Origin of the sequence: Dactylosporangium sp. NPDC006015, assembly GCF_040614215.1 — a bacterium.
In the GTDB taxonomy this organism is placed as follows: Bacteria; Actinomycetota; Actinomycetes; order Mycobacteriales; family Micromonosporaceae; genus Dactylosporangium; species Dactylosporangium maewongense.
Genome location: NZ_JBEXUD010000067.1, coordinates 1 through 50,648 on the forward strand (window position 1 = coordinate 1; position 50,648 = coordinate 50,648).

At 72.5% G+C, this 50,648-nt stretch carries 51 protein-coding genes; 23 read left to right on the forward strand and 28 right to left on the reverse strand.

The features are described from left to right. Window positions 1–83: 83 nt before the first annotated feature. The 3 genes from ABZ321_RS53615 to ABZ321_RS53625 form a co-directional block, all read right to left on the reverse strand. Window positions 84–1,283 (reverse strand): acyltransferase, encoded by a 1,200-nt coding sequence (locus ABZ321_RS53615; RefSeq protein WP_354904124.1) that lies wholly within the window; start codon window positions 1,281–1,283, stop codon window positions 84–86. 63 nt (window positions 1,284–1,346) lie between these two features. Continuing rightward, window positions 1,347–1,970 carry an isochorismatase family protein gene (locus tag ABZ321_RS53620; RefSeq protein WP_344498674.1) on the reverse strand — a complete coding sequence of 208 codons (624 nt, stop codon included), beginning with the start codon at window positions 1,968–1,970 and terminating at the stop codon, window positions 1,347–1,349. Beyond that, window positions 1,970–3,163 carry a CoA transferase gene (locus tag ABZ321_RS53625; protein ID WP_354904125.1) on the reverse strand — a complete coding sequence of 398 codons (1,194 nt, stop codon included), beginning with the start codon at window positions 3,161–3,163 and terminating at the stop codon, window positions 1,970–1,972. Before ABZ321_RS53625 ends, ABZ321_RS53620 begins: the two co-directional genes overlap by 1 nt. Window positions 3,164–3,224: 61 nt before the next feature. On the opposite strand from ABZ321_RS53625, the gene ABZ321_RS53630 reads away from it, so the two are divergent. The 3 genes from ABZ321_RS53630 to ABZ321_RS53640 are packed head-to-tail and all read left to right on the forward strand — an operon-like array spanning window position 3,225 to window position 6,427. After that, a complete protein-coding gene (locus tag ABZ321_RS53630; protein ID WP_344498678.1) occupies window positions 3,225–4,085 on the forward strand; it encodes a hydroxymethylglutaryl-CoA lyase in 861 nt (286 codons plus the stop codon). A 27-nt stretch (window positions 4,086–4,112) separates the two neighbouring features. After that, window positions 4,113–5,594 carry an AMP-binding protein gene (locus tag ABZ321_RS53635; protein ID WP_354904126.1) on the forward strand — a complete coding sequence of 494 codons (1,482 nt, stop codon included), beginning with the start codon at window positions 4,113–4,115 and terminating at the stop codon, window positions 5,592–5,594. Then, the gene (locus ABZ321_RS53640; protein WP_344498683.1) at window positions 5,591–6,427 is read left to right on the forward strand and encodes a DUF4437 domain-containing protein; all 837 of its coding nucleotides are present in this window, start codon (window positions 5,591–5,593) and stop codon (window positions 6,425–6,427) included. The genes ABZ321_RS53635 and ABZ321_RS53640 overlap by 4 nt, the downstream gene beginning before the upstream one ends. A gap of 137 nt (window positions 6,428–6,564) precedes the next feature. On the opposite strand, the gene ABZ321_RS53645 is transcribed toward ABZ321_RS53640, so the two are convergent. Then, entirely contained in the window at window positions 6,565–7,086 is a 522-nt protein-coding gene (locus tag ABZ321_RS53645; protein WP_344498685.1) for an RICIN domain-containing protein, read from the reverse strand. A 235-nt stretch (window positions 7,087–7,321) separates the two neighbouring features. On the opposite strand from ABZ321_RS53645, the gene ABZ321_RS53650 reads away from it, so the two are divergent. Continuing rightward, a complete protein-coding gene (locus tag ABZ321_RS53650) occupies window positions 7,322–7,957 on the forward strand; it encodes an HNH endonuclease family protein (RefSeq protein WP_344498687.1) in 636 nt (211 codons plus the stop codon). Window positions 7,958–8,012: 55 nt separating this feature from the next. On the opposite strand, the gene ABZ321_RS53655 is transcribed toward ABZ321_RS53650, so the two are convergent. Beyond that, on the reverse strand, window positions 8,013–8,252 hold the full coding sequence (locus tag ABZ321_RS53655; RefSeq protein WP_344498689.1) for a hypothetical protein: 240 nt from the start codon (window positions 8,250–8,252) through the stop codon (window positions 8,013–8,015). 94 nt (window positions 8,253–8,346) lie between these two features. Next, window positions 8,347–8,793, reverse strand: coding sequence for a pyridoxamine 5'-phosphate oxidase family protein (locus tag ABZ321_RS53660; protein WP_344498691.1), 447 nt, complete (start codon window positions 8,791–8,793; stop codon window positions 8,347–8,349). 40 nt (window positions 8,794–8,833) lie between these two features. Between ABZ321_RS53660 and ABZ321_RS53665 the strand changes: the two genes are divergently transcribed. Continuing rightward, window positions 8,834–10,552 carry a sodium:proton antiporter gene (locus ABZ321_RS53665; RefSeq protein WP_344498693.1) on the forward strand — a complete coding sequence of 573 codons (1,719 nt, stop codon included), beginning with the start codon at window positions 8,834–8,836 and terminating at the stop codon, window positions 10,550–10,552. A 49-nt stretch (window positions 10,553–10,601) separates the two neighbouring features. Here ABZ321_RS53665 and ABZ321_RS53670 read toward each other — a convergent pair whose 3' ends face one another. Both ABZ321_RS53670 and ABZ321_RS53675 read right to left on the reverse strand, forming a co-directional pair. Beyond that, window positions 10,602–11,090, reverse strand: coding sequence for a hypothetical protein (locus tag ABZ321_RS53670; protein ID WP_344498695.1), 489 nt, complete (start codon window positions 11,088–11,090; stop codon window positions 10,602–10,604). A gap of 112 nt (window positions 11,091–11,202) precedes the next feature. After that, entirely contained in the window at window positions 11,203–12,603 is a 1,401-nt protein-coding gene (locus ABZ321_RS53675; RefSeq protein WP_354904128.1) for an amidohydrolase family protein, read from the reverse strand. A 186-nt stretch (window positions 12,604–12,789) separates the two neighbouring features. On the opposite strand from ABZ321_RS53675, the gene ABZ321_RS53680 reads away from it, so the two are divergent. Genes ABZ321_RS53680 through ABZ321_RS53705 form a run of 6 tightly spaced genes read left to right on the forward strand, consistent with a single transcriptional unit; the run spans window position 12,790 to window position 17,781 of the window. Continuing rightward, window positions 12,790–13,953: a CoA transferase gene (locus ABZ321_RS53680; RefSeq protein ID WP_354904129.1), complete on the forward strand. Its 1,164-nt coding sequence runs from the start codon at window positions 12,790–12,792 to the stop codon at window positions 13,951–13,953. After that, window positions 13,938–14,717: a citryl-CoA lyase gene (locus ABZ321_RS53685; protein ID WP_354904131.1), complete on the forward strand. Its 780-nt coding sequence runs from the start codon at window positions 13,938–13,940 to the stop codon at window positions 14,715–14,717. The genes ABZ321_RS53680 and ABZ321_RS53685 overlap by 16 nt, the downstream gene beginning before the upstream one ends. Window positions 14,718–14,730: 13 nt before the next feature. Next, a complete protein-coding gene (locus ABZ321_RS53690) occupies window positions 14,731–15,594 on the forward strand; it encodes an extradiol ring-cleavage dioxygenase (RefSeq protein WP_354904133.1) in 864 nt (287 codons plus the stop codon). After that, a complete protein-coding gene (locus ABZ321_RS53695; protein ID WP_354904134.1) occupies window positions 15,591–15,953 on the forward strand; it encodes a hypothetical protein in 363 nt (120 codons plus the stop codon). The genes ABZ321_RS53690 and ABZ321_RS53695 overlap by 4 nt, the downstream gene beginning before the upstream one ends. Next, on the forward strand, window positions 15,953–16,912 hold the full coding sequence (locus tag ABZ321_RS53700; protein ID WP_354904136.1) for a zinc-binding alcohol dehydrogenase family protein: 960 nt from the start codon (window positions 15,953–15,955) through the stop codon (window positions 16,910–16,912). Before ABZ321_RS53695 ends, ABZ321_RS53700 begins: the two co-directional genes overlap by 1 nt. Window positions 16,913–16,971: 59 nt before the next feature. Next, window positions 16,972–17,781, forward strand: a complete 810-nt coding sequence (locus tag ABZ321_RS53705; protein WP_344498710.1) for an IclR family transcriptional regulator C-terminal domain-containing protein — start codon at window positions 16,972–16,974, stop codon at window positions 17,779–17,781. A 15-nt stretch (window positions 17,782–17,796) separates the two neighbouring features. On the opposite strand, the gene ABZ321_RS53710 is transcribed toward ABZ321_RS53705, so the two are convergent. The 7 genes from ABZ321_RS53710 to ABZ321_RS53740 form a co-directional block, all read right to left on the reverse strand. Then, entirely contained in the window at window positions 17,797–18,075 is a 279-nt protein-coding gene (locus ABZ321_RS53710; protein WP_344498712.1) for a hypothetical protein, read from the reverse strand. Between the two features lie 58 nt (window positions 18,076–18,133). After that, on the reverse strand, window positions 18,134–19,213 hold the full coding sequence (locus tag ABZ321_RS53715) for a ricin-type beta-trefoil lectin domain protein (RefSeq protein ID WP_344498714.1): 1,080 nt from the start codon (window positions 19,211–19,213) through the stop codon (window positions 18,134–18,136). Window positions 19,214–19,307: 94 nt separating this feature from the next. Further along, entirely contained in the window at window positions 19,308–20,537 is a 1,230-nt protein-coding gene (locus ABZ321_RS53720; protein ID WP_354904138.1) for a serine hydrolase domain-containing protein, read from the reverse strand. A 490-nt stretch (window positions 20,538–21,027) separates the two neighbouring features. Next, a complete protein-coding gene (locus ABZ321_RS53725) occupies window positions 21,028–22,095 on the reverse strand; it encodes a hypothetical protein (protein WP_354904139.1) in 1,068 nt (355 codons plus the stop codon). Window positions 22,096–22,171: 76 nt separating this feature from the next. Beyond that, on the reverse strand, window positions 22,172–22,468 hold the full coding sequence (locus ABZ321_RS53730) for a hypothetical protein (protein WP_354904140.1): 297 nt from the start codon (window positions 22,466–22,468) through the stop codon (window positions 22,172–22,174). A gap of 155 nt (window positions 22,469–22,623) precedes the next feature. After that, window positions 22,624–23,391, reverse strand: a complete 768-nt coding sequence (locus ABZ321_RS53735; protein ID WP_354904141.1) for a hypothetical protein — start codon at window positions 23,389–23,391, stop codon at window positions 22,624–22,626. Between the two features lie 128 nt (window positions 23,392–23,519). After that, entirely contained in the window at window positions 23,520–24,248 is a 729-nt protein-coding gene (locus ABZ321_RS53740; RefSeq protein ID WP_344498724.1) for a hypothetical protein, read from the reverse strand. Between the two features lie 454 nt (window positions 24,249–24,702). Here ABZ321_RS53740 and ABZ321_RS53745 point away from each other — a divergent pair, with 454 nt between their 5' ends. The 3 genes from ABZ321_RS53745 to ABZ321_RS53755 all read left to right on the forward strand — a co-directional run bounded on the left by ABZ321_RS53745 (window position 24,703) and on the right by ABZ321_RS53755 (window position 29,090). Continuing rightward, window positions 24,703–26,052 (forward strand): DUF4832 domain-containing protein, encoded by a 1,350-nt coding sequence (locus ABZ321_RS53745; RefSeq protein WP_354904142.1) that lies wholly within the window; start codon window positions 24,703–24,705, stop codon window positions 26,050–26,052. 22 nt (window positions 26,053–26,074) lie between these two features. Next, the gene (locus ABZ321_RS53750) at window positions 26,075–28,726 is read left to right on the forward strand and encodes a fibronectin type III domain-containing protein (RefSeq protein WP_354904143.1); all 2,652 of its coding nucleotides are present in this window, start codon (window positions 26,075–26,077) and stop codon (window positions 28,724–28,726) included. A gap of 61 nt (window positions 28,727–28,787) precedes the next feature. Further along, window positions 28,788–29,090 carry a Dabb family protein gene (locus ABZ321_RS53755; RefSeq protein WP_344498730.1) on the forward strand — a complete coding sequence of 101 codons (303 nt, stop codon included), beginning with the start codon at window positions 28,788–28,790 and terminating at the stop codon, window positions 29,088–29,090. On the opposite strand, the gene lepB is transcribed toward ABZ321_RS53755, so the two are convergent. From lepB to ABZ321_RS53770, 3 genes are all read right to left on the reverse strand, one after another. Then, window positions 29,087–29,602 carry a signal peptidase I gene (gene lepB / locus ABZ321_RS53760; RefSeq protein WP_344498732.1) on the reverse strand — a complete coding sequence of 172 codons (516 nt, stop codon included), beginning with the start codon at window positions 29,600–29,602 and terminating at the stop codon, window positions 29,087–29,089. The two genes, ABZ321_RS53755 and lepB, sit on opposite strands and share 4 nt — an antisense overlap. Before the next feature lie 86 nt (window positions 29,603–29,688). Further along, window positions 29,689–30,348, reverse strand: coding sequence for a response regulator transcription factor (locus ABZ321_RS53765; protein ID WP_344498734.1), 660 nt, complete (start codon window positions 30,346–30,348; stop codon window positions 29,689–29,691). 174 nt (window positions 30,349–30,522) lie between these two features. Beyond that, window positions 30,523–31,890, reverse strand: a complete 1,368-nt coding sequence (locus ABZ321_RS53770; RefSeq protein WP_354904144.1) for a histidine kinase — start codon at window positions 31,888–31,890, stop codon at window positions 30,523–30,525. A gap of 156 nt (window positions 31,891–32,046) precedes the next feature. Between ABZ321_RS53770 and ABZ321_RS53775 the strand changes: the two genes are divergently transcribed. Together ABZ321_RS53775 and ABZ321_RS53780 are read left to right on the forward strand one after the other, a co-directional pair. Further along, on the forward strand, window positions 32,047–32,595 hold the full coding sequence (locus ABZ321_RS53775) for a hypothetical protein (protein WP_354904145.1): 549 nt from the start codon (window positions 32,047–32,049) through the stop codon (window positions 32,593–32,595). Between the two features lie 41 nt (window positions 32,596–32,636). Further along, entirely contained in the window at window positions 32,637–33,659 is a 1,023-nt protein-coding gene (locus ABZ321_RS53780) for a hypothetical protein (protein ID WP_354904147.1), read from the forward strand. Between the two features lie 4 nt (window positions 33,660–33,663). On the opposite strand, the gene ABZ321_RS53785 is transcribed toward ABZ321_RS53780, so the two are convergent. Next, complete coding sequence (locus tag ABZ321_RS53785) at window positions 33,664–34,398, reverse strand: aminoglycoside adenylyltransferase domain-containing protein (protein ID WP_354904169.1); 735 nt, start codon at window positions 34,396–34,398, stop codon at window positions 33,664–33,666. A gap of 13 nt (window positions 34,399–34,411) precedes the next feature. Beyond that, on the reverse strand, window positions 34,412–34,798 hold the full coding sequence (locus tag ABZ321_RS53790; protein WP_354904148.1) for a VOC family protein: 387 nt from the start codon (window positions 34,796–34,798) through the stop codon (window positions 34,412–34,414). Window positions 34,799–34,855: 57 nt separating this feature from the next. On the opposite strand from ABZ321_RS53790, the gene fdxA reads away from it, so the two are divergent. Next, window positions 34,856–35,191 (forward strand): ferredoxin, encoded by a 336-nt coding sequence (gene fdxA, locus ABZ321_RS53795; RefSeq protein WP_344498743.1) that lies wholly within the window; start codon window positions 34,856–34,858, stop codon window positions 35,189–35,191. On the opposite strand, the gene soxR is transcribed toward fdxA, so the two are convergent. The 3 genes from soxR to ABZ321_RS53810 all read right to left on the reverse strand — a co-directional run bounded on the left by soxR (window position 35,192) and on the right by ABZ321_RS53810 (window position 39,211). Then, window positions 35,192–35,650, reverse strand: coding sequence for a redox-sensitive transcriptional activator SoxR (soxR, locus tag ABZ321_RS53800; RefSeq protein WP_344498745.1), 459 nt, complete (start codon window positions 35,648–35,650; stop codon window positions 35,192–35,194). 22 nt (window positions 35,651–35,672) lie between these two features. Beyond that, window positions 35,673–38,321 (reverse strand): ATP-binding protein, encoded by a 2,649-nt coding sequence (locus ABZ321_RS53805; protein WP_354904150.1) that lies wholly within the window; start codon window positions 38,319–38,321, stop codon window positions 35,673–35,675. Window positions 38,322–38,527: 206 nt separating this feature from the next. After that, the gene (locus ABZ321_RS53810; protein ID WP_354904151.1) at window positions 38,528–39,211 is read right to left on the reverse strand and encodes a response regulator; all 684 of its coding nucleotides are present in this window, start codon (window positions 39,209–39,211) and stop codon (window positions 38,528–38,530) included. A gap of 99 nt (window positions 39,212–39,310) precedes the next feature. Here ABZ321_RS53810 and ABZ321_RS53815 point away from each other — a divergent pair, with 99 nt between their 5' ends. Continuing rightward, window positions 39,311–40,036 carry a PIG-L family deacetylase gene (locus ABZ321_RS53815; protein WP_354904153.1) on the forward strand — a complete coding sequence of 242 codons (726 nt, stop codon included), beginning with the start codon at window positions 39,311–39,313 and terminating at the stop codon, window positions 40,034–40,036. After that, entirely contained in the window at window positions 40,033–41,133 is a 1,101-nt protein-coding gene (locus ABZ321_RS53820) for a hypothetical protein (protein WP_354904154.1), read from the forward strand. The genes ABZ321_RS53815 and ABZ321_RS53820 overlap by 4 nt, the downstream gene beginning before the upstream one ends. Here the strand turns inward: ABZ321_RS53820 and ABZ321_RS53825 are convergent. The 5 genes from ABZ321_RS53825 to ABZ321_RS53845 are packed head-to-tail and all read right to left on the reverse strand — an operon-like array spanning window position 41,087 to window position 46,539. Further along, entirely contained in the window at window positions 41,087–42,448 is a 1,362-nt protein-coding gene (locus tag ABZ321_RS53825) for a condensation domain-containing protein (protein WP_354904156.1), read from the reverse strand. The two genes, ABZ321_RS53820 and ABZ321_RS53825, sit on opposite strands and share 47 nt — an antisense overlap. Window positions 42,449–42,479: 31 nt before the next feature. Then, window positions 42,480–43,421: a DUF4304 domain-containing protein gene (locus ABZ321_RS53830; protein ID WP_354904157.1), complete on the reverse strand. Its 942-nt coding sequence runs from the start codon at window positions 43,419–43,421 to the stop codon at window positions 42,480–42,482. Beyond that, window positions 43,418–44,467, reverse strand: a complete 1,050-nt coding sequence (locus ABZ321_RS53835) for a LacI family DNA-binding transcriptional regulator (RefSeq protein ID WP_354904159.1) — start codon at window positions 44,465–44,467, stop codon at window positions 43,418–43,420. Before ABZ321_RS53835 ends, ABZ321_RS53830 begins: the two co-directional genes overlap by 4 nt. A gap of 9 nt (window positions 44,468–44,476) precedes the next feature. Beyond that, complete coding sequence (locus tag ABZ321_RS53840) at window positions 44,477–45,538, reverse strand: LacI family DNA-binding transcriptional regulator (RefSeq protein WP_354904160.1); 1,062 nt, start codon at window positions 45,536–45,538, stop codon at window positions 44,477–44,479. 11 nt (window positions 45,539–45,549) lie between these two features. Further along, window positions 45,550–46,539 (reverse strand): acetylxylan esterase, encoded by a 990-nt coding sequence (locus ABZ321_RS53845; RefSeq protein WP_354904162.1) that lies wholly within the window; start codon window positions 46,537–46,539, stop codon window positions 45,550–45,552. A 166-nt stretch (window positions 46,540–46,705) separates the two neighbouring features. Here ABZ321_RS53845 and ABZ321_RS53850 point away from each other — a divergent pair, with 166 nt between their 5' ends. The 4 genes from ABZ321_RS53850 to ABZ321_RS53865 are packed head-to-tail and all read left to right on the forward strand — an operon-like array spanning window position 46,706 to window position 50,595. Then, window positions 46,706–47,614 (forward strand): ABC transporter permease subunit, encoded by a 909-nt coding sequence (locus ABZ321_RS53850; protein WP_344498763.1) that lies wholly within the window; start codon window positions 46,706–46,708, stop codon window positions 47,612–47,614. Beyond that, complete coding sequence (locus ABZ321_RS53855) at window positions 47,608–48,456, forward strand: carbohydrate ABC transporter permease (RefSeq protein ID WP_354904165.1); 849 nt, start codon at window positions 47,608–47,610, stop codon at window positions 48,454–48,456. The genes ABZ321_RS53850 and ABZ321_RS53855 overlap by 7 nt, the downstream gene beginning before the upstream one ends. A 46-nt stretch (window positions 48,457–48,502) precedes the next feature. Further along, complete coding sequence (locus tag ABZ321_RS53860) at window positions 48,503–50,149, forward strand: extracellular solute-binding protein (RefSeq protein WP_354904167.1); 1,647 nt, start codon at window positions 48,503–48,505, stop codon at window positions 50,147–50,149. Next, the gene (locus ABZ321_RS53865) at window positions 50,146–50,595 is read left to right on the forward strand and encodes a hypothetical protein (protein WP_354904168.1); all 450 of its coding nucleotides are present in this window, start codon (window positions 50,146–50,148) and stop codon (window positions 50,593–50,595) included. The genes ABZ321_RS53860 and ABZ321_RS53865 overlap by 4 nt, the downstream gene beginning before the upstream one ends. The last annotated feature ends 53 nt before the right edge of the window (window positions 50,596–50,648 follow it).

A 50,648-nucleotide genomic window follows, 5' to 3' on the forward strand; every position in this document is an offset into this window, starting at 1 on the left:
CGGCCGTGCTCGCGGTCGCCGGCCTCCGCGCGCTCCACCCGTCGACGACGGCGACCGACCCGCCCTGACCCGGGCCGGGGCGGCTACAGCGCGTGCCGGGCGCGCGATCGCGGTCTGGTGGTGGAGGCGCGCTGGGCCGGCACCGCGTGGGCCGGCAGCTCCCGGCGTTGCCTCGGGACGGCGGGCGCGGAGGTCAGGGCGATGCGGCGGTGGCGGCCGGCGGCGGGGGCCGAGGCGGTGCGGCGCATCAGGCGGAGGGCGGGCAGCTCGACGCCGTGGTGGAGCAGCACGGCGGCGATGAGGCTGAACCACAGCACCGACACCGTCGCGACGAGGGCCTGGGCCGGGCCGGCCTGGTGCGGGAGCAGACCGGTGCGGTTGAACCCGATGATCACCAGGAAGTGCACGAGGTAGAACGCGAAGGACAGCTCTCCCAGGTACACCATGGCGGGCCGCGACCAGAAGGTCTTGCGGCCGAACAGGTCGGCGCGGGCGGCGGCGGCCACGACGCAGGTGACGGGGACGAGGGTCAGGGCGTGCTCGTTGACGGGGTAGGGCGCGAACAGGCCCGCGACCATCGCCGGGAGCACCAGCGCCAGGGACCAGCGCAGGCCGGGGCCGCGCCACGCGCCGGAGCGGACCAGCAGCGCGACCGTGACGCCGAGCGTGAACTCCGCCATGCGGACCGGGGGCAGGACGTAGCCGACCCAGCCCGCGGTGTCGTGCGAGGCGTGGACGAGGTTCGTGGCCAGGGCGGCGACGCACTCGACCATCATGACCGCGATCGCCCACAGCCCGGCCGGCCCGAGCCGGCGCAGGCCGGCGAGCAGGAGCGGGAAGCACAGGTAGAAGAACACCTCGCAGGACAGCGACCAGCTGACGATGTTGAGCGCGGTGTACACGTCGCGGCGCGGTAGCCAGCTCTGCGTGAGGGTCAGGTGGGTGGCCAGCTGCAGCGGGCCGGCGCCGCCGACGATGAAGACCGCCGCCACGGTGGTGACGATCGCCGGTGGGTACACCTTGGTGAAGCGCCGCCACCAGAAGGTGGTCGTCGGCGTGCCGGGCCGGAACGACCAGGCGAGCACGAAGCCGGACAGCACGAAGAAGAACGAGACGCCGAGGCCGCCGCCGTGCGCGAGCAGGGCCCAGACCGCGGACCTGACGGGCTTCGGGGCGACGAGCTGCGGGTTGTAGTACTGCTCGAGCAGGTGCTGGCCGAAGACGATGAACGCGGCAACCCAGCGCAGTCCGGTGAGCGACGGCAGGCGGCTGTTACGATCCACCCCAGTTGTTTAACGAACGATGCGCATCCCCAAGGGCGGTCCGGAAGCGCCTCACATCGAACCTCATCCTGCGATGGCGCGCCGCGCCGAATCCAGGGAGACGACGTCCGCATACTTCGCGTCCAGGTCGAACAGGTTCGCGGAGTGCGGGCCGGGGGCGCGGTCGGCGCACGCCTCCCGCACCACCATGGGCCGGAAGCCCGCCTGCAGCGCGTCGACGGCGCTGGCCCGCACGCAGCCCGACGTCGAGTAGCCGCCGATGACGACGGTGTCGGCGCGGGCGGCGGTCAGCCACGCGGCGAGCGCGGTCCCGGCGAACGCGCTCGCGTAGTGCTTGCGGAGCACCAGCTCGCCGGGGAGCGGCGCCAGCTCCGGGGGCAGCGCCGCGAGCGGTGAGCCGTCGGCGAATACCCGCAGGCCCGGCACCTTGGCGGCGAAGAGCGGCGCCTCGGAGCAGGTCTCGTCGGCGAACCCGACGGCGGTGAACGCCACCGGCAGCCCGGCGGACCTGGCGGACGCCAGCAGCGACGCCATCGCGGCGAGGGCGTCGGCTGCGGTGGCGCAGTACAGGGGCGAGGACGGCGACAGGTAGGCGACGACCGGGTCGACGAGCAGCAGCGCCGGCCGCGCCCCCCACCCCAGCCGGGCGGAGAACCCGGCCCCGACGTAGTCATCGTCCAGCGACATCAGATCACGCCGTCCGCGCGCAGCTTGTCGAGCTCGTCGGCGGACAGGCCGAGCAGCTCGCCGTACACGGCGGCGTTGTGCTCGCCGAGCGCCGGGCCGGCCCAGCGGATCGAGCCCGGGGTGTCCGACAGTCGGGGCGCCGGCGCCTGCATGGGCAGCGCGCCGAAGTCGGGGTGCGGGACGTCCACAATGGACTGGCGGGCGGCGAAGTGCGGGTCTTCGAGCATGTCGGCCGGCCGGTAGATCTTGCCCGCCGGTACACCGGCCGCATGCAGCAACGCGAGGGTCTCGTTCGCCGGCAGGGTGGCGGTCCAGGCCGCGATCAGGTCGTCGAGCTCCTGCTGGTTGGCGCCGCGGGCGCCGTGCGTCGCGTAGCGCGGGTCCAGCGCGAGATCGGGGCGGCCCATCACCTCGCACAGGCGCACGAACACGGTGTCGCGGTTGCCGGCGATGAGGATGTCGACCCCGTCGGCGGTCGGGTAGGCGTTGCTGGGCGCCACGTTGGGCAGGATCGCGCCGGTGCGTTCGCGCTGGTACCCGGCGACGACCCACTCGGGCAGCAGCGACTCCATGTAGGTGAGCACGGCCTCGTAGATGGCGGAGTCGACGACCTGCCCGCGACCGGTCCGGGCCCGCGCGTGGACGGCCATGACCGCGCCGTAGGCGGCCATCGTGCCGGCGAGCGCGTCGCCGAGGGAGACCCCGACCCGGCTGGACGGGCGGTCGGGCTCGCCGGTGACGTGCCGGATGCCGCCCATCGCCTCGCCGATCGAGCCGAAGCCGGCGCGCGGCGCGTAGGGGCCGGTCTGGCCGTAGCCGGTGACGCGGACGAGGACGAGCCGCGGGTTGATGGCCGACAGCTCGGCGTAGCCGAGGCCCCAGCGCTCCAGGGTGCCGGGCCGGAAGTTCTCGACCAGCACGTCCGACGACGCGACCAGCCGCCGGACCACGTCCTGCCCGCCGGCGGTGCGCAGGTTGCAGGTCACGGACTTCTTGTTGCGGGCCACGACCGGCCACCACAGCGACTGCCCGTGCGGCTTCTCCCGGCCCCACTCGCGCATCGGGTCGCCCTTGCCGGGGTCTTCGAGCTTGATGACCTCGGCACCGAAGTCGCCGAGGAGCTGCCCGGCGAACGGGCCTGCGAGCAGCGTCCCGGTCTCCAGGACACGGATATCAGACAGCGGACCACCCATGGTTCGGCAGTGTACGGTTGGGAAACGTTGTTTCGCTAGAGGAACCGGGAGTGCGTTGGCCATGGTGGAGATCGTCGAGGTCGGCCCGCGCGACGGCCTGCAGAACGAGAAGGTCCTGCTGCCCACCGAGGTGAAGGTCGACTACATCACGCGCGCCCTCGACGCCGGCATCCGCCGTCTGGAGGCGGTCGCGTTCGTGCACCCCGGCCGCGTGCCGCAGATGGCCGACGCCGAGGCGGTGATGGCGGCGGTGCCGCGGCGGCCCGGCGTCACGTACATCGGCCTCGTGCTCAACCGGCGCGGGTTGGACCGGGCCCTGGCCGCCGGGGTGGACGAGGTCAACATGGTGGTGGTCGCCTCCGACGAGTTCTCCCGCCGCAACCAGGGCACCACCACGGCGGAGGCCCTCGACGTGTGGCACGAGGTCGCCGCCGCGGGGATCCCCGCCTCGCTGACCATCGCGGCCGCGTTCGGCTGCCCCTTCACCGGTGCCGTGCCGGTGGACCGCGTGCTCGGGATCGCGGCCTCGGCGCTCCAGAGCGGCCCGCGCGAGATCGCGATCGCCGACACGATCGGCGTCGGCGTGCCCACCCAGGTGCGGACCCTCGCGGCGGAGCTGGGGGCGCTCGGCGTGCCGTTGCGGGCGCACTTCCACAACACCCGCAACACCGGCTACGCCAACGCCGTCGCCGCCCTGGAGGCCGGCATCACGACGCTGGACGCCAGCATCGGCGGGATCGGCGGCTGCCCGTTCGCGCCGCGGGCGACCGGCAACATCGCCACCGAGGACCTCACGTACCTGCTGCACGGCATGGGCGTCGGGACCGGGCTGGACCTGCCCGCGCTCGCCGCCACCGGGACCTGGATCGGGTCGCGGCTCGGCATCCAGGTGCCGGCCATGCTCGGCCGGACCCTTGATTGAGAATGGAAACGGTGTTTCCATTACGCCGTGACTGGCGCTCAGCTGAACATCGCCAACGGCGTGCGGGAGTTCGCCCGCGCGACCCCGGGCACCGTCGCGGTGATCGACGGCGACCGCACGCTCACCTACGCCGCCCTCGACGACCGCGCGAGCCGCCTCGCCAACGCGCTGCTGGCCGTCGGCCTGCGACCGGGTGACCCCGTCGCGGTGCTGTCCGGCAACCGCCTCGAATACTGCGAGATCGCCGCCGGGCTGGCGAAGGCCGGCCTGCCGATGGTGCCGCTGAACCCGCGGCAGACCGCCGCCGACACCACCTACATCGCCGGGCACTCCGGCGCGCGGGCGCTGATCCTGGACCCCGCGCTCGAGGACCGCGCGGTGGACGTCGGCTTCACGCTGCCGCTCGGCCCGTACTACGAGGCCGTGCTCGCCGGCGCCGCGGGGACCGACCCGTGGGTCCCGGTGGGCGAACAGGACCCGTTCTGCATCGCGTACACCTCCGGGACCACCGGCGCGCCGAAGGGCGTGCTCATCAGTCACCGCTCGCGCTGCCTGACCTTCTACTGCACCGCCCTCGAATGGGGTCTCGGGCCGGGCCGGCGCACCGTCGCGGTCGCGCCGATGTATCACGGCGCCGGGTTCGCGTTCGCCTACGCGTCGGTCTTCACCGGCGGGACGGTGTCGATGCTGCGCGCGTGGGACCCCGGCGCGCTGCTGGCGATGGTGGAGCGCGACCGGCTGCAGTCGGTGTTCCTGGTGCCGACGCACGCCGTCGGGCTGCGCGAGCTCGGCCTGGCCGGGCACGACCTGCGCAGCCTCGAGACGCTGTACTTCAACGCCGCCGCGCTGCCCGTCGCGCTCAAGGAGTGGGTCCTGTCCGCGTTCCCCGGCGTCGGCGTGCACGAGCTCTACGGCTCCACCGAGGCCGGCGTCATCACCAACCTGCGCCCCGCCGACGCGCGGCGCAAGGCCGGCTCCGTCGGGCACCCGTGGTTCATGACCGAGATCCGGGTCGTCGACGACGACGGCGTGCCGGTGCCCCGCGGCACTGCGGGGGAGCTGTTCAGCCGGTCGCCGTTCCTCATGAACGGCTACCTCGACAACCCGGCGGCGACCGTGGAGTGCACCACCGCGGACGGCTTCCTGACCAGCGGGGACGTCGTGGTCGTCGACGACGAGGGGTACATCACCATCGTCGACCGCAAGAAGGACCTGATCATCACCGGTGGGGTGAACGTCTACCCGCGCGACGTCGAGGAGGCCCTGGCCGCGCACCCGTCGGTCGTGGAGGCCGCCGTCGTCGGCGAGCCCGACGACCGGTGGGGCGAGCGGGTCGTCGCATACGTCGTGGTGCGGCCCGGGACCGAGCTGCGGCCCGACGCGCTGCGCGAGCACCTGCGGGGCCGGCTCGCCGGACACAAGGTGCCGAAGGAGATCCGGCCGATCGCGGCGCTGCCCCGCAACGCGGCTGGCAAAGTGCTGAAACGAGAGCTGAGGAGCGCGGGTTGAGGGCACATGTCGAGCTGATCCACGAGGACGACTACATCTGGCACGCGGCCGAGCTGCCGTTCGGGGAGGGCAAGGCCGTCGAGCGCCGGCTGTCCACCGACGAGGAGGACGGCTCGTCGTCGCTGTCCCTGCAGTTCCCGGCCGACTGGGGACGGGGCCCCGGCGTGCCGCACGCCGACACCGAGTTCTACGTCGTGTCGGGTTCGCTGGTGTACGGCGGGACCGAGGTCGGACCGGGCGGCTACCTCCAGGTGCCCAAGGGCGTGCCGATGGACTGGATCAAGATCCGCGAGGGCAGCCACGTGCTGCACTGGCGCGAGTACGGCGACGCCGGCTTCGACCCCGACGGCCCGCGCCGGGCCGACGGCGCGCCGTCGATCATCGACTCCAACGCGATGGACTGGGTGGCGGCGCCGACCGTCGGCCCGCTCACGCCGCTCTACATCAAGCTGCTGCACCGCGACCCGGTGACCGGCTTCTACACCCGGCTGATCCGCGCGCCGAAGGGCTGGAGCGACCACCGCCTCGCCCACCACCCGTGCTACGAGGAGTTCTACACGCTCAGCGGCAAGATGGCCTACAACTTCGGCGACATCGACGAAGGCACCTACTGCTTCCGCCCCGCAGGCGTGAAGCACGGCCATTTCATCGCCGAGACCGAGATCGACTGGATCATCCGCTCCGACGGCGAGCTGATCAACTGGTACACCACGGACGAATGGATCAAGTGGGGCGGCAACGCCGAGAACTACCACACCCACGAGGCCCCGGTCATCTCCACGCTCCCCGTCCGCTCCCGCTCCAGAGGCGCCTGGTCCGGCGACGGCATGTGACCCCCTCCCACCTCGGCGCTGCCGCCGTCCCACCCGGGCCGGCGGCCTTGCCGTGTCCTTGGTCGCTCCCGGGCGCGGATGCGCGGGCGCGCCGGCCCTCGGGGGAGGGCCGGCGTGCCGCCGGTGCGGTTCGGAGGTCAGCGCCAGGCCTGGTGGGTGGTGACGTTGCCGGGGTTGCAGTCGTACTGGACGAGCTTGGCCAGGGCGAGGATGCTGCCGTCCTTGACCGTCAGGCACTTCCAGCTGTTGTGGTTGACGAAGTGGAAGTAGCCGGGCACGGTCAGGATGTCGATCTTGAACCACTGCTGGTTCAGGTCGCCGTGGCAGGTGTACTGCTGGACCGCCGCGTTGTTGGACCTGCTGCGGTCGCGGACGTCGAGGCACTTGCCGCTGTTGTAGTTGCGGATCAGGTAGAAGCCCTCGGTGCCGACCGGCTCCAGGTCGAACAGCTGGGCGGTGGAGCCGTTGCACGGCGACTGCTGCAGCTGCAGCTTGTTGGCTGTCCCCCAGTCGGGCACATCCATGCACTGGCCGCTGTGTGCCACGTCCCAGGAGCTCCAGACGGGAGCGGTGTCGGCGTGGGCGGCGGCGACCGGCGCGGCGGCCAGGCCGGCGCCGAGGACCAGAGCGAGCAGCATGCGGCGGGCAAACGTGAACATGATCGGTTCCTGTCGGTCGTGGCGCCGCCCGGGTTGGCGGCGCGCATCGAGAACCGTGCCGCCCGGCGCTGAAACGGCGCTGAAACCGCCGCGGTCGTTCAGGGGCAAACGACCATCTGTCCCGTCGTAGGACGGCCACGGGATGTTCACGCGGCGGCGGTCGCACCAGACACTGGTGATCGTCGATATTGGCGGCGGCGAAGCCACGCCGCCTTACCGTCTGATCGGAGCTGGAATGACCCGACCGTCCCGTTTGATCGCCGCGCTGCTGGCCGGGGTGCTCGCCGCCCTCGTCCTGGGCGCCCCGTCGCACGCGGCCCCGTCAGGGATCCCGTCCAAGGCGACCGCACAGAGCTGGCTCACCGCGCTGACCGTCGCCACCGAGGGTTCCAGCAGCGGCTACTCCCGCGACCTGTTCCCGCACTGGATCACCATCAGCGGTGCGTGCGACACCCGCGAGACCGTCCTCAAGCGCGACGGCACGTCCGTCGTCACCAGCAGCTCGTGCGCGGCGACCTCGGGCCGCTGGTACTCCCCGTACGACGGCGCGACCTGGACCGCCGCATCCGACGTCGACATCGACCACGTGGTGCCCCTGGCCGAGGCGTGGCGCTCCGGCGCGAGCTCCTGGACGACCGCGAAGCGGCAGAGCTTCGCCAACGACCTCACCCGCCCGCAGCTGATCGCCGTCACCGACAACGTGAACCAGTCCAAGGGCGACAAGGACCCGTCGACGTGGCAGCCGTCGCTGTCGTCGTACCGCTGCACGTACGCGAAGATGTGGATCGCCGTGAAGTACTACTGGGCGCTGAAGCTCCAGTCGTCGGAGAAGTCGGCGCTGCAGACGATGCTCAACACCTGCTCGTCCTGACCCACGGGTGCCGGGGCGTTCGCGCGCCCCGGCACACGGCTCGGACAGTCCGCGGTCAGCCGGCGAGGGGGTGCCCGCCGTCGCCGTCGACCTTCACGTCCATCACGCCGTCCTCGTCGAGGTCGACCATGGTGACGTTGACCTGCCCGTCCCCGTCGCTGTCGAGCTGGAACAGGTCGGCCTTGCCGTTGCCGTCGGTGTCGATGGCGAGCACGTCCGCCACCCCGTCCTGGTTCGTGTCGACGGCGAGCAGCTCGTCGCGCTGGTCGCCCCGGGTCTCGACAGATTCGCTCATGGCAGTTCCCTCTCTGCAGGTGTGTCCGGACCACGCCCCCGAAGGACCGCCATGGTAGCCCCGGGTCGTGAACCTCGGGTGCCGCCCCGACCGGCTACTCGCGCTCGACCCGGCGCAGGCCGTGGGCCGGGGTCCACCACTCGACGACGAGCAGGGTGGCCTTCGGGTCGAGGTGGGTGTGGACGACCTCGGTGATGTCGGCGACGAAGCGGTCGCTGCCCTTCTCGCCCTCGGTGGCGGTGGCGCGGCCGGTGATCTTCGCCTCGCCGGGCCAGTCGGCCTCGGCGCCGTCGACGGGGTCGACGGTGGCGCTGTGCAGGGCGAAGCGCGGGTCGCGGCGGAGGTCGGCGCCCTTGCGCGCGCCGGGCATGGAGCCGAAGACCAGGTCGCCATCGGCGAACTGCGCCTCGATGCCGGAGATCCTGGGGGAGCCGTCGGCGCGGAGCGTGGCGATCGTCTTGTGCTTGTGCGCGTCGAAGAGGCCCCGCACGCGGCCGGCGAACTCCGGCTCGGCCCGCTCGACGTCCTGCCAGGTGGTCATGGCACTCATGATGCCAGCTGGGCCCATGACAGACTGTGGCATGCACCTCCAGCACGGGCTTCTCGCCATAGCGGCGGTTCTCGCCATCGTCTCGGTCGCGAAAGTGGCGCCACGCGTCGGTGTGGCCGTGCCCATCGCGCTCGTCGTCGTCGGTATCGGGGTCAGTTACATCCCGTTCGTCCCGAACGTCAACGTCGACCCGCACCTGATCCTGACCGTGGTCCTGCCGCCGATCCTGTACTCGGCGGCGGTCACCGTGCACACCACCGACTTCCGGCGCAACGTGAAGGCGATCGGCGGGCTGTCGGTGCTGCTCGTCGTCATCTCCGCGCTCGCCGTCGGGCTCCTGCTGCACGCGCTCATCCCGGACCTCAGCCTGGCCGCCGCGATCGCGCTCGGCGCGGTCGTGAGCCCGCCCGACGCGGTCGCGGCGATCTCGATCGGCAAGCGGCTGGGCCTGCCGCCGCGGCTCGTCATCGTGCTGGAGGGCGAGGGGCTCATCAACGACGCGACCGCCCTGGTTCTGCTGCGGTCCGCGGTCGCCGCGACGGCCGGCGTCGTGTCGGCGTGGGACGTGCTCGGCGACTTCGCGTTCGCCGTCGCCGGCGGGCTGGTCATCGGGCTCGTCGCGGGCCTGCTCACCGTGTGGATCCGGGCGAAGCTCGCCGAGCCGGTGCTGACCACGGCCATCTCGTTCATCGTGCCGTTCCTCGCGTTCGTGCCCGCGGAGGAGATCCACGCGTCAGGCGTCCTCGCCGTCGTCGTCGCCGGGCTGGTGACCGGGCATCAGAGCGCGCGGCACTTCACCGCGCAGGACCGCATCAGCGAGCGCACCAACTGGCGCACCATCCAGCTGCTGCTCGACAACGGCGTGTTCCTGCTCATGGGGTACCAGATCGTCACCGTCGTCGGTGACGTGCACCACGGCGAGGACGACGTCGCCGTGACCGTCGGCATCGGCCTGGCCGTGACCGCCCTGCTGGTGCTGCTGCGGGTCATGTTCGTCGCGCCGCTGACCGCGATGCTGCGCCACGACCAGCGCCGCGCCCGCGCCCGCAAGGACCGCCTGCAGGGCATCCTGACGAAGCTGACGGAGCGGCAGCACGAGTCGCCGAAGTCGGCGCGGCGGGCCGGGTGGGTCGCGTCGCTGGTGCGCCGCCGGCAGGCCGACGACGCCTACCTGACCACGGAGGGCCTCGGCTGGCGGGGCGGCGCGGCGCTCGCCTGGGCCGGGATGCGGGGCGTCGTCACGCTCGCCGCGGCCCAGTCGCTGCCGCAGAGCGTCCCGCACCGCTCGCAGCTGATCCTCATCGCGTTCACCGTCGCGATCGTGACACTGCTCGGGCAGGGCGCGACGCTGCCGGTGCTCATCAAGCGGCTGCGCATCGCCGGCACGGACGCCGAGGCCGACCGGCGCGAGCTGGCCCGGCTGATCGGCGAGATCACCGCCGAGGGCGAGGACGTGCTGGACAACCCCGACCTGCGGCAGGCCAGCGGGGCGCTGTTCGACGAGGAGGCGCTCGAGGCGGCCCGCCGGGAGAACGCCGCGATCGGGCAGGCCCTCACCCGGCCGCAGGATCCCGAGGAGAGCGACCTCGCGCACCAGCGCCGTGAGCTGCACCGGCTGCTGCTCGAGTCGGCGCACGCCGCGCTGCTGGACGCGCGCGAGTCCGGCACGTACACCTCCCGCGCGCTCCAGCACGTCCAGCACATGCTCGACACCGCGGTCTCCAACCTGGACCCCGCCGAGGTGCACTGAAACGACGGCAGGCCGCCCCGGAAGCGCGGGGCGGCCTGCCGTGGAACGGTCAGTTGGACGCGACGCCCAGGCCGGCACTGCCGGTCTCGGGGTTGCCGCCGCCGATGTGGCCCTCGGTGAGCGAGGTGAACGCGGAGTCGAGCTGCTCGCGCAGGGAGTCCAGCGTGGAGAGCTCGGCCTGGTGCGAGGACTCGCTGCCCTCTGCGGCGAAGACGTGGTCCTGTTCGGCGGAGGTGTGGTCGTACGAGGTGAAGTCCGACTCCTCGTACCGCGCGCCGCTCGGGTCGGTGTAGGACACCTGGTGGCCCTGGTCGAAGGAGGTCGACTCGGCGGCCGCGTGGTCCTGCTCGTACACGTTGAACTGGTTGTCGTAGCTGCTCTCGCTGGCGTCGACCTGGTGCAGCTGGTCCAGCGACTGGTGGTCCTGGCCGGTCTGGTACTGGCCGTAGTCGGTGCCGCCGTCGCCGCCGTACGTGTCGGGCTGCTCGTCGCCGGTGTAGCCGGGGTCGAGCTGGGTGCCGTCGTCGTACTCGCTCATTGTCGCCCGCCTCAGGGAAGTCGTGGTGTGCTGCCGGAAAGAACGTTAGGCACGCCGTAGATCGCTCGAATCCCCGGAACGTGCCACCGCGGCCGACCGGACGGGTGGCACGTCAGGTGTTCGTCCATTCGGTGTACGTGTAGGGGTTGTCGAGGATCTTCGTCGCCGGGATGTCCGGGTTCATGCCTTTTCGCCAGGCGTCGGGGCCCATGGTGGCGATGAGGTGCTCGACGGTCCGCTCGACGTCGGCGCGGGCCTTGCCGAGGTCGACGCCGACGAGCTTGTGGTCGCGCTTGACGATCCGGCCGTCGACCAGCACGGTGTGCACGTCCCCGCGCTGCGCCTGGAAGGCGACGTGACCGTACGGGTTGAGGATCGGGAACATCACGGGGGAGTCGTCGTTGCGCAGCAGCACCACGTCCGCGGCCCGGCCGGGCTGGAGGCTGCCGACGACGCCGTCGAGGCCGAGGGCCCTGCTGCCGCCGCGGGTCGCCCAGTCGACGACCTGCTCGGCGCGCAGGTGCACGTGGGTGACGGTCTCGGCGCGGCCGTGCGCCTGCAGGTGCTCCCGGGAGCGGTCGGCGCCGAGGGTGGCGCGCATGGCGGAGAAGAGGTCACCGCTCCACCAGACGCTGGTGTCCATCGACAGCGACACCGGGATGCCGTGGTCGCGCAGCTGCCAGGTGGGCGGGTAGCCCTGCCCGGCGCTCTGCTCGCTCTCGGTCGACACCGACACCGAGCCGCCGGTCGCGGCGATGCGCTGGTAGGAGTCGCCGGACAGCGTCGCGGCGTGCACGTAGATCGTCGACGGGGTCATGAACCCGTGCTCGTGCATGAGCCGGATGCCGTCGTCGTTGGTGGCGCCCCACACGCCGGCGTGCGTGGTGACCGGCACGTCGAGCTCGCGGGCGACCTCGAACGCGGCCCGCTCCGGAAACGCCGGGTCGCCGGTCACGTCGAACGCCATCTGGAAGCCGAGCCTGCCGCGCATGCGCCGCTCCACGAAGTCGCGGAAGCCGGGGCTGGTCGCCCACTCCCACGGGCCCTGCTGGATGTTGCCGTAGGCGAGCACGAACCGTCCCGGGACCGACTCGAGGGCGTCGGCGGCGGCGTCGGCGTGCTGCGGGGTCTGCAGGCCGTGCGACCAGTCGACGGTGGTGGTGACGCCGGCGTCGAGCGCCTCCAGCGCGCCCAGGACGTTGCCGGCGTAGATGTCCTCGGGGCGGAAGTGGCGGCCTGACTCCAGGTAGTACCAGACGAAGTACTGGGTGAGGGTCCAGTCGGCGCCGTAGCCGCGCATCGCGGTCTGCCACAGGTGCCGGTGGGTGTCGATCATGCCGGGCATGACGATGCCGCCGGTGGCGTCGATCTCGGTGGCGCCCGGCGGTGCGGTGAGGCCGACGCCGACCTCGGCGATGCGTCCGCCGACGGCCAGGACGTCGGCGCCGGGCAGGACCGTGTGTGCGTCGTCCATCGTCAGCACCAGACCGTTGCGGAACAGCACTGCGTCCATCGCTGTCAACTCCCTCCGGACAAGAGTCCGTATAGCGGTCGGCGAAAGTGTGTGCCGCGTCACGGGTGCTGTCAAGGCGTCCGGATTGCCGCAGCGGCAGTCGTACCGACGCCGCAAACGCCGACAGGAGCCTGGTTGACACCAGAAGAAGCCGGGACGAGACTGATTTGGCGGACGATTGTCCGCTTGACGGACGAGAGGGAGCTGATGGCGGCACCGGAACGGAATCGCGGACCACTCGCCGGGCTGCTGGTCGCCGACTTCTCCCGGATCCTCGCCGGGCCCTACGCCACGATGCTTCTCGCCGACCTCGGCGCGGACGTGATCAAGGTGGAGGGGCCGGGCGGCGATGACACCCGCACGTGGATGCCGCCGACCCGCGACGGCGTCGCCACCTACTACCTGGGCATCAACCGCAACAAGCGCTCCATCGCCCTGGACCTGCGCGACGACGACGACCTCGCCACCGCGCGGGCCCTCGCCGCCCGCGCCGACGTCCTGATCGAGAACTTCAAGCCCGGCGGGCTGCGCCGCTTCGGCCTCGACTACACCTCGGTCGCGGCCGTCAACCCCGCCGTCGTCTACGCCTCGATCAGCGGCTTCGGCTCCGGCTCCGGTGCGGCCATGCCGGGGTACGACCTGATGGTGCAGGCCGTCTCCGGGTTGATGAGCCTCACCGGCGACCCGGACGGCCCGCCGTTCCGCGCCGGGATCTCCGTCTTCGACGTGATGGCCGGCATGCACGCGGGCATCGGCATCCTCGCCGCGCTGCACCACCGCACCGCGTCCGGCGCCGGCCAGCACGTCGAGGTCAATCTGCTGTCGTCGGCGTTGTCCGGTCTCGTCAACCACAGCAGCGGCTACGTCGCCGGCGGCACCGTGCCGTTCCGGATGGGCAACGCGCATCCGAGCCTGTTCCCCTACGAGCCGCTGCCCACCGCCGACGGTGACCTCATCGTCATCGCCGGCAACGACGGGCAGTTCCGCAAGCTGTGCGCGGTGCTCGGCTGCGAAGAACTCCTGCACGACCCCCGCTTCCAGCGCAACCAGGACCGCACCGCGCACCGCGAGGCGCTGCGCCCGCTGCTCGTGGAGCGGCTGCGCGCCAAGGGCAAACAGGAGTGGTTCGACGAGCTGATGGCCGCCGGTGTGCCGTGCGCACCGATCAACACCGTCGACGGCGGTGTCGCCCTCGCCGCGTCGCTCGGCCTGGACCCCGTCGTCGAGGCCGGCGCCGTGCCCGGCATCCGCAACCCGATCACGCTGTCGGCGACCCCGCCGCGCTACGAGCTGCCGCCGCCCGGCCTGGACGAACACGGCGAGGAGATCCGGCAATGGCTGAAGAACTGAGCTTCCCGACCGGTATCGGCACCTCTTCCGCCGACCGCATCACGCTGCTCGGCCAGGACCTGGCCGCGGACCTGATGGGCAAGGTCGGCTTCGGGGAGCTCGCGTTCTGGCTCGTCGCCGGCCACCGGCCGTCCGCGGCGCAGACGCGGGTCTTCGAGGCGGTGCTGGTCGCGCTCGCCGACCACGGGTTCACGCCCACCGCCATCGCCGCCCGGGTCACCTACGCCAGCGCGCCCGAGGCGCTGCAGGGCGCCCTCGCCGCCGGGCTGCTCGGCGGCGGCTCCCGCTTCCTCGGCGTCACCGAGGACTGCGGCGTGTTCCTGCAGCAGACCCTGGCGAACGTCGACGCGGCCACCGCCGACTGGGACGCCGTGGCCGTGGCCGCGATCACCGCCCGCCGCGCCGCCGGGCTGCTCGTGCCCGGCCTCGGCCACCCCGTGCACAAGGTCCAAGACCCGCGCACCCCGGTGCTGATCCGGATCGCCGAGGAGGAAGGGGTACGAGGGCCGCACCTGCGCCTGTTCGAGGCCATCGGCCGGGTCCACCCCGCGGTCCTGGGCAGGACCCTGCCGCTCAACGGCGCCGGGGTCTGCGGCGCGGCCCTCGCCGACCTCGGCCTGCCGGTGACGATGCTACGCGGCTTCGCGCTCCTCGCGCGGGCCGCCGGGCTGCTCGGGCACCTCGCCGAGGAGCAGCGCACGGGCCTGGGCCTGTCGATCTACCGCACCGTCGACCGCAACGCCCGCTACGTCACCCCCGAATGAAAGGACCGGCGCCATGGCCCAGGTAGTCGCGGTCATCGCCTCGACCCATCATCCGTTCTACTACAAGGCCAGCACCTCCACCGGCGAGGACCGCCCGCCGTTCGCCGACGAGTGGGTCCGCAAGGTCACCGCGTTCCGCGAGACCCTGACCCGTGCCCGGCCCGACGTCCTCGTCATGGTCGGCTCCGACCACTTCCACCAGCTGTGGCTGGACAACATGCCGCAGTTCCTCGTCGGCAAGGCACCGTTCTACGACGCCAACTGGTACAACGAGGAGCGCGAGTTCGGCCTGCCGCGGATGACGCTGCGCGGCCATGAGGACCTCTCGGCGCACGTGCTGCGCGAGGGCCTCGACGCCGGCTTCGACCTGGCCTTCAGCAACGAGCTGCGGATCGACCACAGCATCACGTGCCCGATCATCACCCTGCGGCCCGAGGCGGACCTGCCCATCGTGCCGATCTACACCAACATCTTCGCCCCGCCGCTGCCGCGCCCCCAGCGGTTCGTGCAGCTCGGCCGGACCATCCGGGAGCTCGTCGAGTCGTGGCCCAGCGACCTGCGGGTCGCCGTCATCGGCACCGGGCACCTCTCCCTCGAGCTCGGCGGGCCCAGGCAGTTCGGCCCGCACGGCCCCGACCCCGAGTTCGACCGGCGGGCCGTGGAATGGATCGCCAACGGCGACCTCGACGGCTGCCTGTCGGAGGTGACCCTCGACAGCCTGCATGCGCCGGGCAATGCCACCCACGGGTTCATGGATTTCATGCTCATGATGGGCGTCGCCGGCGACGGCGCGAAGGCCGACTACGTCGACACCTACGACCTCTTCCACACGATGGAGGCCTACTTCACCTGGTACCCGGAAGGAGCTTTGTCATGACGAAATACCTCCTGAACAAGTTCCTGTACACAGTGGACAGAGATCCTTCCCTGGTCGAGCGCTACCGCGACGATGCACAGGGGACGGTTGCCTGGTGGGAGGCGAACCTCGCCAACGCGCTGCTCAACGGCCACACCGGCGAGGCGGGCACCTGGCAGCGGCTCACCGACGAGGAGCGGGCCGCGCTGACCGGGCACGACTACGTGGCACTGTTCTCCCTCGGCGCCCACCCGTTCCTGACGCTGACGCTGTTCATCGCGATGTTCGAACGTGACCACGACGAGCCGCTCGCCTTCCAGAAGCAGTACGCGGCCCGGCTCGCCCACTTCGACCTGCCCTACCCGGACATCGCCACCTGATGCGCGCCGCCACCATCGTCCGCTGCGGTTCGCCGCCGCTCGTCGTCGAGCGACCGCTTCCGGTGCCTTCGGCCGGCCTCGTGACCGTCACGGTGACCGCGGCGCCCATCACGCCGCTCGACGTGCTGTGCGCCTCCGGCACCTCGTACTTCGGCGCGCCCGCCGTGCCGTACGTGCCGGGGGTGCAGGGCGTCGGCACCCTCGACGACGGCACCGCCGTGTGGTTCCCGACCGACGCGGGCATGCGCCCCGGTGACGGCAGCATGGCCTCGGTCGTCGCGGTGCCGTCGGCCGACGTGGTGCCGCTGCCCGCGGGCGCCGACCACCGGCTCATCGCCGCGCTCGGGCTGTCGGCGGTCGCCGCCTGGCAGGCCCTCACGTGGCGGGGCGCGCTGCACCCCGGCGAGCAGGTCCTCGTCCTGGGCGGCGGCGGGGTCGTCGGGCAGGCCGCGATCCAGCTCGCCCGGCTCGCGGGCGCGCGGCGGGTCATCGCCGCCTGCCGGTCCGCGGCCGCCCGGGACCGCGCGCACCGCCTCGGCGCCGACGCAGTGGTCGCCATCCACGACGCCGACGACGTGGCGACCCTCGCCCGCCGCCTCCAGGACGTGACCGACGGCCCGGTCGACCTCGTGCTCGACCCGCTGTTCGGGACCCCGGCCGCGGCCGCGCTGCGCACCCTGCGCCGCGGCGGTCGCCTGGTCAACCTCGGCAGCGCCGCGGGCGAGGTGGCGCCGCTGGACTCCGCGACGCTGCGCAGCGGGTCGCTGCGGATCCTCGGCTACACCAACACGGAGCTGAGCGCAGCGGAGAAGGCCGCCACGATGCGTTACCTTGCGGACCACGCGGCCGCCGGCCGGCTCGTCGTCGAGCACGACGCGGTTCCCCTCGCCGAGATCGGCCCCGCGTGGGCCGCCCAGGCGGCCGGGCAGGCGCCCCGGCGCCTGGTGGTCGTCCCGTGACCGGTGCGGGCTCGGGTTAGTCTCGCTCTGCGTATCAATCACAACACCTTGAGGCGGCGATGGCACAGCGCGGAGAAGGACCGGACTTCATCGAGGCCCTGGCCCGCGGGCTGGACGTGATCCGCGCGTTTCACGCCGACCACCCCAGGATGACGCTCGCCGAGGTCGCCGCCGCCACCGGCCTGGCCCGCCCCACCGCCCGCCGCATCCTGCTGACCCTGGAGGAGCTCGGCTACGTGCGGGCCACGGCCGGCGGCCACGAGCTGACCCCGCGGGTCCTGGAGCTCGGCATGGCGTATGTGGGTGCGCTCTCGCTGTGGGACATGGCCCGCCCGCACATGGAGCGGCTCGTGGCCGCCACCGGCGAGTCCTCCTCGATCACCCAGCTGGACGGCTCCGACATCGTCTATCTGGCCCGGGTCGCCGTACCGAAGATCATCGCTCTGCGGGTGCAGATCGGCACCCGCTTCCCCGCGGCCGTCACCTCACAGGGCAAGGTCCTGCTCGCCGCGCTGCCCCCGGCGCGGCTCGACGAGGTCCTCGCCACGCCCAGCCGGTCGGGCATCGAGCCGTGGGTGCGGCACAGCCGCGCCACCCTCGACACCATGCTGCGCGAGGTCAACGCGCGCGGCTTCGCCGTGGCCGACAACGAGCTCGCCCCCGGCATCCGTTCCGTCGCCGTGCCGATCCGCGACGGCCGCGGCGAGGTCCGCGCGGCGATGAACGTGACGGTCAACTCCGCGGAGACCACCACCAAGACGCTGCTCGACCGGCACCTGCCGCACCTGCAGCGGGCGGCCGGCGCGATCAGCTCCGACTGGGCGCTGTGGCAGTCCCGGCCCCAGCTCGACCTGCCCGCCCGCACCTGAGCCGCGGGCCGGGGCTCAGCGGGCGACGCGGCGGAGGCAGGCGACGAAGCCCTGGTCCATGCTGACGAGCTCCCAGCCACGGGTCTCCAGGTACTCCACGGCGGTCAGGACCTCGTCGAGCAGGGCGTTCTGGCCGGCGCTGGGGTTGACGGCGGCGCCGATCGCGGTCGAGAACGACATGGAGGGGCCGATGACGATGTACCGGAAGGGGTAGCCGTCCAGGACGGCGCGGCCGGTGGCGATGTCGTTGGCCCGGAAGACCCTGGACGGTCGTGGCGGTGGCGGTGGCTGCACCGCCGCATCATCACACGGCCGGCGGTGCGGCGCCCTCCGGCCGTGTGACGGTGCGGGTTCAGTAGGTCCAGACCTGGTTGGCCGCGCCGGTGCAGGTCCAGATCTGCAGGCGGGTGCCGTTGGCGGAGCTGGGACCGGCCGCGTCGAGGCACTTGCCGGAGCCTGCGTTGACCAGGGTCGACCCGGTGCGGGTCCAGCGCTGCGCCGCGGTGCCGTTGCAGTCGTACAGCTGGACCTTGGTGCCGTTGGCGGTGCCGGCGGCGGTCACGTCCATGCACTTGCCGAGGGCGCGCACGGTGCCGTCCGCCAGTCGGGCCCAGCTCTGGGCGGCGGTGCCGTTGCAGTCGTACAACTGGACCGCGGTGCCGTTGGCGCTGCTCGCGCCGGCGACGTCGACGCACTTGCCGCCGTAGCCGTGGATCGGGCCGACGGAGCCAGGCGGCGTGGTGGTGGGCGGCGGGGTGGTGCTCCCGACCCAGGCGGTGGCGGCCGCGGCGCCGGTGGCGTCGATGGCGGTGTTGCTCTCCACGGGGCTCGGCACGCTGCTGGGGAAGACGATGAACGTGACCGGGCCGGCGGTGCCGCCGCTGGCGGGGTTCGGGTCGATGCCGAGCGCGACCGCCAGGGCGTAGGAGCCCTCGCCGATGATGTTGCTGGGGCCCTCGTCGGCGAAGACGGCGTAGGCGACCTTGCCGTTGTAGACGACCGCGGCGACGCTGCCGGCGCGGATGCCGTTGGCGGAGTACGTGAAGCGGCTGCTGGGCAGCGGCACGACGAAGTAGCGGGTCACGTCCGAGGTGAAGTACGCGCCGGTCGACGTGGTGAACGAGGTCTGCGCCTGGTACCAGGGGTCGGTCGAGGCGTTGCAGCGGGCGGTGGAGATGCCGTCGCAGTCGATGTCCATGTCGGCGGTCCAGAAGTACGCCGAGCCGTTCTTGCAGATCGCGACGGTCTCCGCGCCGCCGTCGTCGGTCGCGTAACGGCCGTTGGAGACCTGGCTGCAGGTGGAGGTCTTGGCGAGCAGCTGGGCGGCGGTGGGTCCGGCGGCGAGCGCCGCGGACTGGGTGGTGAAGGCGTAGGCGGCGGTCGCGACCAGGGACAGCGCGACGGACGCGAGCGCCAGGATCGGTCTGCGCATGGCGGGCTCCAGACGACGTCAGGTGGGCGGGGACAACAGACAGGTAACCTGACTAACAGATTGCTGTCAATACGTTGCCCCCGGCCCTCGGTGCCTATTCGTCGATCGCCTGGTAGGTCGTGGTCCAGAAGTCGTGGATGAGGCGGGCCGCGTCCGGCACGGACATGCCGACCTGGGTGAGCAGGATGCCGACGACCTGATGCTGCGGGTCGGCGTAGGTCGAGGTGCCGCTGCCGCCGTCCCAGCCGAACTGGCCGACGGGCGCGTAGTCGCCGCGGTGGGTGCGCACCGCCATCCCGAAGCCCCAGCCGCCGTGCTGCCCCTGGCCGAACGACAGGTGGACGTTGTCGGTGGCCATGGCGTGCCGGGCGGCCTGCTGCGTGGGGGTGAGCCGGTTCGTGGTCATCAGGTCGACGGCGGGCCGGGACAGGATCCGCTCGCCGCGGTGCATGCCCTGGTCGAGCAGCATCCGGAAGTACGCGTGGTAGTCGTCGACGGTGGAGTTGAGGCCCCCGCCGCCGCCCGGGAACGCCGGCGGCTGGCTGTGGCGCCCGCCGTCGGCCGGGTCCCAGACGTGGAACTCGCCGGTCTGCGGGTCCGGGGCGTACAGCGGAGGCAGCCGGTCGAGATCGCCGGCGGGGACGTGGAAACCGGTGTCCTTCATGCCCAGCGGCTCGAAGACGCGCTCCCGCAGGAAGGTCTCGAACGGCTGGCCGGTCACCCTGGCCACGAGCACGCCGAGCAGGTCGCTGCTGATGTGGTACTGCCACCGCTCGCCGGGCTGGTGCATCAGCGGCAGCGTGCCGAGGCGGCGCATCCACTCGTCCGGCTCGGGCATCGGCGTCGGCAGGTCGGGCGTGAGCCCCTGCTCGAACACCGCGCCCATGATCGGGGTGCCCAGCGCGGTCAGGTCCATGCCGAGCCCGAACGTCGAGGTCAGCACGTCCCGCACGGTGATCGGCCGGCGCGCCGGCACGGTGTCGTCCAGCGGGCCGTCGAGCCGCTTGAGCACCTGCCGGTCGGCGAGCTCGGGCAGCCACGGCTCCACCGGGTCGTCCAGCCGCAACCGGCACTCGTCGAGCAGCACCATCGCCGCCGCCACCGAGACCGGCTTCGACGTCGAGGCCATCCGGAAGATCGTGTCCCGGCGCATCGGCGGCCCGCCGTCGTGGCGCATCGTGCCCAACGCCTCGACGTGCGTCTCGTCGCCCCGCGCGACCAGGGCGACGAGGCCGGGGATCTTCCCGGAGTCGACGTGCCGCGCCAGCACGTCGCGCAGCCTGCCCAGCCCCGCCTTGGTGAATCCGCTCGTGCCGTGTTCCATGATCGTGCTCCTTCGGGATCGGCGTGCTCAGAGGCTGCGGGCGGTGATGTCGCCGCGGGACGTGGTGGCGGGGATGCCGAGGAGCGTGGAGATCGGGGAGGGGGTGGCGAACTGCTGCATCGTGCTCTCCTTGTGCGCTTCCTGCTGTGACGCCAGAACCATGGCCGCCGCCGCTGACAGCGCACCAACAGCGCACTGACACGGCCTGACGGGCCCGCACAGCGTCCCCGCGTACGCCGAAGCGGCCATCAACCCGTTCCACACGCCGTCGGGTCGCCCCGTCCCACGCGGCCCCAAAGTCTCCAGCTGGCACGAGGAGCTCTCCGTCGTCGCCGCCGGCCAGGCCGTCACGATCGTCCTGGCTGTTCTTGACGATCTCCGGAGACCGTCGTGGCCGAGGGCGCACTCCACCTGGCCCGGGCGGGGTCGCCGCGCACCGGGGCCTGACCCGCGGCCGGCCGTGCGAGGGCCGGCCGCGGGTGCGGCGGGCCTACCCGCTGGACACCAGCCGGTCCTGAGGAAACGGCGGGGGTGCCGCCTCCGGCAGCCTGTCGATCGCCTCGGTGAACGCCACGATGTCTTCCAGGGCGCGGTCGATGCGCTGCTCCTCCGACCAGTCGTCGGAGATCCTGCTGCGCCCGTTGACGGTGGGGAGCCCGCAGATGTCGAAGCCGACGCAGCGCACCCCCCGTGCCTGCGCGGCCCGGATGAAGTCCGCGACCCTGGCCCACACGTCGTTGGGGGTGTACCTGCCGTCGCCGTAGTCGGTGAAGCTGGACGACTCGATGTCGCGGTCCACGGAGATGTACAGGTCGTACCCGGACCACTGCTGCTGCCGGTCGAGCAGCGTGATGACCGCGTCGAGCTGTGTGGCCATGTCACCCGGGCCGAGGGGCGTCTTGGTCAGGGTGCCCCATCGTGCGAAGGCGAAGCTGTCCCCCCACGGCGTCGGCGACCCGGTGTTGTTGCCGATGCCGACGTACATGTCCGCCGCCGCCTGCGGGTACACGTCGCCGATCGGCCGCAGCACGTAGAGACCCCAGTTGTCGCAGCGCAGCGGCCTGGTGACCGGGACGCCGGTCTGGATGTCGGCGTGGGCGTCGAAGTTCACGACGATCCTCGCCCGGTCCGGTGGCGTCGGGCGCAACGCCCACGCCGACAGCGGCACCGACAGGTGATGACACTCGTTGGAGTCGATGACGGCGAAGTAGGGATGCCATTGCGGCAGCGCCGACAGCCACTTGTCGAACGCACAGCAGAACGTCTTCGCCTTCGTCGCCCCGTTGTTGCGGCTGTCGCCGTTGTGCGCGCCGACGGGCGTGCTGAACAGCGGGCGGGGGAGCTCCGGGCACTCCGCCCGGATGTGGGACGGCAGGTTGGCGGGGTCGTCGCTGCTTGCGTTGGTGTACATCACCGGCCGCAGCGGTCCGCGGTCCGGCAGCACGCCGCCGATCATGTCCAGCATCGGCTGGACGTGCTCTTCCGACCATTCGCCGACGGCGGGGTCGTAGCCGAGGCCCCAGCGGCCGGCGTTGAAGAAGACAGGGTCGATCTGCATGGTGGTCCCCTCTTCAGGGCTGAGGGATGGTGGGGCGTGCCGGCGCGGTGCGGCACGCCCCGGAAGGTTCGACGGGTCAGGAGACACCTGACGCCCGCCGGCTACCTGCTGGGCACCAGCCGGTGCGCGGACCCGCGCGACGAGTCCTCCGGCAGGCCACCGATCGGTGCGGATCGGGCTGCGGCAGCTCCGCCAGCCAGTTCCTGAACACGCAGAAGAACTCGTCGGCGTTGATCGCCCCGTTGTACTGGTTGTCGGCATGCTCCGAACCGATGGCCTTGTCGAACATCGGGCGCCGGTTCTTCAGGCAGTGTTCCCGGATGTGCGCCGGCAGGTTGGTGGGATCGTCGCTGGCCTCGTTGATGAACATCACCGGGTGCGGCTTCTCGCCGCCGGGCAGGACGGTGCCGATCCGCTCGATCAGTGGCGTGACGCGCTGCTCCGACCACCGGCCCGGGGACGGTGCTGTAGGCGAGGCCCCAGCGGCCGGCGTTGAAGAAGACAGGGGAGATCCGCATGAGCGTCCCCCTACCTTGCCGTGCCCGCGGGCGCGAGCCGGGCGGTGTCGTCGGCGGGCATCCACGCCATGATCTGCGCGTACACCTCGGCATTGATCCGGACCGCGAAGTTGGCCTCGTCGCCGTAGCCGGCGACGTGGATGCCGACGACACCGAAGGTGGGCTTCGGCGGGGGGCTCGCCACGCGGATGGCGGCGCCGCTCTGACCGGGGAAGGTGCTGATCCGGTAGAAGAGCAGGTGCTGGTCGACCTCGGTGGGCAGCTTGCCGGATCCGTTCCACATGGTGCCGGGTATCTTGTCCCCGGGGTATCCGGCGATGTTCACCTCGGCGCCGCGCAGCTGCTCGTTGGCGGCGACCGTGATTTCGGGGTACAGGCCCCTGGCCGGGTTCAGCGGCGCCGACAGGGTGATCAGCCCGAAGTCGTAGATGTACCGGGTGGCGTCGAGCACCTGCCCCGGCGGGTACGGCGCACCGGCGATCCGGTACTCCTCGGGCACCTGCCAGCCGGTGGCGCGCACGGGCGGGCCGAACGGTGTGACGCCGCCGTTGAGCGCGAGGGTCACCTCGACCGACCTGGCCCTTCCGCCGTAGTCGTCGCAGTGCAGGGCGTGCGCGCAGGTCAGGACCTGGTCGGGGGCGACCAGCGTGCCGGTGCTCAGCAGCACCGCTCCGCTGGGGAACGTGCTGCTGATGTAGGCGACCCAGCAGGCTGGGCTGACGTCGGTCGGGTTGTAGCGGACCCGGTTGTCGTCTGGGAACACGGTCTGGACAGACATCGGCGCTGGCTCCTTCGGGGCTGGCGGCCGACGGCCGGCGGAGCGCGGTGATCGGCCGGGGCGTCGACCGGAGGGGCAGGGCGTGCCGCGCCGTCGCGGTGCGGCACGCCCTCATGGGGTCCGACGGGTCAGGAGGCGAAGGCCTTCTCCCGCTCCGCGTTCTGGGCGACGAGAGCCGGGTCCTGGATGATCAGGAGGCTGGTGAGCATCTCCCGGGAGGCGATCAGCTGTCCCCACGGTTTGCCGGAGTACTCCCACCCGCCGTCGATGTTGTAGGTGACCTCGCGGCTGCCGTTCGGGGCGTTGGTGAAGTCCACGAAGATGCCCTGCGTGACCGCCTGCTGGATGACGGTGCCGTTGCTGTACGGGCGGGTCGCGAAGAAGAACGCGGCCTTGAGGATGGGCTGGAACAGGTCGGTGCTGTTGCCGTAGAGCGTGAACGCGCCGGACGGCTGGTAGTTGCCGGTCGTGTCGAGGGTGCAGATGCCGGCGGTGAACCGCTGCTGGACCCCGTTGTCGATCTCGAGGCTGCCGGACTGGCCGCCCTGATGGACCTCGCCGGTCCCGGACGGACTGTCCACAGTGAGCACCGAGCCGAGATCGGCCGGGTAGTTGTTGGTGGCGGTGATGACCGTGCCCTGCCCGTAGGTGCTCTGCTTCGAGGTGTACATCGAGTACTGCTCGCGCCAGGACACGACCGTCTGCTTGCCGATGGTGTCGGTCTTGATCCAGATGGTCGGCTCGCCACCCGGCGCGGAGGTCGCGACGGCCCGCAGCCCGTACAGGAAGTACTTGCCGTCCGTCAGCGCCTTGACCGTTTCCTGGTCCATGTCGATCGTCAACTTGTAGGTGTCCACGTCGTCCCCCGTCATCGATCCGGGCACGGGTGTGCCACGGATGAAGTGTCATGGATTTCGTGCGGCATGCCTGTCGGCGAACGTGCACCTGGGTCGCGACCAGTGCGGCTGTTGCGGGACTGATTCTTCACCACCGCGCGTTTGAACCGTCGCGCGATTGGTGAAACTGCTCCCCACCTCGGCAAACGTGCCTAGGACAGCCGCCGTTCCACCCACCCCGTGCGGCGGCTTCGACCCGGGTGGGCCGTCGCCCCCGGACCCCGTGCCGGGGCGGGTCCATCGGCCGGTCCCGATCCCCGTCCAGGTTGGCTCTTGCCAGCCGCCCGCTTCTCGAATAATGATGTAGTCCTTCGAAAGTTAGTCAACACCTCTGCGTAAAGCCTTCCGCCCAGGCCGACGAGGTGTCACTGAACCATGCCCTCGTCAGCCGACTTCTTCCGAGCCGAGGACCCAGATGAGACGAACCCTCCGCCTCACCGCCGCCCTGCTGACAGCACTCACCCTTGGTGTCGGCACGCCCGCCGCCGCCCATCCCGCCACACCGCAGTGGAAGCCCCTCGCCTACGCGGCCGCGCCGGCCGACAACCCGCTCAAGGGGTTCATGCCGTTCGCCGGCGACTACGAGACGTTCCCGCACAGCATGGAGTGGTTCTACCTGCCGTTGCGCGACGTCATGACCGGACCGGAGCAGTTCCGCTGGAGCGCCTTCGAGCGGCAGCTCGACGCCGTCGCCGGCCGGGGCCACCAGGCCGTGTTCCGGTTCTACCTCGACTACCCGGGCAAGCCGACCGGCATCCCGCAGTACCTGCTCGACGCCGGGCTCGTCACCCGCCCGTACCAGGACTTCGGCAACAACGGCGTCAGCGTCGCGCCCGACTACAGCGACCCGCGGCTCGTCACGGCGCTGGAGAACTTCATCACCGCGCTCGGCCGCCGGTACGACGGCGACCCCCGCATCGGGTACATCACCCTGGGCCTCATCGGTTTCTGGGGTGAGTGGCACACCTGGCCCTACGACGGCTGGACCCAGCCCGAGAACTGGATGCCGGGCACCGACGTGCTGACCCGCGTCCTCGGCCGGTACGAGGCGGCGTTCGACAAGACGTTCCTGCTGGCCCGCTACCCCAGCCCGGAGAACAAGCCGCTGAACGTCGGCTACCACGACGACTCGTTCGCGTTCGAGACGCTGCCGCCCACGTCGTGGCACTTCGTGCAGCGCCTCATCGACAACGGCGTCACCGACAAGTGGCGCACCCAGCCCGTCGGCGGCGAGCTGCGCCCGGAGATCCAGTCCTGCCTGTGGGACGAGCCCGTCTCCTGCCCGCAGTACGAGAACTACGCCGAGTCCGTCGCGCAGACCCATGCCTCGTGGCTGATCAACCACGCGGCGTTCACCGGCGGCGGGTTCACCGGCGACAAGTATCAGCGGGCCCTCGCCGGCGCGCGGTCCCTCGGTTACGAGCTGACCGTCACCGGGGCGGCGCTGGCCCGCGACCGCGTCACCGTCCGCGTCGAGAACCGCGGTGTCGCACCGTTCTACGCCGACTGGCGGGCCGAGCTGGCCATTGTGGACAGTCGCGGCCGCGTCGAGCGGCGCTGGCACACCGGATGGAGCATGGCCGGCATCCAACCGGGTCAGGACGCGACGACGCTGTCCGCGCGCATCGACACCCGCGGCCTGCGCCCCGGCCGCCACACCGTCGTCATGCGGGTGGACAACCCGCTCCGCAACGGGATCCCGCTGCGGTTCGCCAACACCGCCCAGAACACCAGCACCGGCTGGCTCACGCTCGGCACCCTCTGACCGCTGAAAGGGAGCACCGCCCATGCGATCCCTGCGTATCCTGGCCACTGCGGCGACCCTGGTCCTGTCCCTGCTGCCCGCCTCCGCCGCGACCGCGGCCCCGGCCGGGCCACCACCCCGGCCCGCCGCCGGGCCCGGGGCCGACACCAGCCTCACCACCCACACGTACACCTACGCCGACGCCCCGCTCGGGCAGCCGCTGAAAGGCTTCGCCCCCTACCTGTTCCCCGGCGACAACCTGTCCACGAAGTACCCCGGCGGCCTCGTCTGGAGCTACTTCGCCCTCAACGAGGTCATGAAGGACCCGGCCAGCTGCGCCGTGTTCGACTGGAGCGTGTTCGAGAAGGCTCTCGACGAGGCCGCCGTCTGGGGCCGCCAGGTCGCGTTCCGCTTCTACGTCGAATACCCCGGCGGCAGCGGCACCCACCCGGGCAACGGCATCCCGCCGTGCCTGAACGGCAAGATGGCCCTGCGCACCAACGGCTTCTGGGGCACCGTCAGCCCCGACTACGACGACCCCGACGTCATCGCCGCGCTCACCAGCTTCATCAACGCGTTCGCCCAGCGCTACGACCGGGCCGGGCCGGGCGGCACCGCCGACCCGCGCATCGGGTTCATGTCGCTCGGCCTCGTCGGGCTGTGGGGCGAGTGGCACACCTGGCCCTACGACCGGGACGCCGCCGACGGCTACCCGGACCTGATGCCGACCGACGCGACGATCCGCACCATCATCGGCGCGTACGACGCGGCGTTCAGCAACATCCAGCTGGAGGTCCGCTACCCCCTCGCCGGCACGGAGACCGCGAACATCGGCTTCCACGACGACTCGTGGCCGTACAAGGAATGGCGCGGCGGGCAGCTCAAGGGCATGACCCTGCCGATGTCGATGAACGGCTGGGACGACGCGTTCCTGCAGCTGCAGCTCAACACCGGCACCGAGAACCGGTGGACCACCCAGTCGATCGGCGGCGAGGCCCGGCCCGAGATCCAGGGCAGCCTCTACACCGACTGGCCCAACGGGGCGAACCAGGTCGACGACGTCCTCGCCGCGACCGAGCTCACCCACATCACCTGGATGATCAACCAGACCGGCGCCGGCGGGTACAGCACCAGCGACCCGAAGGTCGCCGCGGGCGTCCGCAAGATGGGCTACAACCTGCACATCCCGCAGGCCAACTTCAACGCCACCGCGGCCGGCACGTTCAAGGTCGGCGTCACGATGCAGAACACCGGCGTCGCGCCGTTCTACTACCCGTGGACGACCGTCATCGGGCTGCGCGACGCCGCCGGGACCATCGTGAAGACCTGGGACACGAGCTGGGACCTGCGGCAGGTGCAGCCGCTGAAGATACGGGCGTTCCCGGACTGGAACGCCGGCGCCGGCTACCTCGACTACGGCCGGCCGGTGAACTTCTCCACCACGCTCAGCACCGCCGGGGTACCCGCCGGGTCGTACAGCCTGGTGCTGAAGGTCCGCAACCCACTGGAGACGGTCACGCCGGCCGTGCTGCGGGCCCGCCCCGCGGCCAGCCGCCTCACCGACTGGGTCATCGACCAGTGGCGGCCCGCGCTGCCGCTGTCCTTCGCCAACGCCAACCAGGGCACCGACGGTTGGGTGAACCTCGGCGCCGTCTCCACGTCCGGCACCTGCACCGGTGACTGTGTCGCGCCGTCGGTACCGGCGGGGCTGGCGGTCACGGGCGTGACCTCGTCGAGCGTGGGACTGTCCTGGTCGCCGTCGACGGACAACGTGGGCGTCACCGGCTACCAGGTGCTCCGCGACGGCACCCAGGTCGGCACCGTGACCGGGACGACGTTCACCGACACCGGCCGCCCGTCCGGGCAGACGTCGCAGTACACGGTGCGCGCCGTCGACGCCGCCGGCAACGTGTCCGGCCCGTCCGCCGCCGTCAGCGCGACGACGACCGGCTGCGCGGGGGACTGCACGGCGCCGACCGCTCCGACGGGCCTGACCGCGTCCGCCGGGGGCACCAGCGTCTCGCTGACGTGGTCCCCGTCGACCGACAACGTCGGCGTCACCGGCTACGAGGTGTTCCGGGGGTCCACATTGGTCGGGACGCCGACCGGCACCTCGTTCACCGACACCGGCCTCTCTCCGTCCACTGTGTACACGTACACCGTGAAGGCCCGCGACGCGGCCGGCAACCGCTCGCCGGCCTCCGGCGCGGTGACGGTGACGACCCCGGCCGCCCCGGCCGGCCTGCTGCTGGACGACTTCGACGGCAGCCCGGCGTACCCGTCGGCGGCGCAGAACGACCTGGGTAGGTGGACCGGCGGCAACTGCTTCCTCGACGGCGGCGGCTCCGGCGTCGTCACCGGCGGGGCGCTGAGCCTGCGGTACAACAACTGCGGCTGGTTCGGCTCCGACGTCGGCGTCGACCTCAGCAACCGCACCTACCTGGTGATCCGGGTCAAGGGCGCGGCCGGCGGCGAGCAGACCCACTTCAACCTGGGCCTCGGCGGCACCACGAAGGTGTTCGCCGACTACACCCTCGACGGCGGCGCCCACCCCGCCCTCACCACGTCCTACCAGGACATCCGGATCCCGCTGGTGGCCAACGGGATCAGCCGGAACTCGCCGTCGCAGCTGACGATGGGCTTCTGGTACGGCGGCAGCTCCACCATCACCATCGACAGCATCAGCTTCGTCTGACGCGGTCCGCCCGGCCGGGTCCCTGCGCCCCGGCCGGGCGCCGCTGCGGTACCGTGCGCGCGTGTTCATCCACTCCGTGTACTTCACGCTGCGGCCCGACCTCACGCAGGCCGAGCACGACACGTTCCTCGCCGGCGCCCGCAGCCTCCTGACCATCGGCTCGGTCCTCGGCGGCCACCTCGGCCGGCCCGCCGGCACCGACCGCCCGGTCATCGACCGCGCCTACTCCTACGGCCTCGTGCTCACCTTCGCCGACGAGGCGGCGCACGACGCCTACCAGGCCGACCCGGTGCACGACGCGTTCCGCACCGGGTGCGGCGCGCTGTGGTCGGCGGTGCGCATCTTCGACGTCGATGCCGCCTAGCTCGTCGTCATCACCCCGTGGACCGCGGTGACGGGGACCGGGCCGGCGCAGCGGGAATCGTTGGACCGGGTCCGGTTGTCACCCATGAGGAACAGGGCGTCCGCGGGCACCTTCACCGGCCCGAACCGGCGCGGCTCGCACGACTGCGGCTCCGGCGGCACGTCGAGCGGCGCGTTCTCGACCACGTACGGCTCGTCCAGCGGCTGCCCGTCGACCGTCACCTTGCCGGCCACGTCGCAGCAGGCGACCGTCTCGCCGCCGACGGCCACGACCCGCTTCAGCAGCGGCGTCGTGGTGTTGACCCAGCCGGCCCGGTCGCCGCGGAACAGCACGACGTCGCCGCGCTTCGGCGTGTACCCCTTCGCGACCTTCCGCACGGTGATGACCTGGCCGGCCTTGACCGCCGGCTCCATGCTGACCCCGCCCTGCGTGAACTGCTCGGTCTCGTCCGAGGGCGCCCCGCCGCAACCGGCGAGCGCGAGGACGACCACCACCGGCCACACCCTTCTCATCCGGCCGATCCTGCCAGATCCGTGGGCGCCCGTGCGGCCCACCGGACCTGTCCATCGGCTGCCGGGTCCCCTGACGGTCGCGGCGCTCAGGGGCCGCCCGGGGTGACGAGGCCGTGCTCGTAGGCGTGGACGACCGCCTGCACGCGGTCGCGCAGGTCGAGCTTCGTCAGCACCCGGCTCACGTGCGTCTTGACGGTCGCCTCCGACAGGTGCAGCGCGGCGGCGATCTCGGCGTTGCTCAGGCCACGCGCGACCAGCTGCAGCACCTCCAGCTCCCGCTCGGTGAGCCGGTCGGCGGCGAGGGCGGCGGCCGTGCCGGCCGGCGGGACGCGCAGGAACCGGTCGATGAGCCGCCGGGTGACGGCCGGGGCGAGCAGCGCGTCGCCGGCCGCGACGGTCCGGACCGCCTCCGCCAGCTGGCCCGGCGGCGCGTCTTTGAGCAGGAAGCCGGCCGCGCCCGCGCGCAGCGCCTCGTACACGTAGCCGTCGAGGTCGAACGTGGTGAGCACCAGCACCCGCGGCCCGTCCTGCCGCTGGCGGATGCGGCGGGTCGCCTCGATGCCGTCCATCACCGGCATGCGGATGTCCATCATGACCACGTCGGGGGCGAGGGCACCGGCGAGCCGGACCGCCTCCGCGCCGTCGGTCGCCTCACCGACGACCGTCAGGTCCGGCTGCGCGCCGAGCATCGCCGACAGCCCGGACCGGATCAGGGCATGGTCGTCCGCGACGAGCACCGTGATCACGCCGACCCCCTCGGCGGCCGCGCCTCCACCCCTTCGCCGTCGGGGCCGGCGGTGACCGTCCCCCCGTCCGTGGCGAGCACCGTGATCACGCCGACCCCCTCGGCAGCCGCGCCTCGACCCCTCCGCCGTCCGGGCCGGCGGTGACCGTCCCCCCGTCCGTGACGGGCACTGTGTTCACGCGGACCCCCTCGGCAGGCGTGCCTCGACCGCGAACCCTTCGCCGTCGGGGCCCGCGGTGACCGTCCCCCCGTACAGCCGGGCGCGCTCCCGCATGCCGATCAGCCCCCTTCCGCTGCCCGGCGGACCCTGCCGGTGGTCCGGCGCCGGGGCGGCGTTGCGGACCGCGACGTCGATCCAGCGGGCGGTGTAGCCGATGTGGACGGTGGTGGCGGCGGGCCCGGCATGCCGCCGGACGTTGGTGAGCGCCTCCTGCACGATCCGGAACCCGGCCAGGTCGAGGCCCGGCGCGACGTCGCCGCGCTCGCCGCCGACCGCCAGCGTGACCGGCAGGCCGGCGGCGCGGACCTCGTCCACCAGGTCGGCGACCCGCTCGAGGGTCGGCTGCGGGGCCAGCGCCGACGCGGCGTCGGCGGTGCCGTCGCGCTGGACGTCGAGGACGTGCCGCATCTCCGTCAGCGCCTCCCGGGCGGTCCTGCGGGCGGCGGCCACGTGGCGGCGCGCCAGGTCGGGGTCGATGGCCATGAGCTCCTCGGCGGCGCCCGCCTGCACCGCCACGATCGACAGGGAGTGGGCGACGACGTCGTGCAGCTCGCGGGCGATCCGCTCCCGCTCGGCGGCGACGGCCTCGGCGGCCCGGCTCCTGGCCTCCCTCCGGGCGGCCTCCGCCTCCGCGGCCCGCGCCTCCGCCTCGCGGCGGGCGGTCTCGGCATCCTCGGCCCGGGCCCTGGCTTCGCGGCGGGCGGTGTCGGCGTCCTCCGCCCGGGCCTTGGCCTCGCGGCGGGCGGTGTCGGCGTCCTCCGCCTGGGCCTTGGCCTCGCGGCGGGCGGTGTCGGCGTCCTCCGCCCGGGCCCTGGCCTCCCGGTGCGCGGTGGCGGCCTGGGCGGCGCGGAGACGGACGAGCCAGCCACCGGTCCACGCGCCGGCGATGAAGAACGCGAGGATGAACAGCTGGCCCGGGGTGTCGGTCTCGTAGTAGCCGAGCGGGTACAGCGACAGCATCGCCGCCAGCGTGACGACGCCACCCGCGACGGCGACGGCCGGCCGGCGCGCGTGCAGGGCCGCCGAGAACACCGCGACGAGCATGCTCGGGAACGGGAACGTGCTCTCCTCCACCCCCGGCACCGCGAACACCCGCACCATGAGCACCGCGACGAGCGCCACCACGACCGCCGTCGGCGCGCGGCGGCGCACGAGCAGCGGCAGCGTCACCCCGGCGGCGAACAGCGCCCGCTGCCACCACGCGCCCGGCCCGGCCGCGGTCGCCGCCTCCAGCAACGCCCATGCGAACAGCACGGCGGTGAGGGTGACGTCGGCGCGCGTCGGCCGGCGGGGCACCCGCGCGAGTGTGGTGAGCGCGTCCACACCGGCGAGCCTAGGCCCCGCCACGGTGTGCCCGCGTCATCCCGCGGTCGCACGCGCGTCAGCCTTCAGACGTACCGGGGTCGCGACGCCGGACCGGTCGGGTCGGCACCTCGCGGCCGACGTGTCGAGGCCCGCGCCGTCCGTACCGTCGGCGCCATGACCACGACAACCACAGTCACCACCGATACCTCATCCGCCCGCCTCGCCGGCTACGCCGCCGTCCTCGGGGCGATCACCTCCGCCGTCGCCGGCGCCATCCAGGTCGTCCGCGTCGACGACGGCAGCCCGGAGGTCGGCCTGTCCGAACACGTCGTCCTCACGCTCGTCGCGCTGTCGCTGCTGCTGTGGCTGCCGGCGTACGTGCGCCTCGGCCGGACGTCGAGCCGGCTCGGCCTCGTCGGCGGCTACCTCGCCGGCGCCGGCGCCGCGATCCTGGCCGCCGGCATGACGTCGACGAACCTGCACGGCGAGGACTACTCCTGGTTCCCGGTCGTGGCCGCCCCCGCGAACCTGGCCTGGCTGGCGGGCTCGGTGCTGCTCGCGGTCGCCACCTGGCGCGCCGGGACCCTGCCCCGCACCCTCGCCGCCGGCCTCGCCGTGGTGTGGCTCACCTCGATCATCCTGTCCCAGGCCGGCGGCGGCCTCGTGGCCGGCGCGATCTTCGCCGTCGTCGGGATCCTCGTGGCCCGCGGCCCCCGGCCGTAGTTGCACGTGAATTGCAAGGAGGGCGCGGTACGGTCCGGCGCATGCCGTTCGAGACCCACCGACGCCCGGTGTTTCCGGTCGACAGCCCGGCCGACGTCACAGCGTTGGTCGAGCTGCTCGGCCAGGCCGCCACCGACCGCGAGCTCAGCGAGACCCTCTACGACCACTTCGACTATGTGGCGGGTGCTCATCCTGAGTGGTTCCGCCCGCATCAGGAGCGGGTCATCCTGGAACTGCTCAGCGGCTTCTCGGTCCCGTTCGGCGCGATGTGCGTGTTGCTTCGCGGCGCCCCGGACCACTGCGTGGAGCACCTGGCCGCCCGTCCCGCACGGTATGTGCTCGAAGTGCTCGCGGCCATCGGTACCGAAGCGGCACTCACCGTGGCGGCCGACCTCGCCCGAGGCCAGCGCGGCGCGAGCGACCTGGAGTACGTCGGCTTCTGGACCCCGCCAGCTGGCCCGCTCCAGCAGCGGTTCTCGTCGCACCAGCTGGCCGTGGAGCGTCGGCCGGTGGCCGACCTGGCCGAGCTGCTGGCCGCGGAGCACCCGGTCGGCCTGCCGCTGGACCGGGTCGTCCGGGACCCGGAGACCACCCCGGTCAACTGGCACTACCTGTCCCTGCGCGCCGCCGCCCTCCCCGGCGTGCCGGCGTGGCCGGCCGAGCACCTGCACCTGCTCGATACGCACCTCAGCTGGGGCGTCACCGGCGCCGTCGGCGAGGACGGCCGCTGGCACGACGAGTCCGTCGAGGCCGGCACGCCGGACGACGAGGACGAACGCGACAACGACGGCCCGGACGGCCGCGCCATGGTTGTGCTCCGCCCGTACGACGACACCCTGACCTACTGCAACGGCCACATCATGTCGACACCGGACGTGTTCGGCACCGTCGGCGGCCCACCCATCGGCGTCTACTCCAACCCGTCGTGCCGCTCCTGCCACCGGCTCATGTTCCACGTCGCCACGGTGACCAACCACCTCCGCGGCGACGGCGACGGCTTCCGCAGCCTGTACATCTGCGAAACCTGCCACCTGACGACGTCCGCCGCCTCGAACTGGAACTGAACCCTCACCCCGTCTCCCGCAGCACGAGCTCGAGCAGCTCCGCGACGCCGGCCTCGTCGATCACGGTCGCCGTCCCCTGCTCGTGTTGCAGGAGCGCCTGGTGTACAGCGGTGAGTGCGGGCCGACGTTCGAGCGCCCACCGCGCCGCCTGCGCCTTGGACCCGTGCCCGCGCTCCACCGCGAACTGCCAGATCCGGCACGCGGTGAGCACCATGAACGCGGCGTGCTCGGTGTCGTCCGTGAGCGACCGCCACACCTCCAACCAGTGCCGTCCACGATCGACCACCCACTCGGCCGGCACAGGCGCGAGCACGTCCCGCGGCGCGGCCCCGGCGAGCGCCCGCCCACCGTCCCGCGCCATGGACAGCTCCGCGAGCAGGTCCGGGTACCCGCCGACCGCCCGCTCGACCTCGACCTCCCCCTGCCCGTACCGCCCGACGTGCAGCTCCAGCGCAGGCTCCCGCCCCGGCGCCGCGGCCACCGCGGCCGTCACCACGTGCAGGTCGATCCCCGACGCACTGCCCACACCGGCATCCCGGACCAGCCGCTCGACGCCGCCCGCCTCCGCATCGGTAAGGCTCCTGTCGACAACCACGAGCAGGTCGATGTCGCTCCGCCCCGGCCGGAATCCACCGTCCGAGAGCGACCCGTGCAGGATCACCGACTTCACGGATTCCCCGACCGCATCACAGATGGCCCGGGCAATCAGCCCAGCCGCGTCCTGCGCATCCTCGACCATCACCTGACGATGGTCAATCAAGGCAGAACTCGTTGCCTTCGATGTCTTGCATGACGAGGCAGGACTCGTTCACGCCGTCGGCGAGCAGGAGGTTGCCGCGGACCGCGCCGAGGGGGAGGAGGCGGGCGCATTCGGCTTCGAGGGCGGCCAGGCGTGCCTCGCCGACGAGGCCGGTGCCGACGCGCACGTCCAGGTGGACGCGGTTCTTGACGACCTTGCCCTCGGGGACGCGCTGGAAGTACAGGCGGGGGCCGACGCCGGTGGGGTCGGAGCACGACGCGGACGCCGGATCCTTCTGGTCGGGTGGCAGGACGTAGCCCAGCACCTCCGACCAGAAGCGGGCGACGCGCTGCGGGTCCGCGCAGTCGAAGGTGACCTGGAACTGTTTGACCGACGCCATCGCACCACCCTATAGGTACTTGAGCTCAAGTGCGGTTGAGCTCATAGTCTCCGCGGCATGACCTACGTGATCGCGTTGCCGTGCGTGGACCTGATGGACAAGGCGTGCCTCGACGAGTGCCCGGTCGAGTGCATCTACGAGGGCGACCGGATGCTGTACGTCCAGCCGGACGAGTGCATCGACTGCGGCGCGTGCGAGCCGGTCTGCCCGGTCGAGGCCATCTTCTACGAGGACGACCTGCCCGCCGAGTGGAGCCAGTTCACCGCCGTCAACGCCGGGTTCTTCGCCGGGGTCGGCTCGCCGGGCGGGGCCTCGCGGGTGGACCGCATCCCGGGTGACCACGCGTTCGTGGCGGCCCTGCCGCCGCAGGTCCACGACGAGGCCCTGGCGTAGTCAGGCCGGCTCGTCGAGGCGGACCGGGCCCTGGCCGCGCGTGCCGAGCCGGTCGTCCGGGTTGAGCAGGTCGCACGACCGCATGGAGAGGCAGCCGCAGCCGATGCAGGCGGTGAGCTGGCGTTCGAGGTTGACGATGTACCGGCGGCGGTCCTCGAGCTCGCGCTTCCACACCCGGGACACCCGCACCCAGTCCCGGTGGCTCGGCGCCTCGTCGGCGGGCAGGGTGGTGAAGATCTGCGCGACGTCGGCGAGCGGGATGCCGAGCCGCCGGGCCGCGAGGATGAGCGAGATCCGGCGCAGCATGTGCCGGCGGTACAGCCGCTGGTTGCCACGGTTGCGCTCGGCCGTGATGAGGCCCTCGGCCTCGTAGAACCGCAGGGCGGACGCGGCCACCCCCGTCCGGGCGGTGACCTCACCGACGGTCAGCAGGTCCTTCGGTTGCGCGCTCGATGACACCAGTGGACCGTAGGACCTCAACCTAGGTTGAGATCAAGGGGAAGCTCAGGACCATGGTGAGGCCACCCCCTGGGGTGGGCTCCGGGGTCAGGGTGCCGCCCATCGCCGAGGCCAGGCCGCGGGACAGCGCCAGGCCCAGGCCGACGCCGGCGGTGTTGTCGCGGTCGCCGAGGCGCTGGAAGGGCTGGAAGACGCGGTCGTGGTCCTCGGCGGGGATGCCGGGGCCGTGGTCGACGACGCGGATCTCGACGCGCCCGGCGTGGGTGCTGGCGGTGATCGTCGGCCGGCGCAAAGGAGGGCTGTACCGCAGGGCGTTGGACAGCAGGTTGTCGAGGATCCGCTCCAGCAGTGCCGGGTCGGCGAGCACCGGGGGAAGGTCGTCGGGAACGCGGACGGGCACCCCGGTGTCACGGACCGCCGCGGCGACGGACACCGGGCGCATCTGCAGGCCCAGGGCGCCGGCCTGCAGGCGGCTCATGTCCAGGAGGTTCTCGACGAGGCGGTTGAGGCGGTCCAGGGACTCCTCGGCCACGGCCAGCAGCTCCGCGCGGTCGGACCCGGACAGCGGCACGTCGCCGCTGCGCAGGGTGCCGACGGCGGCCTTGGCCGCGGCGAGCGGGGTGCGCAGGTCGTGGCTGACGGCGGCGAGCAGGGCGGTGCGCAGGCGGTCGACCTCGGCGAGGGTCTCCGCGGCCGCGGCCTGGGCGGCGAGGTCCTGCTGGCGCAGGGCGATCGCGGCGTGCACGGCGAACGCCTCGACGAGCCGGCGGTCGGCGGCGGCGAGCGTACGGCCGCGCAGGACCAGGCGGAGGTCGTCGTCGATCGGCACCTCGATCTCACCGTCGGCGGGCGCCGTCGATGGAAGGTCGCCCCCGGTGGGCGTCGTCGCGGGAAGGTCGCCCAAGAAGGGCATCGTCGAAGGCGGGTCGCCCTCGGCGGTCATCGTGGGCGGGTCGCCCTCGGCGGGCGTCGTCGCGGGGAGGTCGCCCACGGCGGCGGCGACCTCCCAGCCCGTGGTCTCCGACCGGGCGAGGAGGGTGACGGCGGTGAGGGCGAACGCCTCCCGGACCTGCGCCAGCAGTGCCGGCAGCGGCCGGTCACCGTGCAGGACGGCGGCCGCGAGCGTGGACATGGTCTGTGCCTCCGCCCGGGCGGCGGTGGCTTCTCTGGTACGGCGGGCCGCCAGGTCGACCACCGTGGACACGGCCACGGCGACGACGACGAACCCGAGCAGCGCCAGGAGGTTCTCCGGGTCGGCGACGGCGAACCGGTGCACCGGCGGCGTGAACACGTAGTTGAGCAGCAGGAATCCGCCGACCGCGGCCAGCAGCGCCGGGTACAGCCCGCCGGTGAGCGCGACGGCGACCGTCAGCAGCAGGTACGCCAGGATGTCCAGGGACAGGGACACCTCGCCGCGCGTGGCGGACAGGCCCGCGGTGAGCAGCGGCAGGCCCAGCCCGGCGAGCAGGAACCCGGCGAGCCGGCGGCGCGGGGTGAGCCCGCCGGCGACCAGCGGCGGCACGGGGCGCGGGCGGCCCCGGCGGGTCTCTTTGTGTGTGACGAGGTGCGTGACGAGGTGCGTGACGAGGTGCACGTCGATCGGGCCGGCCGCCGCGGCGGTGGTGACGCCGACACCCGGGGACAGCAGCTGCGCGAGCCGGTGCCGGCGGCTGGTGCCGAGGACCAGCTGGGTGGCGTTGACGCCGCGGGCGAAGTCGAGCAGCGCGGTGGGCACGGAGGTGCCGACGACCTGGTGGTACGTGCCGCCGAGCCGCTCCGTGAGCACCTGCTGGCGGGCCAGCCGGGCCGGGTCGGCGCCGGCGAGACCGTCACCGCGCACGACGTGGACGGCGAGGAGGTCGGCGCCCTTGGTGCGGGCCGCGATCCGGGCCGCCCGGCGCAGCAGCGCCTCGCCCTCGGGTCCGCCGGCGAGGGCGACGACGACGCGTTCCCGGGCCTCCCGGGCCTCCCAGGCCTCCCAGGCCTCCCGGGCCGCCTCGACGCCGTGCCCCGCCCGGTGCCGGTCGAGCTGCTCGTCGACCTTCCCGGCGAGCCACAGCAGGGCCAGCTCCCGCAGCGCGGTGAGGTTGCCGACCCGGAAGTAGTCGCCGAGCGCCGCGTCGACCTGCTCGGCGCCGTACACGTTGCCGTGTGCCATGCGGCGGCGCAGCGCCTCCGGGTCCATGTCGACGAGCTCGATCTGCCCGGCGCGGCGCACGACGGCGTCGGGGACGGTCTCGCGCTGCGGCACGCCCGTGATCTGCTGGACGACGTCGTTGAGCGACTCGAGGTGCTGCACGTTGACGGTGGTGAGCACGGTGATGCCGGCGTCGAGAAGCTCCTGCACGTCCTGCCACCGCTTGGCGTTGCGGGAGCCGGGGACGTTGGTGTGGGCGAGCTCGTCGACGACGACCACCTCGGGCCGGCGGGCCAGGACCGCGTCGAGGTCCAGCTCGGTGAACCCGGCGCCGCGGTGCCGCACCTCCCGGCGTGGCAGCACCTCGAGGCCGTCGAGCAGGCCGGCGGTGCGCGGCCGGCCGTGGGTCTCGGCGACGCCGACGACGACGTCGGTGCCGCGGTCCCGGCGGCGGTGCGCCTCCTCCAGCATCCGGAACGTCTTCCCGACGCCGGGTGCGGCGCCGAGGTACACCCGCAGCAGCCCACGCGTCACGGTCACCGCCTTCACGAAGCGAAGCCCCGGTTCTCCTGTCTACCAGCCTTCCGGTCGCGCCGGACCGATCCCTTCCGGGGGTGCCGGCACGGCGAGCTGTTCGGCCTGGCCGTCCTCACGGTCACCGAGGCGGGCATCACCGCGATCACGCTCTTCGACGACCCGGCGCCGGCGGACAGGTTCTCGTCGCCGTGACGCCGCGGCGGTCAGAGCTCCAGCCGGTAGCCGAGGCCCGGATGGGTGAGGAGGTGGCGGGGGTTGGCGGGGTCGGGCTCGAGCTTGCGGCGGAGGTTGGCGAAGTGGACCCGCAGGTAGTTCGTCTCCGTCTCGTACCGGGGGCCCCAGACCTCGCGGAGGAGGCGGCGGTGCTCGACGAGGGTGCCGGGCGTGCGGGCGAGGACCTCCAGGAGGTGCCACTCGGTCGGGGTGAGGTGGACGTCGCCGGTGGGAATGGTGGCGCGCTTGGCGGTCAGGTCGAGGACGAAGGCGTCGGTCCGCACGACCGTCGCCGTCGCCGTCGCCGCCGGGGGTGCGCCGCGGCGGAGGGCGGCCCGGATGCGGGCGAGGAACTCGTCGACGCCGAAGGGTTTGGTGACGTAGTCGTCGGCGCCGGCGTCGAGGGCGGCCACCTTGGCGGGCTCGGAGTGGCGGGCCGACAGGACGACGATGGGCACGGCGCTCCAGGCCCGCAGGCCCTTCACCACCTCGATGCCGTCGAGGTCGGGCAGGCCGAGGTCGACGATGACGAGATCGGGGCGGTGGTTGCCGGCCGAGATGAGGCCGGCGGTCGCGGTCCCGGCGGTGTCCACCTGGTAGCCGCGGGCGGTGAGGTTGATCCGCAGCGCGCGCAGCAGCGGCTCGTCGTCGTCGACGATGAGGATCCGGCTCACCGCAGTATTGTCGCTCACCGCGCGTGACGGAGCGTTGCGGGAGCTCCGTCACACCGCGGCGGGCGCCCGGCGGCCGAGCGGAACCGGCAAGATGGACGCGTGGAGCAGCGGGTCACGGAGCAGGCGGAGAAGCTCGGCACGATCGTGTCCATCTGGGCGCACCCCGACGACGAGACGTACGGTGCCGGGGGCATCATGGCGGCCGCTGTCGCCAACGGGCAGCGGGTCGTGTGCGTCAGCGCCACCGCCGGCGAGCTCGGCACCGACGACCCGGTCGCGTGGCCGCCGGAGCGGCTCGGCCGCACCCGCCGCTGGGAGGCCGCCGCCGCGATGGCCGTGCTCGGCGTCACCGACCACCGGTTCCTCGGCTACCCCGACGGCGGGCTGGCGGCCATGGACCCGGCCGAGCCGGTCGAGCGGATCGCGGCGCTGCTGGCCGACGTCGCCCCCGACACGGTGCTGACGTTCGGGCCGGACGGCGGCACGTTCCACCCCGACCATCAGACGATCTCCGCGTGGGTCGGCGCCGCCTGGGAGCGGGCGGGCCGGCCCGGGCGGCTCCTGCACGCCGCCATGACCCAGGAGCACCTGGCCGCCTGGAGCGAGCGGTACGAGCAGTGGCAGGTCTTCATGACCGACGAGCGGCCGGTCGGCGTCGTGGAGGAGGAGCTGGCGCTGCGCGTACACCTGACGGGAGCGGACCTCGATCGCAAGATCGCGGCACTGCTCGCCATGCACACCCAGGTGGCGCCGGCCGTCGCGCTGCTGGGCATGGAGGAGTACCGCGCGCTGAACGACGAAGAGGCGTTCGTCGAGGCCCGGTGAAGCTCTCCCTGACCGGGCCGGACAGTCACCGGCTGGAGCGCCGGCCCGGCGTCGGCGTCGTCGTCATCGGGCCCGAGGGCGGCACGCCGCGCCCGGACCTGGTCGTCGCGCCCGGCGACGCGATCGACTGGTCGGTGTTCGACCCGTTCACCGTCCCGGCCGGGTACCCGTGGCCGCGCCGGATCGTCTACGACGGCGACGACACAGGCTTCTTCCGCTGGGCCGGGCGCCGGCCGATCGAGACCTTCGACTGGCGGCCGCGCGCGGCGCACGCCGTCGACGCCGCCGCGGCGGACATCGGCACGCTCGGCATCACCCTGCGCGACGCGCCGCTGCGCCTGACGCTGCCGGCGGGGCGCGGGCACCTCATGGTCACCGGCGACCCGCGCCTGCTGGTCCCTGACCTCGCTCCGGGTGCCGCCTGTCCCGGCCTGTCCTTCGCCCCGGACACCCGGCCCGCGCCGGACGGACCGCCGCTGCGGCTGCCGGACCTGCCCGCGCTCGCCGGCGCGCACTCGGTCAGGGTCACCGTGCCGCCGCTACGGCAGCCGTTCGACTGCGCGAGCCTGCTGCAGTTCCCGGAGCTGCGCGCCCTGACGCTCAGCGGGGGACTGGCCAATGTGGACGCGCTCGGCGGGCTGTGCCGGCTGACCGCGCTGCACCTGCACCTGTGCCCCGACCTCACCGGCCTGCCCGCGGTGGACACCTGGCCGGACCTGACCCGCCTGTTCGCGTCCGATGTGGACGCCGTGGTGGGGAGGCGGCTGCGCGGGCACGGCACCGTCACCAGGCTGCGCAGGCCCGAATGGTTCGCCGCCGGGCACGGCCTGCCGTTCGCGAGCTGGCCGTCGCGCACCGCGAAGGCGGCGACGGCGGCGTACCGCGCGGCGGAGGATGCGATCGGGGCGGCCACGACGCGACAGGACGTGGAGGCGGCGGTGCGCGGGTTCGTCGGCGCGGTGAACGCGCTGCCCGGCATCGAGACGACGGAGCGCGAGGACGCCGGCGAGGCCGTCCACCGGTTGACCGCCGCCACCCCGTGCGGGGACCTCACCGAGGCGGCGGCCCGCTGGTTCGACGGGGCCCGCGACTTCTGAACGGGTCGACGACGACCGCCTCGATGTCGCGGGCGCACCGCAGCAGCGCCTCCGGCGGGTACCGGTGGGTGTCGCCCCACAGCGTGAACATGACGGCGTCCACTGCGTCCACTGCGTCCGCGGTGTCCTCGACGTGCAGGTAGAGCGAGCCGTCGTAGGTCTCCTCGTGCACGCCCCAGTCCAGCTTCGTGAGCGGCAGCGCGGCCTCGACGTCGCCGTCCGGCGGGTCCGCGGCCGCGTCGTCGGCGCGGGTCTCCATGCGGCGGTCGTTGAGGTAGCACGACAGGTCGGACTCGCGGCCGGCGACGAGCGACTGGTGCGCCGCGGTGTCGTAGTAGCCGTGCTTGTAGGCGCCGATCGCCGCGCTCCACGCCCGCGCGACCACCTCCTCGAACGGGCCGCCGACGTCGATGACGCACAGCCCGAACTGCCGCAGGCTGCCGACCGCGTCGGCGAACCCGGGCCGGAACCGGTTGCTGACGATGACCTGCACGACGGCGGTGTCGGCGCCGGTGAGGCGGGCGGTGGCGACGGCGTACGCGGCGAGGAGGATCGGCCCGGACGCCACCCTGGTCCGTGCGGAGAGCCGCCGGACCGCGAGGGCGAGGGCCGGCGACACGCACACGATCTCCCGGAAGCGTGGGCCGTCCGGGGGTGTGGACGGCACCGGTGCGGGCGGGACCCGCAGGAGTTGGCGCTGCCAGTACCGCAGCGACTTCCCGCTCTGCCGCAGCGCCTCCGGCGCCCGTTGCCGGCGCGCGAGGTCGAGCGGCTGCGTGCCCTCGGCGGGCGCGGTCGCGAGACCGGTCGCCGGGTCGAGGCGGGCGAGGTCGCGGACGATCGCGTTGATGCCGAACCCGTCGACGACCACGTGGTAGTACATGACGACCACGTGCGTGAGCGTCCCGCCGGAGCGCACCACGGCCATCCGCACCGGCCACTCCGCGAACGGGTCGAACGGCGTCGTCTGGTACCGCACCCGCAGCCGCTCGGCGACCAGGTCCGGCTCGTCGTCCACGACGTCCACGACCTCGAGGGCGATCTCGCCGGAGGCCGACACCACCTGCCGCGGCGGGCCACCGTCCACCGGGGACAGCCGGGTGCGGAGGGCCTGGTGCCGCCCGACGAGGAAGCGCAGCACGGCCGCGACCCCCTCGACGGTCTCGCCGTCGCCGGCGCGGACCGCGCCGCCGATGTTCATCGTCCGGCCGGTGCGCCGCATGAGGTCCCACACGTCGCGCTGGCCCCAGGTCAGCTCCTCGGCGCCCGCTCCGTCGCCCTGGAACGCGACGACGTGGCTCGTCACTGTCTCCACGCGCAGAGCGTGTGCACCCCGGTGCGGTGTGTCAATCAGGTGGCGGCGGCGGGGCCGGTGACCCACCACCCGGTGTGGAACTTTCACGGATGTCGGCGAACTGCGGGGCCAGCTTCGCGAACGCGCGCCGCAGCGGACGCAGGAGGTCCTCGGCGGGCGCGCCGTAGAAGTCGGCGGTGCACACGAGGCCGTCGCGGCGCAGCGCGTGGTAGAGCGTCGCGGCCTGCGCCGCCGGCCGGCCCGCACGTAGCTCGGTGAGGTGCTGGTGCAGCTTGTACGACAGCTGCCGCAGCGCCTCCTCCTGCCGCGCCGGCGGGACGTCGTGGGGCAGCCGCAGCGTCACCGTCAGCGTGGGGGAGTCCACCGGCGGCGGGCAGCGCAGCCCGAGCAGCGCCGCGAACCTGGCCGCCTCGCGGCGCACCGGCAGCGGCCACGGCGCGGCCTCGGCGACGACCCGGTCCAGCCACGCCTGGGCCAGCTCCGGCGCGCCCGCGGTGGCCGCCAGGTACACCTGCCGCAGCCCCGGCGGGTCGGTCCGGTCGCGCAGCCAGTCCAGGACGCCGGCGCCGGTGGCGAGCCGGTCGAAGCGCGGCAGCGCCTCCCGCAGCACCCACTCGCCGGCCGAGGCGCCCAGGGCGCGCAGGTCGGTGACCGCGTCGAACGTCCACCGGAAGCCGCTGCCGACATGGAGGTGGCACTCGTGCCGCGCCGGCGGCTCGGCCGGCGGCACCGGGGACTCGGCGGCGTCGAGGGCGTCGATGAAGACGCCGAGGTCGATCGCGAACGCGCCACCGTGCCGGTCGTTCCACCGGTGCGGCTCGACGGTGACGAGCTCCTGCCGGCCTTCCCGCGTACGGCGGAAGTTGCGCCCCCGCCCGGCGAACCCGTGCCGCTTGAGCACGGGGACGACGTCGCGGGCGAGCAGCTCGGAGATGACGGCCTTCGCCGTCCGGTCCACGGCGGGGCGGCTCACGACGACGGGGGTGCGGTGCTGGCGCGCACGACGAGCCTGGTGGCGAGCTCCACGCGGGCGGGCTCGACCGGCTCGCCGACCGCCAGTTGCAGCACCATGCGGGCGGCGGTCGCGCCCATCTCCGCGAACGGCTGCCGCACCGTCGTCATCGGCGGCCCGCACCAGCGGGTCACCTCGATGTCGTCGAAGCCGACGACGCTGACGTCGTCGGGGATGCGGACGCCGAGCAGGCGGGCGGCCTCGTAGACGCCGAGGGCCTGCAGGTCGTCGCCGCACAGGATCGCGGTCGGCGGGTGCTTCAGCGACAGCAGCTGCCGGCCGAGCAGGACGCCGTCGTCGAAGTCGAACCGGCCGTGCCGCACCAGGGCCGGGTCGAGCGGGGCCCCGGCGGCGTCGAGGGCGCCGCGGCAGGCCTCGAGGCGGGCGCGGGCGCACAGGTACTCCATCGGGCCGGTGATCACGCCGACCCGCCGGTGGCCGAGGTCGAGCAGGTGCCGGGTCGCGGCGATGCCGCCGCTCCAGTTCGTCGCGCCGACCGACGGGATCGGGTGCATCGGCTCGCCGGTCGGGTCGAGCACCACCATCGGCACGCCACCGGCGGCGAGCTGCTCGTACTGGCGGGCCCGGAACGCCGAGTTGACCGCGATGACGCCGGTGGGGCGGCGGGCGAGGAGCCGGTCGGCGGTGCGGCGCCCGCCGGGCGCGGGGCCCTGCAGGTCGGTGAACCCGACGGCGAGGCCCCGGTCGCGGACGACCTGCTCGACGCCGCGCAGGATCTCCATCGCCAGGTGGCTCTCCAGGCCGTAGAAGGCGACCTCGACGCTCGGCGTCGCGGCCGCGCCGCCGTGCTGCTCGCCGCGCCGGTAGCCGTGCTCGCGCAGCAGCGCCTCGACCCGGTCGCGGGTCTCCACAGCGATGCCGGACCGACCGTTCAGAACTTTCGAGACCGTCGGCGGCGACACCCCGGCGAGCCGGGCGATGGTCGCCACGGTGACCTCGCCGCGGCGCCGGCGGCCGCCGGGGGCTGGCGCGCTCGCGGAGTCCACGGCGCCAGTCTATGGCCGCCTTCGTTCGAAGGACATGGAAACATTTCCAGGCGGCGTGGTGCTGGACCGCACGACGAGCGGGGTGGCCAGCTCCAGGCGGGTCGAGTCCAGGGTCTCGCCGGCGGCGAGGGACAGCAGCATCCGGGTCGCCAGGCCGGCCATCTCGGTCAGCGGCTGCCGCACGGTGGTCAGCGGCGGGATCGACCAGCGGGCCTGCTCCAGGTCATCGAACCCGACGACGCTCAGGTCGTCCGGGACGCGCAGGCCGCGCTCGTGCAGGGCCTCGTAGGCGCCGCGGGCCATCTCGTCGGCGCACGCGAAGATCGCGGTCGGCGGCTCCGGCAGGTCCAGCAGCGCCAGGGTCTCCCGGTGGCCGGTCGGGCTGGTGAAGTCGCCGGTGCGCTCGTATCCGGCGGGGACGTCGAGGCCGGCGGCGTGCATCGCCGCCCGGTAGCCGTCGACGCGGGCGCGGGCGCACAGCACGTCGCCGGGGCCGCCGATGACGGCGATCCGCCGGTGGCCGAGGCCGATCAGGTGCTCGGTGGCGGTGAGCGCGCCGGTCCAGTTGGTGGCGCCGACCGACGGGACGCTCGGGTCGGGCTGCCCCGCCGGGTCGACGACGACGACGGGGATGCCGAGGTCGGCGAGGCGCTCGCGCTGGTCGGCGGCGAGCTCGGACAGCACGAGCAGGACGCCGTCGGAGCGGCGCGCGGCGAGGTGCTCCAGCCAGCGGCGGTCGGGCGCGGTGCGGGTGCGCCCGTGCACGGCGGAGACCACGACGCCGGTGCCGGCGCGGTGCGCGACCTCCTCGACGCCGGCGAGGATCTGCATCGCCCACGGGCTGCCGAGGTCGACGAAGACGACGTCGATGAGGCCGGCGGTGCGGGCCGGCGGCGTGCGGCGGGGCAGGTAGCTGCGGGCGCGCAGCAGCGCCTCGACCCGCTCCCGGGTCGCCGGGGCGACGTCGCGCCGGCCGTTGAGCACCTTCGACACGGTGGGGACGGACACCCCGGCCTCGGCCGCGATCTCCGACATGGTGGCCCTGCTGTGCGGCGGCCTGGGGGTCGGCATAGCCCGCGAGTCTACGCCGAAAGTTTCGAGGGCAGCCAGTCCAGCTGGCGCCGCACGTGGACCGCGTCGCCGCCCTCGTGGCCGTTGTACGGGTAGGCGTGCATCACGCGGTCGGCGCACCCGTACGCGTTGTACGCGGCGAACACGGTGCTCGGCGGGCACACGGTGTCGCGCAGGCCGGCGCCGAAGTGGCCGGGCGCCTTCGCGCGCCGGGCGAAGCTGACACCGTCCACGTAGGACAGCGTGCGCCAGACCCGGTCCTCGATGCCGCGGTGCACCGCCAGGTGCTGGGCGATCTCCCCGTAGGGCGAGGCGTCGGTCAGCGCGACCGCCCGCTGGAAGTGGCACAGGAACGGCGCGGTCGCCAGCAGCGCCGCGACGTCGGGCACGAGCCCCGCGACGGCGAGGGCGAGCCCGCCGCCCTGGCTGTTGCCGGCGACCGCGACCCGCGCCGGGTCGACGCCCGGCAGCGCCCGGACCGTGTCGACGGCCCGGACGGCGTCGGTGACCAGCCGCCGGTAGTAGTAGTCGTGCGGCGCCAGGATCCCCTCGGTGACCAGCCGGTACCCGCCGGCGTGCGGGTCGGGGGTGGCGCCGCCGTTGCCGTACAGGTCGCCCTGCCCGCGGTTGTCCATCAGCAGGTGCGCGTAGCCGGCCGTGACCCAGGTGAGGCGCTCGTGCGGCAGGCCACGGCCGCGCCCGTAGCCGGCGAACTCCACCACGGCGGGCAGCCCTGCGGGCACCCCTGCGGGCAACACCGCGGGCAACACTGCCGGCCGGCTGAACCAGGCGCGGACCGGGTCGCCGCCGAAGCCGGCGAAGGTGACGTCCCAGGTGTCGACGAGCCGCAGCCCGGTGGTCACCCGGTCGGCGGCGAGGACCGGCGGCACGGCCCGTGCGTCGCCGAGCGTCGCGGCCCAGAACGCGTCGAAGTCCGCGGGTTCGGCCACCGCGGGGGCGTACCGCAGCAGCTCGGGCAGTGGGAGGTCGAACTGCGGCATGGGTCTCCTCGACCGAAAGTTTCCAGGACGGTCCACACATTGACCAGGAACAGTGTGAGCAGGTCATGCCGCCTAGATCGAGTCCTTGACAGGGCGTAGTGATGAATCTACATTACCCGATGCCTTCCGAATGTTTGCCGAAACTTTCGACCATGGAGGGAGGGGCATGAGACGTCGCACCTGGCGCTCCGCGCTGCGCCGCGACTGGCAGCTGTACTCCCTCGCCGTGCTGCCGCTGCTGTTCTTCGTCGTCTTCCGGTACCTGCCGATGGCCGGCAACGTCATCGCGTTCCGGCGGTTCCGCCCCGGCGGTGACCTCTTCGGCGACACCTGGGTCGGCCTGCGCTACTTCAGGATGTTCTGGCAGGACCCGACGTTCTGGCACGTCTTCACCAACACGCTGGTCCTCGGCGGCCTGACCCTGCTGTTCGTCTTCCCGCTGCCGATCGTGCTCGCGCTGCTGCTCAACGAGGTGCGCACCCGCTGGCTCAAACGCTTCGTGCAGACGGTCTCCTACCTGCCGCACTTCCTGTCGATCGTCGTCGTGGCCGGCATCGTCTTCCAGCTGCTCGCCCTGGACGGCGTGGTCAACGCGGGCCTGCGGGCCGTCGGCGCCGACGCCGTGCCGTTCCTGCAGCGGCCCGGCTGGTTCCGCACCATCTACATCTCCTCCGAGGTGTGGCAGACCGTCGGCTGGGGCACGATCCTGTACCTCGCCGCGCTCACCACCATCGACCACGAGCTCTACGAGGCGGCCCGGATCGACGGCGCCAGCCGGTGGCGGCAGACGTGGCACGTGACGCTGCCCGGTATCCGCCCGACGATGGTGACCCTGCTGATCCTCAACGTCGGCACGTTCCTGTCGGTCGGGTTCGAGAAGGTCCTGCTGCTGTACAACCCGCTCACGTTCCCGACCGCCGACGTCATCTCCACCTACCTGTACCGGGTCGGCGTGGTCTCCGGCAGCTTCAGCTACGCCGCCGCGATCGGCCTCTTCGAGTCGGTGATCGGCCTGACCCTCGTCCTCACGGCGAACTTCGTGTCGAAGCGGACGGTCGGAGCGGGGCTGTGGTGAGGCGCGCCGTCATCGGGCTGGTCCTCACCGCCGTCGTGGTGCTGACGCTGTACCCGTTCTGCAACGTCATTGCCCGCTCGTTCAGCGAGGAGCAGGCGATCCAGGCCGGCGAGGTCAACCTGCTGCCGCGCGGCTTCAACACGACCACCTACGAGGTCGTCATGTCCGACCCCGTGTTCTGGACCAACTACCGCAACACCGTCGTCTACACGGTCGTCGCGACCGCCATCTCGATGCTGCTGACCACCTGCTACGCGTACGTACTGTCGAAACGGCACCTGAAGGGCCGGGCGCTGCTCGTCGGCGTCGCCGTGTTCACCATGTTCTTCAACGGCGGCCTGATCCCCAACTACGTGCTCGTCAGCGGGCTCGGGCTGCGCAACACCATGTGGGCGGTCGTGCTGCCCAACGCCATCAGCGTCTTCAACCTCCTCGTCATGAAGTCGTTCTTCGAAGGGCTGCCGGTCGAGCTGGAGGAGGCCGCCGCCGTCGACGGCCTCGGCACCTACGGCATCCTCTGGCGGATCGTGCTGCCGCTGTCGAAGGCCGTCATCGCCACGATGGTCCTCTTCTACGCGGTGGCCTTCTGGAACTCGTGGTTCCCGGCGTTCCTGTACCTCGACGACGCCGACCTGTTCCCCGTCACCATCTACCTGCGCAACCTCATCGCCGGCTCGACCGGCGGGTCCGACATCTCCACGCCGTCGGACACGGCGCTGCAGATCGCCGCCAACATCCAGGCGGTGACGATCGTGCTCACCGCGCTGCCGATCATGCTCGTCTACCCGTTCGTCCAGCGGTACTTCGTCTCCGGGATCACCCTCGGCGCGGTCAAGGGATGACGCGCCGACCTTTTATCAGTCGCAGCACCCTTCAAGGAGCTCCCCCATGTCGCACTTGAAACGGCGCACCCTGCTCGGCGCGGCCGGCGCCGCCGCGCTCGTCTCGCTCGCCGGCTGCGGTGACGACGACGACCAGGCGAAAGGTCAGGACTACACCGGTCACCGCGACGGCGCCATGGACGGCTACGGCATGGGCCAGCAGTTCACCGCCGCCCAGCCGCTGACGTTCTCCATCATGATGCTCAGCAACGCGGCCTACCCGTACAAGGCCGACTGGCTGTTCTTCAAGGAGCTCGCGAAGCGCACCAACGTGACGCTGCAGGCCACGGTCGTGCCCGGCAGCGACTACAACCAGAAGCGCAGCGTCGTCGTCGCGGCCGGCGACGCACCGATGATCATCCCGAAGACGTACCACCCAGACGAGGAGGCGTACATCGCCAGCGGGGCGATCCTGCCGGTCAGCGACCACCTCGACCTCATGCCGAACTTCCGCGACCAGGTCGCCAAGTGGAACCTGCAGGCCGACCTCGACCAGTTCCGGCAGGAGGACGGCAAGTTCTACCTGCTGCCCGGCCTGCACGAGGACGTCTGGGCCGACTACTCCCTCGCGGTGCGCACCGACGTGCTGCAGCAGCTCGGCCTGCAGATCCCGAAGACCTGGGAGGACCTGCGCACGGTGCTGCGGGCGATGAAGGCCGCGCACCCCGACGTGTACCCGCTGTCGGACCGCTGGAGCAGCCCGCCGAACCCCGGCGGCAACAACCTGCTGTCGATCGCCGGCACCGCGTACGGCACCCTGGCCGGCTGGAGCTACCAGCACGCCAGCTGGGACGACGCGGCGAAGGCCTTCGTCTACACCGGCACGACCCCGCAGTACAAGCAGGTGGTCGAGTACCTCAACTCGCTCGTCGCCGAGAAGCTCGTCGACCCGGAGAGCTTCACCCAGTCCGACGACATCGCCAAGCAGAAGTTCGCCAACGGCAGGTCGTTCGTGATGAGCTGCAACGCGCAGACCCTCGTCAACGAGCTGCGCCCCAGCATCGCGAAGATCCCCGGCGCCACGGTCCTGAAGATCCCCACGCCGACCGGCCCGATGGGCGACACGAAGGCCGGCAGCCGCCTCGAGGGCGGCGTCATGATCTCGGCGAAGGCCCGCGACAGCAAGAACTTCGTCGCGCTCATGCAGTTCATGGACTGGCTGTACTACTCGCCGCAGGGCAAGGTCTTCGCCAAGTGGGGCGTTGAAGGCACGACGTACACCGGCAGCGTCGACGACGGCACGATGAAGCTCGCGCCCGACGTCAACTGGGGCGGACTCAACCCCGCCGGCACGAAGAACCTCCAGGTCGAGTACGGCTTCCTCAACGGCGTCTTCGTCTACGGCGGCACCACGAAGCTGCTCAACTCCCAGTTCCCCAAGGAGGAGCAGGCGTTCCAGGACGTGATGAACGGCCGCAAGAACCAGCCCCTCGCGCCGCCGCACCCGCTCAACGCCGACGAGCGCGAGCAGGCGACGTTGTGGGAGACGACGCTCAAGGACCACGTCAACCAGCAGACGCTGAAGTTCATCCTCGGGCAGCGCCCGCTCAGCGAGTGGGACGCCTACGTGGGCGAGCTCAAGGGCAAGAACATGACCCGCTACATCGAGGTCGTCAACGCCGCCTACAACCGGTACAAGAAAGCGCACGGATGACAGGGCAGCTCGGCGACGCGTGGCGGCACTGCATCGGGGCCGGGCGGTTCGAGCTCGCGTTGCGTCGCGACTACCAGGACTCCCTGGCGCTGCTCCAGCGGGAGATCGGGTTCCGGCACATCCGCCAGCACGGGCTGTTCAGCGCCGGCGCGGGCGTGCACCGGCCGTACGAGTACGGCGGCGAGCGGCGGGTCCTGCACTCCTTCACCTACGTCGACCAGGTCGTCGACATGTACCTGGAGCTCGGGATCCGGCCGTTCGTCGAGCTGGGCTTCATGCCGCCGGGCCTCGCGTCCGGGGACCAGACGGTGTTCTGGTGGCGGGGCAACGTGACGCCGCCGAGCGACCGGGCCGAGTGGGCGGCGCTGGTCCGCGGCACCGTCGCGGGGCGGGGGGGGCGGGGGGGGCGGCGCGGGGGGGGGGGGGGGGGGCTCGCTGGGTTGTGAGTGGCGGGCAACACGCTCAGAGTGGAGCAAGACCCCCACCGCCCCGACAACAA

Coding starts and splice junctions, on each gene's coding strand:
- ABZ321_RS53790 (WP_354904148.1), bottom strand. CDS start 34,798: ATGGCGTCGGTCAAACAGTTCCAGGTCACCTTCGACTGCGCGGACCCG.
- ABZ321_RS53785 (WP_354904169.1), bottom strand. CDS start 34,398: ATGGTCGAGGATGCGCAGGACGCGGCTGGGCTGATTGCCCGGGCCATC.
- fdxA (WP_344498743.1), top strand. CDS start 34,856: ATGACCTACGTGATCGCGTTGCCGTGCGTGGACCTGATGGACAAGGCG.
- ABZ321_RS53655 (WP_344498689.1), bottom strand. CDS start 8,252: ATGAGCGAATCTGTCGAGACCCGGGGCGACCAGCGCGACGAGCTGCTC.
- ABZ321_RS53645 (WP_344498685.1), bottom strand. CDS start 7,086: ATGTTCACGTTTGCCCGCCGCATGCTGCTCGCTCTGGTCCTCGGCGCC.
- ABZ321_RS53695 (WP_354904134.1), top strand. CDS start 15,591: ATGACGAAATACCTCCTGAACAAGTTCCTGTACACAGTGGACAGAGAT.
- ABZ321_RS53860 (WP_354904167.1), top strand. CDS start 48,503: ATGTCGCACTTGAAACGGCGCACCCTGCTCGGCGCGGCCGGCGCCGCC.
- ABZ321_RS53845 (WP_354904162.1), bottom strand. CDS start 46,539: ATGCCGCAGTTCGACCTCCCACTGCCCGAGCTGCTGCGGTACGCCCCC.
- ABZ321_RS53705 (WP_344498710.1), top strand. CDS start 16,972: ATGGCACAGCGCGGAGAAGGACCGGACTTCATCGAGGCCCTGGCCCGC.
- ABZ321_RS53725 (WP_354904139.1), bottom strand. CDS start 22,095: ATGCAGATCGACCCTGTCTTCTTCAACGCCGGCCGCTGGGGCCTCGGC.
- ABZ321_RS53630 (WP_344498678.1), top strand. CDS start 3,225: ATGGTGGAGATCGTCGAGGTCGGCCCGCGCGACGGCCTGCAGAACGAG.
- ABZ321_RS53720 (WP_354904138.1), bottom strand. CDS start 20,537: ATGGAACACGGCACGAGCGGATTCACCAAGGCGGGGCTGGGCAGGCTG.
- ABZ321_RS53620 (WP_344498674.1), bottom strand. CDS start 1,970: ATGTCGCTGGACGATGACTACGTCGGGGCCGGGTTCTCCGCCCGGCTG.
- ABZ321_RS53745 (WP_354904142.1), top strand. CDS start 24,703: ATGAGACGAACCCTCCGCCTCACCGCCGCCCTGCTGACAGCACTCACC.
- ABZ321_RS53665 (WP_344498693.1), top strand. CDS start 8,834: ATGCACCTCCAGCACGGGCTTCTCGCCATAGCGGCGGTTCTCGCCATC.
- ABZ321_RS53700 (WP_354904136.1), top strand. CDS start 15,953: ATGCGCGCCGCCACCATCGTCCGCTGCGGTTCGCCGCCGCTCGTCGTC.
- ABZ321_RS53670 (WP_344498695.1), bottom strand. CDS start 11,090: ATGAGCGAGTACGACGACGGCACCCAGCTCGACCCCGGCTACACCGGC.
- ABZ321_RS53685 (WP_354904131.1), top strand. CDS start 13,938: ATGGCTGAAGAACTGAGCTTCCCGACCGGTATCGGCACCTCTTCCGCC.
- ABZ321_RS53625 (WP_354904125.1), bottom strand. CDS start 3,163: ATGGGTGGTCCGCTGTCTGATATCCGTGTCCTGGAGACCGGGACGCTG.
- ABZ321_RS53780 (WP_354904147.1), top strand. CDS start 32,637: ATGCCGTTCGAGACCCACCGACGCCCGGTGTTTCCGGTCGACAGCCCG.
- ABZ321_RS53690 (WP_354904133.1), top strand. CDS start 14,731: ATGGCCCAGGTAGTCGCGGTCATCGCCTCGACCCATCATCCGTTCTAC.
- ABZ321_RS53715 (WP_344498714.1), bottom strand. CDS start 19,213: ATGCGCAGACCGATCCTGGCGCTCGCGTCCGTCGCGCTGTCCCTGGTC.
- lepB (WP_344498732.1), bottom strand. CDS start 29,602: ATGAGAAGGGTGTGGCCGGTGGTGGTCGTCCTCGCGCTCGCCGGTTGC.
- ABZ321_RS53650 (WP_344498687.1), top strand. CDS start 7,322: ATGACCCGACCGTCCCGTTTGATCGCCGCGCTGCTGGCCGGGGTGCTC.
- ABZ321_RS53735 (WP_354904141.1), bottom strand. CDS start 23,391: ATGTCTGTCCAGACCGTGTTCCCAGACGACAACCGGGTCCGCTACAAC.
- ABZ321_RS53775 (WP_354904145.1), top strand. CDS start 32,047: ATGACCACGACAACCACAGTCACCACCGATACCTCATCCGCCCGCCTC.
- ABZ321_RS53840 (WP_354904160.1), bottom strand. CDS start 45,538: ATGCCGACCCCCAGGCCGCCGCACAGCAGGGCCACCATGTCGGAGATC.
- ABZ321_RS53675 (WP_354904128.1), bottom strand. CDS start 12,603: ATGGACGCAGTGCTGTTCCGCAACGGTCTGGTGCTGACGATGGACGAC.
- ABZ321_RS53850 (WP_344498763.1), top strand. CDS start 46,706: ATGAGACGTCGCACCTGGCGCTCCGCGCTGCGCCGCGACTGGCAGCTG.
- ABZ321_RS53660 (WP_344498691.1), bottom strand. CDS start 8,793: ATGACCACCTGGCAGGACGTCGAGCGGGCCGAGCCGGAGTTCGCCGGC.
- ABZ321_RS53865 (WP_354904168.1), top strand. CDS start 50,146: ATGACAGGGCAGCTCGGCGACGCGTGGCGGCACTGCATCGGGGCCGGG.
- ABZ321_RS53750 (WP_354904143.1), top strand. CDS start 26,075: ATGCGATCCCTGCGTATCCTGGCCACTGCGGCGACCCTGGTCCTGTCC.